Raw genomic sequence first — 57,671 nt, 5'->3', positions numbered from 1 at the left:
ATCGCCATTAGGTGAGTCGCCTGTGTTAATTGTTGTTGATGCCGTCATGGAACTACCTTGGCCCGTGAGTTCTTCCCTTTCAAAGTCTGCCATTTTGCGAGCTTGTCTTGCAAGTTGTAGGTCTAGACTTGTAAAATTTATGAGAAAAGTTGTGTCAAATTGTTAAAATTCTGATATTCATAATATGTAATAGGTTTGTGTTAAATACCTGATTTACGCAAGTGCATTAGGCAAAAACCCGAACAAATGTGATAAGTTAAGAATCATTAAGTTACCACAAGCTAGATATTTAGCCAATGGTACGTGTAATGGCATAACTCTGAGAAATACCGATTATCAAGATGGTAAACTCTCAGATTCTCAGATGCTGGTAAGCTACTGAGATTGTCAAAAAAAACGTTATTCCTCGTGGTAGTCGCATTCATTCGGTTAAATAATCGATAGCGCTGCTTCCAAGACGTTGCAATTTTAGTAAAAAGAGGATTTTAGTTCAATGACCATCGCAGTAGGACGCGCCCCCAGTACAAGAGGGTGGTTTGACGTACTAGACGACTGGTTAAAGCGCGATCGCTTCGTATTTGTAGGTTGGTCAGGAGTATTATTATTCCCCTGCGCTTACCTAGCACTAGGCGGTTGGCTAACCGGTACAACCTTTGTAACTTCGTGGTACACCCACGGATTAGCCTCATCCTACCTGGAAGGCTGTAACTTCTTGACAGTAGCAGTATCTAGCCCCGCAGACAGCATGGGACACTCCCTGTTGTTACTGTGGGGGCCAGAAGCGCAAGGAGACCTCACCCGTTGGTTCCAACTCGGTGGCTTATGGCCATTCGTGGCCCTACACGGAGCCTTTGCCTTAATCGGCTTCATGTTGCGGCAATTTGAAATTGCGCGGCTAGTAGGCATTCGTCCCTACAACGCCCTAGCATTTTCTGCCCCCATCGCGGTATTCGTCAGCGTATTTCTGATGTACCCCTTGGGACAATCTTCCTGGTTCTTTGCACCCAGCTTTGGAGTAGCAGCCATCTTCCGGTTCCTACTATTCCTGCAAGGATTCCACAACTGGACACTCAACCCCTTCCACATGATGGGTGTAGCAGGTGTACTCGGTGGAGCGCTATTGTGTGCCATTCACGGAGCCACAGTCGAAAACACCTTGTTTGAAGACGGCGAAGCATCCAACACCTTCCGCGCCTTCAACCCCACCCAAGCAGAAGAAACCTACTCAATGGTGACAGCAAACCGTTTCTGGTCACAGATTTTCGGTATTGCCTTCTCCAACAAACGTTGGTTACACTTCTTCATGCTGTTTGTGCCAGTCACAGGCTTGTGGATGGCTTCCATTGGGATTGTCGGTTTAGCGCTCAACCTCCGGGCATATGACTTCGTATCCCAGGAATTGCGCGCGGCTGAAGACCCCGAATTTGAAACCTTCTATACCAAAAACATTTTGCTGAACGAGGGTATCCGCGCTTGGATGGCTCCTCAAGATCAGCCTCACGAACAATTTATATTCCCTGAGGAGGTTCTACCTCGTGGTAACGCTCTCTAATAGACCCAATGTCTTAGGCGGCGGACGTGACCAAGAATCCACAGGTTTTGCCTGGTGGTCTGGTAACGCTCGTCTCATCAACTTATCTGGTAAACTGCTTGGCGCTCACGTTGCCCATGCTGGTTTGATCGTATTCTGGGCCGGAGCGATGACTTTGTTTGAAGTCGCTCACTTCATTCCGGAAAAGCCTATGTACGAGCAGGGCTTGATCCTGCTTCCTCACCTCGCTACTTTAGGCTGGGGCGTTGGTGCTGGTGGTGAAGTCATCGACACCTTCCCCTACTTTGTTGTTGGTGTACTCCACCTAATTTCTTCAGCTGTGCTGGGTTTTGGTGGTATTTATCATGCTGTTCGTGGCCCAGAAACCTTAGAAGAGTATTCTTCCTTCTTTGGTTATGACTGGAAAGACAAGAACAAAATGACCAACATCATCGGCTTCCACCTAATCATCCTCGGATGTGGTGCGTTGCTATTGGTGCTGAAAGCAATGTTCTTCGGCGGTGTGTATGATACCTGGGCACCTGGTGGTGGTGATGTTCGTGTGATTACGAACCCAACACTGAATCCAGCAGTCATCTTCGGTTATTTGATCAAATCCCCCTTCGGTGGCGAAGGCTGGATTGTCAGCGTCAGTAACATGGAAGATGTCATCGGTGGTCACATCTGGGTTGCCTTAATCTGTATTGCTGGTGGTATTTGGCACATCTTTACCAAGCCTTTTGCATGGGCGCGTCGTGCGTTCATCTGGTCTGGTGAAGCTTACCTATCCTACAGCTTGGGTGCATTGTCCTTAATGGGCTTTATCGCCTCCTGTATGGTTTGGTACAACAATACCGTTTACCCCAGTGAATTCTTCGGCCCCACTGGCCCTGAAGCTTCTCAAGCACAAGCTTTGACCTTTTTGATTCGTGACCAACGCTTAGGTGCTAACGTTGGTTCTGCACAAGGCCCTACAGGTCTAGGTAAATATCTCATGCGCTCTCCAACTGGTGAAATCATCTTTGGTGGTGAAACCATGCGCTTCTGGGATTTCCAAGGCCCTTGGTTAGAGCCTCTACGTGGGCCTAACGGTCTTGACCTAGATAAAGTGAAGAACGACATTCAGCCCTGGCAAGCACGTCGTGCTGCTGAATACATGACCCACGCACCTTTGGGTTCCTTGAACTCTGTGGGTGGAGTTGCTACCGAAATCAACTCCTTTAACTATGTATCTCCTCGCGCTTGGTTGGCTACCTCTCACTTCGTGTTAGGTTTCTTCTTCCTCATAGGCCACTTATGGCACGCTGGACGCGCCCGTGCTGCTTCTGGTGGTTTTGAGAAAGGTATCAACCGTGAAACTGAGCCAGTTATGTTTATGAATGACCTTGACTAGGCTGAAAGTTTTCTTTCATCACTGACAATCAAATGCTTTTTTGCCCTTGTGTAAAAACAGGGGCTTTTTTTATATGTTATTGCATATGACACAATCAAAGATATAACATAGCCCACTAAAAGCCATGATAGATGACATGATTTATGGTCATCTGTGATTACATGAAGGTATCAATCTGATGAGTGATTCAAATTTTACAGATGCTTTGCGATGGACAGTAGAAGCTCAGTCCAAGTTAAAAAAGATTCCCTTTTTTGCCCGTTCCCAAGCTAAAGCCCGAATTGAACAGATGGCACGTCAAGCAGAACAAGAGGTGGTGACAGCAGATTTAGTGGAACAAGCTAGACTTGAGTTTGGACAGTAAAACTTGTTTGAATGAGGACTTATGCAAGAACTCTCGAAAACTCTGATGATTTTGCGTAAGTCCTGTGAATAAATTTTTGCCAACATGGATCTCCTGACTTTTGATCAGGAGAACATCAACAAAATATCCTGAGTTAGCTTTCTCCCACATTCATAGCTGATAACATAGCTTGCTGACTTACCTGTTTGTAAACAGTGTCCAAATACTTCATCACCACATCGCTAACAGGTAAATTCATTAAGTTTTCTTCTGTTTTAGCTAAGGGAATTGATCCCAATACATCTAATACTGTTTCGCTACTTGATGGCGTAATCACTACCAAGGAAGACTCTAGTGGTTCATGATATTGCCAGAAATCACCAATCTTTATAGTGTCTTGATGGGGTAAAGCAGGCTGTTCAACATTTGTGACTTCAGGTGTAGTAACTTCAACTTTAGCACCGCGTAAATGACGTAAATTGCTAATAATTTGCTCTTTAGTACGCCCGCGCAATTGAAATAGTACAAAGGGGTCTTCACTGAAGCGATCGCCTAACTGATAATACACCGCTCCAATATGTTTACAGGGGTTGGCTTTATCAGGACAAGAGCATTTGCTATGAACATCTGAAAGTGTAAAGGGAAACAAAGATAGACCATTTTTTGTAAATACTTCTTCGATATTTTGCGGCATTTCTCCAGCTAATAATTTGGCTGCAAAAATAGCCTTTTGGGACATGGTTTCAATGACATAACTCCATTCTTCTTCACTAAAATGGTCAAGGGAAAGAGAAACTTTATAAGGTTCTACTTCACTACCTTGTACTTTAGCTAATACCTTGGCACCTTTAAACTCAATGCTGAGTACATTGCCCTGACGGGAATAATTTCGCGCACGTTCTAAACGCTTTTTAAAGCGATAAGCATCTAGTAATTCTAGCCATTTTTGTGACCACCATTCACGGCTTGCTTGCAGAGTTTCATTAGTCATAATTCGTAATTTTTAGTTCCCTATTCTCTAGTTCCCAGTCCCTAATCTTCTTCAATTACCGCACTACGATCAAGTAATAGCAAATTACGCAGTTGGTCTGTATCCATTTCAGTTAACCACTCTTCACCTGCACCTACTACTTGTTCGGCTAGTTGTTTTTTACTTTCAATCATGTCATGAATTTTTTCCTCTAATGTACCAGTGCAAACAAATTTATGCACCTGGACATTCCGAGTTTGTCCAATGCGAAATACTCTATCTGTGGCTTGATTTTCTACGGCAGGATTCCACCATCTGTCAAAGTGGAAGACGTGATTAGCCCTGGTTAAATTTAGTCCCACTCCACCTGCTTTTAAAGACAGAATCATAATTGGCGGACCTTGGGGATCGTGTTGGAAACGGTCAATCATTTCGTCACGTTGTTTTTTACTGGTACCGCCATATAAAAACAAGATTTCTCGCCCTAGTTTTTGTTCTAAATGTGGTTTTAGTAATTTACCCCATTCCGCAAATTGGGTAAAAATTAAAGAGCGTTCTGGGCCAGCATCACCTTCTGCTAAAACTTCGTCTAACATTTCTTCTAGCCGTTGCAGTTTGCCTGAATGATGTTCTGCTAAGGAGTTGGCTTTTAAATACTGGGCTGGGTGATTACAGATTTGTTTGAGTTTGATTAATAACCCTAAAATCATTCCTCGACGTTGCAATCCTTCGGCAGATTCAATTTCTGCTAAAGATGCTTCTACTACTTGTTGGTAAAGTGCCCCTTGTTCGGTAGCTAAACCACAAAATACTGTCATTTCTTGCTTTTCTGGCAAATCTTGAATAATTTCCCGATCTGTTTTCAGGCGACGCAAAATAAACGGTTGCACTAAACCACGCAATTGATTTAAAGAAGCTGTATCACCATATTTTTCAATGGGCATGGCAAACCGTCGCTGGAAAAATTGCCGATTGCCTAAATAACCAGGATTGAGAAAATCCAAAATAGACCACAGTTCTTGTAGTCTATTTTCTACTGGTGTTCCTGTTAAAGCAACACGAAATGTGGCTTCTAATTGTCTCACTGCTTGTGATTGTTTGGCTTCAGAATTTTTCACATTCTGGGCTTCGTCTAACACAATTATTTGCCAAGAAACACCTTGTAATGATTGAATATCTCGATGAATTAGTGAGTAACTAGTAATCACTACATCGTGTTTTGTGGCTGCGGTAACAAATGCCTTACCTTTAGCACGTTTATCACCGTGGTGCTGCAAAACTTTCAAGCTGGGGGCAAATTTTTTAAATTCCCGTTCCCAGTTGCTTAAAACAGAAGTCGGACACACTAACAATGTGGGATTTTCTAGTGCATCCTGTTCTTTGAGGTGGAGGAGGAAAGCAATAAACTCAATGGTTTTGCCCAGTCCCATATCGTCAGCCAGACATGCACCCAAACCCCATTGTTCCAAAAAAGACAGCCAAGCTGCACCTCGTTCTTGATAAGGACGTAATTGTCCTTGAAAACTGGCGGGTGTGGGTAGAGGGGCGATCGCCTGGTTATTTGATAGGGCCCCAATCAACTCTTGTAAGGCCCCAGATGCCTCAAAACTAACTACAGGTAACTTTTCAATCACCTGGGTATCTCCCGTACTCAGACGTAAAGCGTCTTCTAAAGACAATGCCATTTGGTCTTTGCGAGAGGTAAAAAATGATTGTGCTGTTTTAATATCTGGCGATCGCAACTCTACCCACTCACCGTTAATTTCCACTAGTGGGCTATTCAAAGCCACAAGTTTATTAAACTCAGTTTTAGAAATAGTCTGCCCACCAATGGCCAATTCCCATTGAAAATTCAACAGACTTTGTAAACCCAAACGTCCTGACTTTTTCTTTTGGGTTTCAGCGCTAATTTTCAAACCTAAGCGATTCGCCCATCCTTCACGGTTCGCCAAACTCGGAGGTAAAATTACCCCCAAACCACTATCTTCCATCCGCCAAGCCACAGCCTTGATGAACTCATAAGCTTGTAATGGATTGAGATGGCAAAATTGTGGATATTCTGTTTCCAAACTAGGAGCCAGAACTGGATACAATCGAGAAGCTAAACCCAATCCCCGCAATAACGTTTCTTGTGGTTGCTCAATGGTGCGATTTTGATAAACTAATTGCTCCACAGGATTTTGCCAAATTGTGGCTGCATCTACTAAAAACTGGGGATCATCTGCGGCCTGGAGAAAATACGCCAAGATCCAATCGGTTTCTTCCGACTCGGGAGGCCGCAGTTGAAAAGTGGTGCGAAATAATGTCTTCCCTGTTAGTTGGTATTGCAAAGGCATAGTCCAAGCTTTCAGCGCCCCTTCCAGCCGTTCCACTTCCATTGCATCTGCATTAACTGTGTGAGATTCACTCGCTAAACCCTGCAACCACTGTCGCACCCCAACTGGTAAAGATGCCATCATTCTAGGTTCCATTACAGGTTGAGAACCCAACATCTCGCGCACTTGGGCATCTATCAGACTGTTGAGAAATCCCAGCAATAATTCCTGCGGTGATGGAGGTACGTCCACATAAATTAAAGATTGCTCATCCCCACTCCCCCTTTCTTGCTGATAAGTACGACAAGCCAGAGGCATATTCGCAGCAAATTTTTCCAGGCGTGTTCCATCTACAGCACTATCTAACAGGACTTGCCATTTGGCAGCTATGGACTGATCTGATTGTCTGTGGATAGTTGGTAAAAACTTACACCGGGCAATTAAATCCAAACTCCAGCGGGAAACTTGTGACCAAAAGCGTAAATCTCCACCCAAAACAGAATTTTCTGCTTTAGCAGCATTTAATGGCAAAGAAGTCAGAAATTTTATGGCTTCACTGGGGTTGAGACAGAAACCCTCAATTCGCCACGGTTGTAAGTATTGTGGAGCATCTATTTCCGAACCCAAGCTGCCAGAATGTAAGGGAGAAACAGATACTATTTCTGCTGCATTTTGTTCGGCAATATAAGTTGGTAAAGCAATAATTTGGGATTGTGTGGGCAAACTTACTTCATTTGCACTGGCAATTTTACGAGTTCTTTTAGTGGCAGCTACAGCAACTTGGGGTTGTTGTAATGATTTAGCAATTTTTATATTTTGAGTACTTAACCACTCGCTCAACTCTGCGGCTGTCATCGCCAAAGGATGTAGTGGTAACTCCAGTGATTTAGTCAGATCAAAGCTTACTTGGGAAGAACGCCATGTTTCGCCCCAAATAAATAAACAATTATTTTGATTTACTAGTAACCAACTACCGTGTAAAATTGCCATTTGTCAACTATTGATATTTTGTTAAATTAAATAATGAAGTGTCTCTTACTGGGAGTAAATTAATGCCATGAAATTTTATAATGTGACCAATAAATCTAATATTATAAAGCTGATTAATAATGAAATTGCCATTTTATAAAATTCTCAAAAATGGGTTGGCAGTAGAACTAGATTATATGCATCCTCAAGAGCAGGAGGTAGTAAATTCATTACTAAATCTTGTGATTATTGAAGGTAAAACTTATCCCCAAAATCAACCTTTATCTCAGGCAGAATTTGCAACTTACTGGTTGAACCAAGATGCCTTCGTGGTTAGGGCATCGGTTGAGGAAACTACACACCAGCCAAAAGAGGTGCTAGGGGGATTTTATTTAAAACCCAACTTTCCAGGTCGGTGTAGCCATGTTTGCAACGCTGGTTTTATTGTACAACCAGGATTACGCGGTCAGGGTATAGGACGGTTTATGGGCGAGGCGATGCTGGAGATAGCAGCAAACCTAGGCTACGAAGGGGTGATGTTCAATTTGGTCTTTGAAACTAATATACCTTCAATTCAGCTTTGGCAATCGTTAGAATTTAAGATCATTGGGCAAATTCCGCGCGCCGCCAAGCTAGCTGATGGGCAAGTAGTAGACGCGCTGATATTTTATCGCTCTTTGGGTTGAACGACTTGTTCAACTTTGTATGTACTAGAAGTCAGCCTTAGGGCATAAATGTTAGGATTGCCACAGAGAGAGAATAGCGAACATAGAAGGAAAAAAAACTGAATGGCAGAAGTTGATAAGTCAATATCCTTCGATGGTAGGGATATTCGACTGAAAGTAGGCTTACTAGCTCCCCAAGCTGGTGGGTCAGTTTTGATAGAATCAGGGGATACATCCGTTTTGGTGACGGCTACGCGAGCAAAGGGCAGAGAAGGCATTGATTTTCTTCCCTTAACAGTAGATTACGAAGAAAGACTATATGCCGCAGGTAGGATTCCCGGAGGAATCATGCGGAGAGAAGGCCGTCCACCAGAAAAAACAATTCTTACTAGCCGTCTTATAGACCGCCCCATGAGGCCTTTGTTCCCTTCATGGTTGCGAGATGACTTGCAAATTATTGCTTTTACCCTGTCGATGGATGAGTTGGTACCACCTGATGTCCTAGCTGTGACTGGTGCTTCCATTGCCACCCTCATGGCCCAAATTCCTTTCAATGGGCCAATGGCAGCCGTGAGAGTAGGTTTAGTGGGAGATGATTTCATTATTAACCCCACCTATGCAGAAACCGAAAACGGTGATTTAGACCTGATAGTAGCCGGTTCACCCCACGGTGTAATCATGGTGGAAGCAGGTGCCAATCAGTTGCCAGAGCAAGATATTATTGAAGCAATTGACTTTGGTTACGAAGCAGTGCGAGATTTAATTCAAGCGCAGCTAGATTTATTAGCAGAATTGGGTCTGCAAGTAGTGCAAGAAGCACCACCAGAGGAAGACCCAACGCTACAGAATTATATCCGCGATCGCGCCAGCGATGAGATTAAGAAAATTCTGTCTCAATTTGAATACAGCAAAGCCGAACGCGATACTGCTTTGGATGCTGTTAAAGAACAAATTTCTCTGGCGATCGCCGAATTACCAGAAGAAGATCAAGTCCGTACTGCTGCAACTGCAAACAGTAAGGCACTTGGTAATACTTTTAAAGACATTACTAAGCACTTCATGCGCCGTCAAATCGTTGACGACAATGTGCGTGTTGATGGTCGCAAACTAGATGAAGTGCGCCCTGTTTCTTGTCAAGTTGGTGTTTTACCTAAACGCGTTCATGGCAGTGGTTTATTTAACCGGGGACTAACCCAAGTTTTATCCGCTTGCACCCTGGGAACTCCCGGAGATGCTCAAAACCTCAACGATGACCTGCAAACAGACCAATCTAAACGCTATCTGCATCACTACAACTTCCCTCCTTTCTCTGTTGGAGAAACCAAACCTATGCGTTTCCCAGGAAGACGCGAAATTGGTCATGGTGCTTTAGCAGAGAGGGCGCTAATCCCTGTGCTACCGCCAAAAGAACAATTCCCTTATGTGATTCGGGTCGTCTCCGAAGTGCTTTCTTCCAATGGTTCCACTTCTATGGGTTCGGTGTGCGGTTCCACCCTTTCGTTAATGGATGCCGGTGTACCCATTCTGAAACCCGTTAGTGGTGCAGCAATGGGTTTGATTAAAGAAGGCGATGAAGTGCGAGTGCTGACAGATATTCAGGGGATTGAAGACTTCTTAGGCGACATGGATTTCAAAGTTGCGGGGACAGACACTGGTATTACTGCCCTGCAAATGGATATGAAAATCTCAGGGTTGTCTTTGGATGTCATCGCCCAAGCTATTCACCAAGCTAAATCAGCCAGGTTGCACATTCTGGAGAAAATGCTTCAGACCATCGAACAACCACGCATAGAAACTTCACCCTATGCTCCACGTCTGCTCACAATCAAGATTGATTCAGACATGATTGGTCTAGTCATTGGGCCTGGAGGCAAAACCATTAAGGGAATCACTGAAGAAACTGGTGCGAAAGTTGACATCGAAGACGATGGGACTGTAACAATTTCGGCGTTGGATGAAAGCAAGGCCAAGAAAGCCCGCAACATCATTCAGGGTATGACTCGCAAACTACATGAAGGTGATGTTTATGTAGGACGTGTGACGCGAATAATCCCAATTGGTGCATTTGTGGAATTTTTGCCTGGGAAAGAAGGCATGATCCACATTTCTCAACTAGCTGACTACCGGGTTGGCAAAGTAGAGGATGAAGTAGCCGTGGGAGATGAAGTTATTGTCAAGGTGCGAGAAATTGACAATAAAGGACGAATTAATCTCACACGTTTGGGTATTCATCCCGATCAGGCGACTGCGGCGCGAGAAGCAGCGGCTGTGAATCGATAAATCGATTGGGGATTTTAGATTTTTTATCTAAAATCCGCTTCGGTCTTAATTAAAAAATGACTAAAGTCGCGGCTATTGAGGAACTGTTAAACTGAGGAACATAAGTATAATCTCGGATTATTACTAAATTTATGGAACCAGTAACCTTAACAGCCGTAGCAACTGCGATCGCTACAATAGTTTTAACTAAAGCCTTAGAAAAAACAGGCGAAAAGCTAGGGGAAGCTGCATTAACAGAAAGTCAGAAGTTAGTTAAACAGCTACGCGATAAAAATAAACTCACCTGGTTAGCAGAGAAAAACCCCCAGCCACCGCTAGATTACGGTCAAGCGGTATTGGAATTGAAAGCAGTAGCCGATACAGACACAGAAATTGCCGAATCAGTGCGGGATGTAGAAGCAGCTGCTAACGCTGACCCCCAAGTAGCACCAAAAGTCCAAAAGTTAGCAGATGACATTAACTCACAACCATCAAGTGTCATCAATTCCACCAAGTTAGCTGAATCGATTAAAAACGTCTTTCAGGGAAATACTTTTAGTGGGACTAATATCTTTTGACTACAGTCGCCCCAAGACAAAGGGGTCAAGTCAAAAGATATACCGCAAAATTTACCCCTGAGTGGTGTGGTGAAATTTGTGGGACGTGATGAAGAACTACAAAAACTCCACCAACTTTTGCAGGAAAATAACCAAGTCGCCATTGCAGCAATTGCGGGAATGGGTGGACTGGGTAAAACAGAACTCGCCTTGCAATATGCCAGGAATCAGCACGAAGTCTACAAAGGTGGAATTTGCTGGTTACAGGCGAAAGCCGAGGATGTGGGCGTTCAAGTGGTAGAGTTTGCCAGAACTCACGTTGATTTAAACCCACCAGAAGAGTTTGATTTATCTGCACAAGTACAATACTGCTGGCGGAATTGGCGTGAGGGTGATGTGCTGTTAGTGGTGGATGATGTCACAGATTATCAGCAAGTCAAACCTTATCTACAGGGCGTATCTTGCAGATTTAAAGTATTGATGACTACGCGCCAAAAGTTGGGTGCAGCCATCAAGCAATTACCTTTAGATGTATTACAACCAGATGCAGCGTTGGAGTTGTTGCGGTCTTTGCTGACAGAAACACCAGAGCGAATTGAAAGAGAATTAGATATAGCAAATCAATTGTGCGAATGGCTGGGGTATTTGCCTTTGGGTTTAGAGTTGGTGGGGCGATATTTGGCGAAAAAACAAGATTTGTCCCTATCGAAAATGATGGGGCGATTAAAGGAAAAGCGACTAGAACAACCTGCAACTGTCAACCCAGAAGCAGATATGACAGCACAACGGGGAATAAAAGCCGCCTTTGAGTTGAGTTGGCAGGAATTAGCAGAAGAGGATAAGCAATTAGGCTATTTACTCAGTTTATTTGCATCTGCACCCATACCCTGGAACTTAGTAAAACAGTGCTTATCGGAGAAAGATGAGGATGAATTAGAGGAAATTCGAGACGATAAGTTAGTGAATCTGCATTTACTCCAGCGCAAAGGTGAGGAAATTTATCAACTACATCCACTGCTGCGGGAATTTTTCCAATATAAGCTTACAGGTTTAGAACAGGCAGAGGAAATTAGGCGATCGCTTTGTCAGGTAATGGTAGCAGTTGCTAAACAAATTCCTCAGACTCCTACCCTTGAGGAAATTAACGTTGTTTCTCTTGCCATACCTCATCTAGCTGAAGTAGCAGATCATCTCATTCAATACGTCAGTGATGAAAATTTGATTTGGCCTTTCGTCGGCTTGGGCAGTTTCTATGAAGGACAAGGCTTGTATACTCTAGCCGAACCTTGGACACAAAAGTGTTTATCAACCGCAAAAGACCGCTTGGGAGAAAATCATCCCGATGTCGCCAGCAGCCTCAACAACTTGGCATTACTCTACAAATCCCAAGGAAGGTACGACCAAGCCGAACCCCTGTTAGTCCAAGCTTTAGAACTCGATAAACGCCTGCTGGGAGAAAATCATCCCGATGTCGCCAGCAGCCTCAACAACTTGGCAGAACTCTACCGCACCCAAGGAAAGTACGACCAAGCCACACCCTTGAATCTCCAAGCGTTAGAACTCGATAAACGCCTGCTGGGAAACAATCATACCGATGTCGCCACCAGCCTTAACAACTTGGCATTACTCTACCACACCCAAGGAAAGTACGACCAAGCCACACCCCTGTTTCTCCAAGCGTTAGAACTATATAAACGCCTGCTGGGAAACAATCATCCCTCAGTCGCCACCAGCCTCAACAACTTGGCAGAACTCTACCGCACCCAAGGAAAGTACGACCAAGCCACACCCCTGTATATCCAAGCGTTAGAACTATATAAACGCCTGCTAGGAGAAAATCATCCCCATGTCGCCACCAGCCTCAACAACTTGGCATTACTCTACTATTACCAAGGAAAGTACGACCAAGCCGCACCCCTGTTTCTCCAAGCTTTAGAACTCAGACAACGCCTGCTGGGAGACAATCATCCCTCAGTCGCCACCAGCCTCAACAACTTGGCAGAACTCTACCGCACCCAAGGAAAGTACGACCAAGCCACACCCCTGTTTCTCCAAGCTTTAGAACTCAGACAACGCCTGTTGGGAGACAATCATCCCCATATCGCCCAAAGCCTCAACAACTTGGCTAAACTCTACTATTCTCAAGGACGGTATGACCAAGCCGAACCCCTGTATCTCCAAGCTTTGAATATTTTCGAGCAAAGTTTAGGAGGGAATCATCCTAATACTGTGAGAGTGCGTGAGAATTTAGCCAATTTGCGTGATTCTCTCAACTCACAACAGTAAAAATTTATCAATCACAGTCATCTTTGAGGTACGGTTATCTACAACAGAAATCCCCCCTAAGCTTGCTGCGTAACCAATATAAGACACGTTAAATTAAAGATGTAGCGAAAGATGAAGATTAAAATTCACTGACTTGTTACAGACTGGCATTATTGCAGCAAACATAAAAGTATTACCAGTTTTGTCAGCAATCATAAACAATATCACTTTTTCAGTGCCTGTGTTATGCGTAAAAAACTACAACAAACCATCAAACCCCTTTTCAAAATTTTCTTTGTCTTCAGCTTAGTGTTAACTTTGGCACTGAGTCATGCTGATGGCGCGCTAGCGGCCCGTAGTGGTGGTCGCATTGGTGGCGGTGGAGGTTTTAGAGCGCCTTCTAGCCGCACCTACACACCTCGTACCTACGCACCTCGTGGTGGTGGTGGATATTATCCTGGTGGTGGTGGATATTATCCTGGTGGTGGTGGCTTTGGTTTTCCATTCTTGATTCCCTTCTGGGGTATTGGCGGAGGATTTGGTGGCTTATTTTCCATCTTAATTTTCTTTGCGATCGCCAACTTCCTAGTGCAAACCTTCCGTCGTGTTAACAATGGCGAAGGAGAAGAAATAGGCTATAGCAGCAACCCTGCTGTGTCTGTGACTCGTTTGCAAGTAGGTTTATTAGCCCAAGCTCGTGATTTGCAACCCGAACTCAACAAAATAGCTGAAACTGCTGACACTAACTCTCCAGAAGGCAGAGCCGAAGTTTTACAAGAAGTTAGTCTAGCTTTGCTTCGTCATCCAGAATATTGGGTATATGCGGGTGGTGGCACGCAACAAGCCAAATTGAATTCAGCTGAATCTCAGTTTAATCGTTTGTCTTTAGCAGAACGCAGCAAATTTAGCGAAGAAACTTTGTCTAATGTCAACAACCAGCTCAAAGCAGCCCTCAGCAAAGATGCTTTAACTGCGGCTGATGAAATAGACAATCCAACTAATCTGATTAGTCAAGGCCCCGGAGAATACATTATTGTCACTCTGTTAGCAGCGACATTGGGTAAATTTGAAATTCCCCAAATCAACAGCGCTGATGACTTACGTCAAGCCTTACGACAAATTGGTGGTATGTCCGGTGAACAACTTTTAGCAATTGAAGTGCTTTGGACTCCCCAAGCGGAAGGCGATACTTTAACCTCTGATGATGTGTTGGCAGAGTATGCTGATTTAAAGCTGGTTTAAGAAGTGTGGACAATTCAAGTCCTTTGTGTTTCCACAGTTCAAAGACAATCCCATTAACGGTTATAAGGCAGTTGCTACGGAACGCCACTTGCCTCAAGTCGGTAAAACCGCCAAAAGCAGTGGATGGGGAAACCCACGCCAGTTTAGTCAACTGGCTCCGCCACGCACTGCCTGATTAAATTGCCGAAAATTGCAGCTAAACTATGCATCATGTTTCTATACGCACTGCGAATATTCATCAGGCCATCGCCTTTTATGAACAGTTAGGGTTTACAATGTGTGAACGCTTCACCACAGGCTATACCCTGGCTTGCTGGATGGAAGGATTGAGCGGTAGAATTGAATTAATCCAAATTCCAGAACCCAAACCAGCCCCGGATGCTTTTGCAGATGAACATTATGTGGGGTATTATCATCTGTCTTTTGATTTAACTGACATCACATCAGACTTGCCTAGTTGGTTGACAAGTTTACAAGCACAGATGGCCTCAGTGGCAGACTTACCACCCTTAAAGATACTTTTAGAACCAACACAACAGCAAATAGGCGATCGCATCTGGGAAGTCGCTTTTATTGCTGATACTGATGGTTTACCCTTGGAATTTATTCGCTGTTTGGCTAAACTCGGTTAGTTGTATACTCGTAAATATTAAGTACCAGTGGTCCTAACCGAGATAGCTTTTGAGCGTAACTAGACTAGCTCTTCGATGTTTCGTTGTGCCTCTACAGGTGTTTCACTAAAGACTTTTAAATAGAGCCATCCTGCCACAATAGCACCCAAGATAGGAGCTACCCAAAATAGCCATACTTGGGAAAAAAGTTGTGTCCCAGCAAATGTTGCACACCGAGTGAATAATGGTGAATGGGTAAAGCGGTTTTTTGGCAATTTGCCACCATAATTTTTATTAAGGCTATTGATAACAATGAAGGCGTTATTTACAGGAAATCCCGAAAATTTATACCTTTTTTTAGCCACTAGGCTACAACTACTGGGGAAAATTACTGTATTGTGTTTGTTGCTATGCCTGGGTTTAACCATTGCTAATCCGGCGATCGCGGCTAATTTAGCAGAAGATGTACTGAAATAACCTGCTACAGAAATTAAAATTAGCTTAGGTAATTCTGCTAACGAACTCAAGTTTGAACCTGATCATTTGGAATTTGTCCCAGGTAAACGTTATTTACTGCGCCTGAATAATCCCAGCCAATTGAAGCATTATTTCACGGCCAAAGATTTTGCTGATGGCATCTGGACACAAAAAGTCCAAGCTGGCAAAGTAGAAGTCAAAGGTGCCATTCACGAACTAGAACTCAAGCCAGGTGCAGAAGCAGAATGGGTGTTTGTGCCGATGAAACAAGGAAATTACAACTTGCACTGTTCTATACCTGGTCATACGGAAGCCGGAATGAAGGGTGAAATTGCGATCGCAAACTAGGGAAACTTCCTAGCCCCTAGCCTCTAGTCCCCCACAGACAAAGGATGTGGCAAAAATAAGTTAACGTAAATATAAGAAAAAATACTGCGACCATAGCAGTAACGCGCCAGTAATTATTAATTCCCCATGAACATTCTCAGTAACTTGCTTGCTCAAAAAACTCAGCCGAAACCTGCAAAAAAACAGCGCCGAGGGATTGAAATTAAATCGCCGCGAGAAATTGAAATTATGCGGCAGTCAGCAAAAATTGTGGCTACTGTTCTTAAAGAAATTTCTGAGATGGTTAAGCCTGGAATGACCACGGCTGACTTGGATGCTTATGCCGAAAAACGTATCCGCGAAATGGATGCTACACCAAGTTTTAAGGGATATCACGGCTTTAAAGGTTCTATTTGCGCCAGTATTAATAATGAAGTAGTGCATGGTATCCCAAATCCTAAGAAAGTAATTCGGACTGGGGATGTCTTAAAAGTAGATACGGGCGCTTTTTATCAAGGTTTTCACGGTGATTCCTGCATTACTATTGCCGTGGGTGAAGTGACTCCAGATGCGGCTAAACTAATTCGTGTAGCGGAAGAATCTCTTTTTAAAGGGATTGAACAAGTCAAAGCAGGTGCTTACCTACTTGACCTCGCAGGGGCAATAGAAGACCATGTGAAAGCTCATGGTTTTAGTGTAGTAGAAGAATTTACCGGACATGGTGTTGGTCGGAATTTACACGAAGAACCTTCAGTTTTCAACTTTCGTACGCGCGAAATGCCAAATGTCAAACTACGTGCGGGGATGACTTTAGCTATTGAACCAATTTTAAATGCAGGTTCTAAGCACACAAAAATATTATCTGACCGATGGACAGCGGTAACTGTAGATAATTCACTATCAGCACAGTTTGAGCATACAGTTTTGGTAACGGAAACTGGTTACGAAATTTTGACAGACCGCACGAAAGTTTAATTATGAAATGGGAAACTCCCGCTATTGTCAGTTTAGTGGGAGTAGTTCATTAATCGAATGCACTAGATGAAGTTTTATGACTCAAGCCATACCCAAGCCTAAACTAGTAACCTACGCAGAGTTTTTGGAGTGGAAGCCTGAAGGTAAACAATATGAATTACATGATGGGGTAATTTTTGAGATGCCACAACCATCAGGAAAACATGAAGATATTGGAGGATTTTTAACACTAGAAGTATCTGCGGAGATTAAACGGCTAAATCTTCCCTATACTATCCCTAAACAAGCATTGGTCAAACCACCTGAAAGCGAATCAGCTTATTTACCGGATGTTTTGATATTGAACCGTGCTAACTTGGCCAATGAACCTTTATGGAAAAAACAATCAACTATTACTCAAGGTGTATCTGTACCGTTGGTGATTGAAGTAGTAAGTACTAACTGGCGAGATGATTATTACAAGAAGTTAGCCGACTACGAAGAAATGGGGATTCCGGAATATTGGGTGGTGGACTACCTAGCTTTAGGGGGACGGAAATTTATCGGTAACCCTAAACAACCCACTGTTTCTGTTTACCAACTGGTTGAAGGTGAGTATCAAGTTAGCCAGTTCAGAGGTAGCGATAAAATTGAATCGTTAGCATTTCCAGGTTTAAATTTGACGGCGGAACAAATTTTGCAGGTGGACAGTAATTAGTAATTATTAATTGTCATTATTAGTTTACTTAATAGCTGCATAATTACTTTTATAAATAGGCATAATTTCTTGAGCTTGTTGATACACAGATGTACTTTGAGGAATACTTTCTAATAATTTGATGGCTGCTTGCCATTTATTTTTTGCTTGCTGTAAAGCTAAAACAGATTGAGGCGAGTTTTTCACAAAGAAAGTAGCTTCTGTGTCTAACTTTTGAGCATTTCTTAATTTTTCTCCGGCTTTTTTTTCATTTAATGCTCTTTCATTAATAGCAATCCGGTTTAAACGATAGCGCACTAATCTATCTGCTGCAGGAGGATAAACTGATGTTCCTTCGGGAATATTTACTAACAAGTCTATTGCTTGTTGCCATTTGCTTTCTGCTTGCTGCCAAACTTCAAGGGGGAGTGGGGGATTTTGTACTAAAGCAGAGGCTTCTAATCCTAGATTGAGTGCAGAATTAAAATTGGTAGATGCAATTGCTTCTTGATTAGAATTCTTAACTGTTTTTTGCATATATGATATTTGGTTTTTCATCATCCAACTACCAAAACTTAAAATTACTAAACTTGAAGCAATGATAAAAGTCGAATGGAATTTTTTTTGTGAGGCAATCTTGGGTACTACATTATTTTGTTCATGATTAATAACTGGTTTTTGCTCAGTTTTTTGGTCAACCTTTTTCAGTGATTGTTCTGCCTGCTTTGTTAAAGCGTTAATTTTGATAATTAAAGGATCAATTTCTTGCTGTAATAATTCACAGTCATTTAAAATATCTGTTAATTCATGAAATTTACCATCACTAGAGATAATCAATTCTTGGTCATCATCTAACCATTCTAAGGTAAAGCCAGAATTACCACAAAAAGATGATATACCTATAAGTATATTTAATAAACTACGACTATTTTTAATAGTAGTGATGACATGAGTTATTCTTTGCTGTACTTGTAATATCTCTTGATGAATATTGCTGATTTGTTGAATTTGTTGCTGTAATATTTTAGGCTTTGTAAAAGCTAAGTTAATTTTGAGGCTTTCGTGAATATTTTTAATTTGTGTAGGTAAGCTGAAATGATTAATATCCGCATTTAGTTGATTTACTAACTGAGTATCACTTAAAATGTCTGCGGAAATTACCTGAATAAAATCACCCCATTCAATCCAACCATCAATTTTGGCTTGTAAGTCACTAATTGATATTTCTTTTTCTGGCTTGCCAAATTTTGCTGTAATATATCTTGTCGTGGCATTAATCTTTGTATCTCCTAAATCAATATTAGAAAAAAACAAAGTGGCTACTGTACCCAGACGTGGAAGGGTCGCAACAGAGTTATTTTTAAGTTTTATGAGTTTAAGTTCTTGAGCAATAATTTGTTGAATATTATGTAGTTCATTTTGAATATTATTAACTAAAACAACTTGTTGCATGATTTCATGAGAAGTACCAAGATTCAGCTTGAGGCTAGAAACGAGTTTTGGCAGTTCATGAAGATTTTTGTCTAAATCAGTCATAAATATCCCGTGGGGATTTGTCAAAAGTTTATGTGAAACAATTAAAATGACTATGCAGCGAGTTGATAACTTGAGTAAAAGTTTAAATCTCGCCTATTAAATCTCAACTTCCTGATTGATTGACAATTTTCAGGATCTACTAAGGTTCATAATGCCCGAAAATTTCAATAAAGTAACAACTGCCGTTTAAAAATTTCAGCAGCAGACACAATCACCATCAACTAACCTATGAATAAAATTGATTTAGCTTTTACCCCAGCATTAGAGTTGGCGCGCCTAATTCGTCATCGGGAAGTGTCGCCGCTAGAGTTGGTGGAATTATATTTAGAACGAATTCAATTGCTGAATCCCCAATTGGGAAGTTATTTTACGGTAACAGCAGACTTAGCGATCGCAGATGCTAAAGCCAAAACCGAAACACTCTCCACTACCTCAGAATTACCACCCTTTTTTGGTGTACCGATTTCCATTAAAGACCTGAATGCTGTAGCAGGTGTACCCTGTACCTACGGCAATCCAGCATTAATGCAAAATATCTCTAACTATGACGATGGGGTAGTAACTAGAATTAAACAAGCCGGATTTATTATTCTGGGTAAAACCGCCACCTCAGAAATTGGTTCCTTTCCTTACTCTGAACCTACGGGATTTCCCCCAGCTAGAAATCCTTGGAATTTGGAATACACCCCAGGCGGTTCTAGTGGTGGTGCAGCATCATCTGTAGCCGCTGGATTATGTGCGATCGCTCAAGGTTCTGATGGTGGGGGTTCAGTGCGGGGGCCTGCGGCTTGCTGTGGTTTAGTGGGGATCAAACCCTCCAGAGGTAGAGTTACTCATGCACCGGTAGGCGATCGCGTGGCGGGGATTGCGACTAATGGGCCCATCGGACGGACTGTAGCAGATGCGGCGGCTTTATTAGATGTTATGTCTGGCTACGTTACAGGTGATCCTTACTGGTTACCCGATCCAGAACCATCATTTCTCGCTGCTACTCAAGAAAAACTCGGTAATTTGCGAATTGCCTTTAGTACGAATATTCCTCCCTTAGGAGAAGCTGACGCTAATTGTCAGCAAGGCGTATTACAAACAGTCAAATTATTAGAACAATTTGGGCACACAGTTGAAGAGAAATGCCCAGATTTCAGCGGTTTAGTAGAACCATTTCAAGTCGTTTGGCAAGCTGGGGTAGCAGCATCAGGCATTCCGGCGGAAGCATTACAGCCAGTAAATCGTTTCTTGTTGGCACGTACAGGTTCCGTGGGAGAGTATTTACAAGCAATTTCCCAAATGCAAATAGTAGCTAGACAAATTGTGGCATTTTTCGATACCGTAGATGTGCTGGTATTGCCAGTTTATCTGCATTCACCCATCCGTGTGGGAGAATGGGCCAATTTAAGTCCAGAAGAGACATTCGCTAAAATTATGCGTTGGGTAGCACCTTGTCCTGGTGCTAACGCTACTGGACAACCTGCGATCGCCCTTCCTGTAGGCTTTGATAGTAATGGTTTACCCATAAGTGTGCAACTAATTGGCAAACCCGCCGCCGAAGCCACGTTAATCAGCCTCGCAGCACAAATCGAAGCAGCTAATCCTTGGATTCAACATCGGCCGGCGTTGTAAGACACAGGGAGTGGGGATTGGGGGAATTGCGGAGTGGGATTTTTGATGCAACCATCTTTAGAACAGCTCTCACAAATTATTGTCTTTGCCGGTTTAGAAACAGCAGACAAGGTAAAATTGCAACCTTACGCCCAGGTGCAAAAATACAGTAAAGGAGAGATTGTCCTGCATGAAGGCGATCGCCTACCAGCAAAGTTATATGCTGTTGTTAGTGGCTCAATTCAAGTTACCAAAATAGCCACCACAGGGAAAGAAACCATTTTACGGGGACTAACTGCTGGGGAAATTTTCGCTGCGCCTGCACTTTTAGGCAATGGTATTTCACCTGCAACCGTGACTGCTGAATTTGATTGTGAAATTCTCACCGTCCAACGTGACGCTTTACTGCAAGCAATTCAAAATCAACCAGAAATTGCTTTACGGATGTTGATAGTTTTTAACACTCGGATTCAGCAATTACATGAAACAGTACACGGATTAGTTTCGGAAAGAGCAATTGTGCGCCTGGCTAGATTAATCCAATATTTTGCTACCACATTAGGAACCGAAATTAGTGACCAAGGTAAGACTTTAAAAGTTAAATTATCTTACTATCGCATGGCTCGGAGTATTGGCATTACTTATGAAGAATGTGTGCGGTTAATTAAAACTTTAAAGTCAGTAGTCGTCTATAGTAGGGGTGGCAAAATTATGATATTAGATAGTGACAAATTAGAGGCGATCGCTTCTGGAAATCTCGATTTATCTAGGACTCACTCAGAACCTCTCCCCAACCCCTCTCCGACGCGGAAAGGGGCTTAAATATGCTTAATTACCAGGGAGTATTAATAATTATCAATTTGATGATACGGACTCTTTTGCCACTGCTTCACTTGTTTGTGAACCGGGAAAAAATACCTTGGTAATCCAGTAGGTGATAACGTGAGATAGTAAACCTAAAGGTCCAGCAAACAAACATAGGGCAATAGAATGAATTGTCCAGATACCTGTTTTTTGTCCTTCCCAATATATCCAACGACCAACGAATAAATCCATCACGAGAAAATGAATCCAACCTGTAGCAGCAGCTGTTTCATCTGCAAAAAATCTGGCAATATCTGCTAATTGAGGATTAGATAAAGCTTGGGCATTTTCTGGTGTAATACTGCTGACAAATAAATACAAATATGCGCCAGCCAAGATCACAAAAGGCAAATATGATTCCATTACCCGCCGTGTCACTTTCCAATTAGGCAGGAAAATCATTAATAACCAAAAGGGTACAACAAAAATGTTGGCAATGTTAAATAGTTGAGTAATTGTCATAGATTTGGGGAGAAAAAACAAATTATAAAGCTACTAGTTGTAATTCGATTTCTGAAGATTTCAAATCACGGCCAATGAAAACCAAGCTAGTTTTTCTGGCTTCTTGTGGTTGCCAAGGACGATCATAAAATTTATCAAATCGGGTGCCTACACCTTGCATCACTAAACGCATAGGTTTATTTGGCACAGCTACAAAGCCTTTAATGCGGTAAATTTCTTGTTGATTCGCCAGTGTTTGCAATGTTTGTTGCAGTTTTTCTGGATCAAAGGCGCGATCTAAAACTACATGAGTTGAGGTAATTTCTTCATCGTGTTCGTGGTCTTCTTCAGTATCATGATGACTGGGGCGACTATCTAAATCATCTTCAACTGCGGCTTGAAATCCTAATAAAATAGATGCATCGAGTTTACCGCGATCGCTCTCCACAATCTTCACTACTCTGGGTAACTCTTGTTTAATTAATTCCTCGACTTGCGTTTTTGTTGCCGCATCTACTAAATCAGTTTTATTCAATACCACCAAGTCTGCACAAGCAAGTTGGTCTGCAAATAGTTCTTGCAATGGTGTTTCATGTTCTAGGCTATCATCTGCCTGCCGTTGTGCGGCGATCGCCTCTGGATCGCTGGCGAATGTTCCCTGGGCTACGGCTGCACAATCAACTACGGTAATCACCGCATCTACTGTGGCGGCGGCGCGAATTTCTTGCCAGCGAAAAGCTTTCACTAGGGGTTTTGGTAAAGCCAACCCAGAAGTTTCAATTAAAATGCAGTCAATACTATCCCGACGCTTGATTAACTCTTGCATGGTGGGATAAAACTCTTCCTGTACGGTGCAACATAAGCAGCCGTTGGTTAATTCAAAAATGTTACTGGTATCATCGCCATCTTCGGGGCAAATCTGACAGGATTTCAATAACTCCCCATCTATACCGAGTTCGCCAAATTCGTTGACTAAAACAGCAATCCGCCGTCCTTGGTTGTTTTGTAGCAAGTGGCGAATTAAGCTGGTTTTACCACTGCCTAAGAAGCCTGTAATTACTGTGACAGGAATTTTTGTAGCCATTGTTTAATCAGAGTTTTGCCTAGAGATCATAATTTACATCTCTTTGCATTTTGACTGATTGCGGCAGATCTGGGAAATCAGGATACCAAAACAGCATCAGGGGCAACTTCCCCGCGATCGCCTGTTTAACTTCAGATGACCCCAAGGCAGTTGCCCCAAGTATTTACAAAAATTGATTGACCAAAATTTACTCAGCAGTAGCTAGTTCGGTGCTACCACGGGCGCGACGACGTGTGAGGCTGTTGAATAGCATCACACCGATGGCTTTGATTAAATTGCCTTCTAATTCCTGGAACATTTTCATGTTCATGCCAAAAGCCGAGTTGGCTTCATCCACAATGCGATCGCCCGTGGCTTCATCAATGGGTAGTTCATCCAAAGTCTGGCGGTATTTGGCTTTGAATGCCTTCTCGTCGGTAATATCTGCAAATTCATAAAAGGCTGTACCTTGCCCTTCAGAAAGGTTCATTGCTGTGACGGCAATGTTTTTGAGGATTTGTCCTCCAGATAAATCACCCAAATAGCGAGTATAAGAATGGGCAATCAATAATTCCGGTTCGGTTTGCGAGATTTCGCGGATGCGTTGCACATAAGCTTCACCCGCTGGCGATAGTTTGATTTGTTCGCGCCAGTTAGCACCAAAATAGTAACTTAAGTCTTGCTCTAGAGTATGCTTGCGGTTAAGCTGGGTAAAGTTAATTTTGCCAATAATTGGATGCTCACGGTGTTTTTCCATCTCCTCTTCCATTGCGGAGTAGATGAAGTAAAAGTTAGCAACTAGCTTCCGGTAAGAATTTTTCTCTACAACTCCTTTTAAAAAGCACTTGACAAAACCTACGTTTTCTGCCATCGTATGGGCTTTTTTCGTGCCTAGACGTAATTTGGTTGCTAAATTGCTGCTCATACTAAATTTCTCAACTTTAAAAGGTTAACTGCCGAAGTCTTGAGTTACGAATGGCTAAAAAATGCCATTAAAAAGTTACATTAAAACTATTTGATGAGAACTTATATTAAAATTTTTTAAGTACGCTGAATTTGTATTTTTGTTACAAGTTCTCCAGGCTCAGTATTATTGGCGGATCTACGTCAGTGATTTAATTAAATTTTGTTCATCCTGAGCTTAGTCAGAGCTTTTTCGTTCATCTTGCCTACTATTGGTGATATTTGCAGTTTTCAACCTGCAATTAAATTACTATGTTGTCACTGATAACTATCGCCGGAAAGAATTAAATTGAAATTTATATAAATCAACAAAAATTACTCGCCCCTAAAATATTTACCACCCACCAGGATTGTTTTATGTAAAATTACTGAAAACAGTTCTAGTAAACTCATAGTCAAAAGAGAAAACAAGTATATATTACAGAAAAACAGTTATCTCAGATGCAATTGCTGAATTAACGTGTACAGTAATATTTTCCAATTTGATTGTGTGGGGAGTGTAAACTTATGGTCTCATTTCTAATTCGGACTCAAAACGAAATTCGAGGCAATTCGGCATCCGAATCTTATAAATCGGGAAAAAGTCTTGATAGCAATTTTGGGCTTAACTTAGCATCACTACCGGCAAATCCCTTGTTTGGCACAGATGGCATTCGGGGACGTGTAGGAGAATTACTGAATGCGCCCTTAGCATTACAAGTGGGATTTTGGGCGGGTATAGTTTTACGAAATCATGCTAGTCACATCGGGCCAGTAATTCTGGGACAGGATTCGAGAAACTCTAGCGATATGCTGGCAATGGCTTTAAGTGCAGGGTTAACAGCCGCCGGGTTAGAGGTTTGGTATTTGGGGTTATGTCCTACTCCTACTGTGGCCTACCTGACTAGCATCACTGATGCTGTAGGTGGAGTCATGATTTCTGCTAGTCATAATCCACCAGAAGACAATGGAATTAAAATTTTTGGGGCGGATGGTGCTAAATTATCGCCAGCATTGCAGGCAGAAATTGAAGCAGGACTACGCGGCCAGACAATTTCTGGTAGTATCAATGTCTGTGGACGACATTACTCCCGTGGGGAATTAATCAGTAATTATGGTGAAGCGTTAAAACAATCTTTGCAAAATCAGGTAAGTCTTCAGGGAATGAAGATTGTTTTGGATGTAGCCTGGGGTGCAGCAGTTGGGTTAGCGCCATCTGTATTTACAGAAATGGGAGCAGAGGTCATTTGTTTACATAATCAAGCCGATGGCGATCGCATCAATGTTGACTGCGGTTCTACACATTTAGATATTTTGCAAGCTACAGTCCGGGAACATGAGGCCGACTTGGGTTTTGCCTTTGATGGCGACGCTGACCGCGTTTTAGCTGTAGATAACACTGGACGGACAGTAGATGGCGATTACATTCTTTATTTGTGGGGACTTCAGTTACAACAACAGCAACAACTACCAGATAACTTAATTGTGTCCACCGTCATGGCCAACTTAGGCTTTGAAAGAGCTTGGCAAACCCAGGGTGGTCAATTAATTCGTACAGCCGTCGGTGACCAATACGTACAAGCCGAAATGCTGCGGACTGGGGGAATGCTGGGTGGTGAACAATCTGGTCATATCCTTTGCCGTCATTACGGAATTACTGGTGATGGCTTGTTAACGGCTTTACATATTGCAGCTTTAGTCAAAGCATCTGGTGTTTCTCTAGGCGAAATGGTAGAGCAAAGCTTTGAGACTTATCCCCAATTATTGCGGAACGTGCGAGTGGTAGATCGCGATCGCCGCTTGAATTGGCAAAATTGTGAACCCTTACAACAAGCGATCGCCCAAGCCGAAACAGCAATGGGTGATGCTGGGAGAATTTTAGTCCGGGCTTCTGGTACAGAACCAGTGATTCGAGTCATGGTAGAAGCCGCTAATGCCGAACTAGCTAACCACTGGACAAATGAATTAGTCTCTCAAGTCCAGCAACATTTAGCACAATAAGGTATTTTGGATTTGGGAGAACCGGATTTGGGATTAATTACCAGTCTCAAATCCCAAATCTATCATTTCATCCTGGAATATGCCGAAAACTAAGCCAAAATCGAAAAATGCCAAAAAACAAAAGAAACAGGAAGTTCCTACTCTTAGTCTCAAAGAACGGTTAGCCCAAAAGCGTAAAGCAGCCCAAGCACGTCAAGAATTTACCACCCTACTGACGGCATCTGGCTTTGCTAGTATCTTCTTTGGCATTATCCTTTTTTTCGTAGGTGGAATTAAAACAGCTGTTCCTGGTGTGTTGGCAATTCTAATATTGTCATTTTCCTACAAATATCCCCGCCAAGCCTTATTCGCTTTCCTCATTTATATGCCCTTTGGGGGTACCATCACCTATTACATCGGTAATAGTCCCGTCCTGCAATTAGCTAAAGATGCTTTTTATATTCCGGCTTTGATTGCTTTTTGGCAATCTTGTCGCCAAAAGAATTTACCTTTAATACCTAACAAAGCGATTAGAACACCACTATTTATTTTATTAGGTCTGTGCCTGTTAACACTCATATTTATCAATGGTGGACAACAGTTTAACCCTCCTCCTCTAAGACCTTTTCAAACACCACCCAATGAAATGCCTATAGGGATGGGTATTCTGGGGCTGAAAGTATTTTTAGGTTATGTACCATTAATTGGTTGTGCTTACTATTTAATTCGTGATAAAAAAGACTTTTTATTTTTATCCCGTCTACAAATTGTCCTCATCCTCACCTGTTGTGTCCTGGGATTTATTCAATACTTGTTACTACTAACGGGAGTATGTGAAGGTACGAGAAATGCCACAGGCAATGACTTATTTCGAGCCACATTAGAAGCCAGGTGTTATTTTGGTGGTTCCCTACTCTATAGCCCTAGCCAGGGAGTAATTCGCCTACCAGGGACATTTGTCGCGCCTTGGCAATGGGCATGGTTTTTGATTTCTAGTACCTTTTTTGCCTTTGCAACAGGGTTCACTGACCCCTCCCTTCTTTGGCGACTGTTAGGTTTAGGTTCTTTAGTATCAGTCTTTATTAATTCAGTGATCTCTGGGCAGAGAATTGCTTTAGCTTTAGTCCCCGTCTGCTTCGTTATTTTGCTACTGCTTACTGGACAAGTTCGTAACCTGCAACGCTTTATTCCCATGGGCGTGGGACTGGCTCTCATGTTGGGAATTGCGATGGTCAGTAACCCAGAAGTTGTACAAGAGCGAACAGATAGTTTTATTAGTCGTTGGGAAGCTTCACCACCAGAAGAGTTTATCGTCCAGCAATTTGAGGAAAACTGGAAAAATGTCGCTAGTCCCATAGGTAGTGGTTTGGGTAGAGCAACTAACTCTGCGCGTGCTTTGGGTTCAACTAAACTGGTGGAAACATACTACCCTAAGGTGCTATGGGAAGTCGGTATTCTGGGAGTACTGGGATTTTTAGGTTTGGTGACCACCCTGACAATTACTGCCTTTAAAACGTATCGTTCCATCAAAAACCGTAATTTCCGCACTTACGGTGCAGCTATGTGGGTGTTTATACTGTTTATTAGCTACAACACTTACTATTATCCTTTAGATGTCGATCCGGTAGCTGTATACTATTGGTTCTTTGCTGGAGTACTGTTTAAATTGCCAGTACTAGAGAAGCAAGAAAATCAAAATGCCGCAACTGGAGAACCAACTAAGAAAAAAACTTTACACTTCAAAGTTTAAGGGATTTTATTTTTATAGCAGGTGAAAACAAATGACAACAGCCGATAATTTTATGATCAACCGCAAATTTATTTTTATATAAAAACACATGAATGATTTGCCTTTGATTTCCGTAATTATCCCCACCTACGGGAGAGAAGAAATACTCAAAGACAGTATTATAGATGTCCTGAATCAGGATTATGGCAACTTTGAAGTTTTGGTAGTAGATCAATCTCCCCACCATCAACCAGAAGTTCAAGCTTATTTAGAAGAAACCACAGCAGCAGGTAAAATTAAATGGTTTCGCCTCGAGTGGGCGAGTTTACCGGGCGCACGTAATTATGGTGTGCGGCGCTCAGTTGGTGAAATAATTTTATTTATTGATGATGAGATGATGATGTCAAATTAACTCCGGAATTTTTAGCAGCCCATGCCAAAAACTATCAACAACATCCTGAGGTGGGGGCGGTGGCTGGAAGGGTATTTGACAGAGGTAAGTTAAGTGATTCTGGCGGAGATTTACAGATTGAATATTTGCCTCCCCAAGCAATGGACCCAGGAATCGCTTGGTATCATATTGATTTAGTTCACACAATCAAACCCCAGCAAGTACTCACAGCCAGGGGTTGCAATATGTCGTTTCGCCGGGAAATTTTTACTAAATATGGACTAAAGTTTGATGAAAGGTTTCGCGGTAGTGCGGTGCGCGAAGAGTCAGACTTTTGTTTACGGCTACGACAGACGGGATATAAGATTTGGTATGACCCAGAGGCTTATTTAATCCATTTAGGGGAAGAAACTGGGGGTTGTCATGATATTAGTATGCGATCGCTCAAGTATCAACTCACCTTCTATCACAATCATTTTTTAATGGCGCTAAAAAACCTCAATCCTATTCAGGCTTTGCGGCTATATGCCCGTTTATTTGATTGTCACGTCCTCGGACGGCCGCCTTGTAATAAAAGTGGTTCACCTATAAAAGTTGCCACTCGTGCTATTTTCTATACTTTGGGTTTTGTCAAAGCTTTAGGTACTATTATTCAATCAATCTGGAATGATGGTCAAATTTATACTCGTTTGGATCAGTCATTAATCAAGAATAACTGACAGTGAACAACTAAATAATTACCCAATATGAAAATCTTAGTTGCTAGTCACTCCTATATTGTGGATCTCAACTGTGAAAAATTACGTGCTTTAGCTCAATTAGAACCCAATATTGAAGTCACAGTTGTAGTACCTAAAACTTGGAAACCTGGAGGGGTACAAAATAAAATTATTGCAACTCAATACCGGGATGAAGGTAACTTCAAAATCGTTCCAGTTACTAATTTTAGTCAAAATCATCAAGCATTGCTGACTTTTGGTACTGATTTAATATCTTTATTAAATCGGTTTCGTCCCCATATCATCCAAGTAGAACAAGGATCTAGAGGATTGTCTTATTCTCAGATGATTTTTCTCAATCAGTTATTAGGATTGAAGGCGAAAAATATATTTTTTACTTGGTGGAATTTGCCATATACACTAAAATTACCAGTTGCTTTATTAGAAAAATATAACCTTAAGCATAGTCACGGCATTATTACTGGTAATCAAGATGGGGCAGAGATTCTCCAACAAAGAGGTTATGACGGGCCAATTAAAGTTATGCCACAACTGGGTATAGATGAAACACTGTTTACTCCCAAATCTCAACCAGAGTTGGCGGCTAAATTGGGTCTAAAATTAGATGATTTTGTTGTGGGTTTTGTGGGGCGTTTCGTGCCAGAGAAGGGTTTATTAACTTTACTAAAATCATTAATAATTTTACAAAATAAATCCTGGAAATTATTACTTTTAGGTAGGGGAGAACTAAAAGATGAATTAATCAAAATTGCTAGGGAAAATAATGTTTACGAACAGTTGATTTTTATAGAAAGTGTGCCTCATGATGAAGTTGCTAGTTATATTAATTTAATGAGTACGTTGGTACTGCCTTCAGAAACGACTTACGAGTTCAAAACCTTAACTTCTGTGGGTTGGAAGGAACAATTTGGTCATGTAATAATTGAGGCGATGGCTTGTCAAGTTCCCGTAATTGGTTCGGATTCTGGAGAAATTCCTCATGTAATTGGTGATGCTGGTTTGGTGTTCCCTGAAGGTGATTCCCAAGCATTGGCTAATTGTTTATTGCAATTAATGGAAAAGCCAGCTTTTGCTCAGAGTATTGGGGAAATGGGTTATCAAAAAGCAATGGCTGAATATACTAATAAGGCTTTGGCAAAGCAGCAGTTGGCGTTTTATCGAGAGTTGGTTGATGGCGGTGTGAAATAAGTTTTAAGAAAGTTCACGCAAAGGCGCAAAAGCGCAAAGAAGATTGCATGAAAGTTTTACAAATTGTTCCTTCGATTTCTCTGGTTTATGGTGGCCCTAGTCAAATGGTAATGGGGTTGGCTGGGGCGTTGGCTAGGGAGGGGGAAAAAGTGACAATTTTGACTACTGATAGTAATGGTGATTCTGGACAAGCGCCTCTGGATGTTCCTTTGAATTGTCCGGTGAAACAAGATGGTTATGAAATAATTTATTTTCGTTGTGCGCCATTTCGGCGTTATAAGTTTTCTATTGATTTATTGCGCTGGTTAAAGGTTCACGCTCAGGAGTTTGATGTGGCGCATATTCATGCGTTATTTTCTCCTGTAAGTAGTGCGGCGGCGACTGTTTGTCGTCAGCAAAAGCTACCTTATATTTTGCGTCCTTTGGGTACTCTTGACCCGGCTGATTTACGCAAAAAACGCCAATTAAAACAGCTTTATGTGCAATTTATAGAACGTCGTAATTTAGCTGGTGCAGCAGCAATTCATTTTACCAGTGATCAAGAAGCCAAAATATCAGAACGTTTTGGTGTGGTTACTCAAGATTGGGTGATTCCTTTGGGTGTGGTTCCCTATGAAGGTGATGGAGGGAGTGAAATACTTAGTCAGTGGGGAATACCGGAAGGTCAGCCTTTGGTGTTGTTTATGTCGCGCATTGACCCGAAAAAAGGCTTAGACTTGTTGATTCCTGCATTAGAGAAATTGTTAGTTGCAGGATGTAATTTTCATTTTGTCTTGGCTGGGACAAATCCTCAAGACCCAGATTATGAGGAAAAAATCAAATCTCAGATTGTCAATTCACCACTGCGATCGCACACTACAATTACAGGTTTTGTCAGTGGCGATTTAAAAGCTAGTTTACTGCAAGCTGCTGATTTATTTGTTTTACCTTCTTATTATGAAAACTTTGGTATCGCTGTAGCTGAGGCGATGGTAGCAGGAATACCTGTGGTTATTTCTGACCAGGTGCATATTTGGCAGCAGGTACATGATAGTGAATCGGGGTGGGTGGGTGTAACTGATGTGTCAGCATTAGTAGAATTACTCCAAGCAGCTTTGCAAAATCCCCAAGAACGCCAACGCCGGGGATTAAATGCCCAAAAATATGCTTTGCAAAATTTTAGCTGGGGTGCGATCGCTCGTCAAATTGTCTCAGCCTATCAACAAATATTAACCAACTAATTTAAAGTCTAATATTTAGAATTATCTTCTAATTCGCTGATGTTAGTGTGAGTAAGAGATTGTTTTGTCGCAAATTTATGCTCATACCAGTTCATTAAGGGCGTAGCAGAAATGCCATGTAAAACTACAGAAACTACAATAGTGGTGTAAGTTATCCAGGATATTTGTTCACTAACTTCTCCTGTTAAGCCATGACTAAACGCATAGGCAAGATAATATAAAGAGCCTACACCACGAATACCAAACCAGCCAAATAAGAAACGGGTTTCAGGATGAAAACTACGGCGGTGGGAGTTTAAGGGACGTTGATACATTGTACTAATCCATGCTCCTACAGGCCGAATTATGAAGAATAAGCAAACTATAACTACGAAAGATTGAGAGGCATAATTAAGGATTGGTTGCCATAATAATATGCTTCCCAATAATAAAATTGTCCCTACTTCCAATAATTTTTCTAGCCGCTCAATAAATTCTAATTGTGCCATTGGTTTATCAGGATTCTTGTAACTGTCTTGGACAATTAAACCCGCTACAAATACTGCCAAAAACCCATAGCCATTGATGATTTCTGTTAAAGAATAGGTAATTAAAATGGCACTAATTGCAATAAAATCTTCCATCACTACATCAACAAAATGCTTTTGTTGAATTTTTTCATCAATCCAAACAACTAATTTAGCTATCAGAAAACCCATCATAATAGCAGATGCGATCGCCCAAATTAAATCAACGATTAACCAATCTCTAAACCAGTTGTCCCAATCATTATCTTTAATTGCATAAAGCCCAAAATAAACAAAGGGAAAAGCCAAAGCATCATTTAAACCTCCTTCAGAGGTTAAACCAAAGCGTAACTCATCTCTATCATTAATATCTGTTATTTGGACTTCAGAAGCTAATACTGGGTCAGTGGGTGCAAGAATTGCTCCTAATAAAATCGCTTCTCCCCAGTTCATTCCTAAAAATAATCTCCCGACAATTGCCAATCCCAAGATAGTAATTGGCATTAAAAACCCAATCAGTCGTGCTGTAATATTCCACACTCTCAAGCGTAAAGGATTAATGATTTTCAACCCACAGCTAAAGACAGAAATAATCACGACAAATTCTGTTAATCTTTCGAGTACTTTGGCATTAAATACATTATTTTCTCTCAGTTGGATCATTTCTAAGCCTTCAGAGCCTAAAAATATACCCATTAATAGATATATCAGTGCGAAAGAAAGTGGTAAGCGCTTAATCCAGCCTGAGCCTAGTGTAACTCCTAGTAAAAGTAGACCAATAATTAGTAGATCAAGAATGTAAATATCTACCATATAAATATATATATCAACTGAAGATAACTTTGTTAGTTTAGTGGTAATTGCTTGTTTGTATAAAATATCTATAGATAGATTTCATAAATAAATTTTGCAATTTTTCCTACTTTTACTAGCCTAAGATGAATAGTATAAACTCATCCTTTATATCAATTTCAAAATGAGCTAACGAACACTCAGTCCCTAATCAACCCTTTCCCACAACCGTTGAATTTCGGCGATCGCCTGGGAAGTTGGTGCTGGTAAAAGTGTGATATTTGGCTGAACTTCAGCACCGGGAATATTCTGATTCCAGGGACTATTGGCTACGTCTGTGACATCTACAGTATCATTCACCGGGCGAAAACCATATTGAACAAATACTGCTTGTTGTTCTGGTTGGGTGAGAAAATCTAAAAATTTTCTGGCAGCATTGGCTGTATTAATATCGACATGATGACGGATAATTGCAGCTGTGGCGGTAGTCTCCATTGACGGATCTAAATAATAAATTTGGTAAGGTTGACCTTGATTAGCAATTGATTGTTGCCAACGATACAGGGCAATGCTTTCATAGACTGTAGCGATATCAGCTTCGTTTGCACCTTTGACAATAAATTCTTGTAGAAGAATATCTGTAGAACGGGGTGGTTGATAAACTGATTTTTTAATTAAACTCAATAGCGATCGCACAGATAAATTGATGAAACTTGTACTGTTGATTCTTGCTCCTGATTTTGATTTTATCCATAAATCTAAAGTTAACTGACCACTATTGGAACGGGTGGGATCTGTCATCACAAAATCAAAGCTACCCCAACTACTAGAACCACCTATTTCTTTCCAATTAATTGCTTGCATTGCTTGTTCAATTTTTGACCATTGAAACCGTCCGTCGGGAAAGAGAATTTTTCCCCTTTCTGGCCAAGCAATACCTACTAACATGGTTTTTGCTATGGGTTGAGGAGAGCCATAAAAAGGTTCACTTTTGTAAATAGCACGTAGGCGATCGCTTAGTTCTTTTAAGATTTCTCCATTTCCGGGAATAAAAACTGCTGGTTGAAAATCATCCCTTTTATTAATATATCTGTTCACCAATTCCTGTGAACCTTGAAACTTTAGTTCTAATTTAATTTGCGGATTGCTTTGTCTAAATTTTGCTTCTAAATTTCTTAGTGGTGCTTGTAGTTCAGTCCCACTTACAATTACTAATTTTTGCTGTAGTCCAGGAATCGCAACGGGAATATATGTGATAACTAATGTTATTAAAATAATTGTGCATGAGGTAATAATTTTGAGTAATTTTGACTTGTTTTCACCATATATCATTTGTGTATTCTGGCTTATTTACGAACTAATAAATCAATAATTTCTTCTAGGCTTTTAAGTTCATCACCAAGTAGTTGTAACTCTTTAAGTTCCTCTAAATTTATTAAGTTAGCGTCACTCAATTTATCATCATAACGTTCTAAAATTACAGTATAATCTTCAATTAAATGATAAATAGTAAAAATCCTTGATAGACGAGTATCTTCACCTTTTTTAGCTAATTTAATGTTGCGTTTGATGTTTTCTGCAAGTTTACTTAAGTGTTGTTTTTCTAAATATCCAGAATTTAGCCGCATTTTTTGTTGTATTTCTGTCAATTGCCGTTGCAATGAACCAATAGAAACTAGAGAATTGCTACCATATAAATACCAAACTATAGTCCGAATTTTGCCTGGCAATTCAATGGCGCGATCGCAACTTCTTTCTATGGTGGCTAATAGTTTCTCATGTTCGGCTATAGTTAACAAATTTTTGGCTGCTAAACGTAGTTCATTCGCTCGATTGGCTAAAGTTAACGCAGCAATTTGCACTGCCGTAATTTCTTGTTCTAACTCAGGATTATCTAATTCAAAATATTTAGGTTCTCGATATTGAAAGAAGTTAGCGAAAAACAAAGATATACCAATTGCCAAAGGAATAATAATTTGATTAGGTAGTTGAACTAAACGCACTCCTATGAATAAAACAATACTGCCAATCAAGACAGATAATGGATAATACAATGGATTTGCCAATTTCATAATTTTAACACTTAGTAATTATTGATCGACAAAGTATTATCCGTAAACTCCAGTTAAATCTACGTAAATTTGCCAAAATAACGTGACTACTTTTACCAAACTTCTACTAAGAATACTATTTCTCAGTCAAAATCTAAAATAGTATCACCTTGTAATATAGCAATTATATTTAGGGGTTCTGAGTCTCTTCCTGCCAAGCTTTTAGCATAGCTTCTACAACTTCTGGGGATGGAGGACGTAATGAATCATACTTGGCTTGTGGGTCAACACCAAATTCTGGGGTAAACTTTTCACCTAAAGCCACTCCAGGGGTTCCCGGACGTAAGCCTAAATCAGTAGCAATTTGCTGTACAGCAGGCGATCGCCAATAAGTGATAAATTTGTCAGCAGCTGCATTCTCGTCTACACTTACCCAAGGTGCATTGGGCACAATTGCCCGCATATTTGATGTAAATGTGGCTGAGGGATAAACTGCTTCATAGCGTAGCTGTGCTGGTAATCGAGAATTGACCGCAATCACACTCGATTCATACACTGAAGCTATTACAGACCCAAATTGACCGTTTTGAGCAATTGCTTCGGCCAGAGAATTGGTAGACACACCGTAAGTGGGAATCTGGCTGTAGATTTTTTGCATTTGTGGCTGTAATTGTTGTACGTCAGCCAGCGTTAAATCTTCAGGAGATTTACCCGATACACTGGCATATTGGGCGACTAAAGTTTGCAATCCCGAATTGGAAAGAGTTGGTGCAGTTTGCACATAGTTAAAGCTTAAAATGTCACCACTTTTACGTAGTTTTTCAGCTACATCGCTTTGGGCCATGAATACCATTGGTGTATGCGCTATTAGTGGTGATTCGGTAACTGTCGGAATATACCTTTGTCCAGGAAATAGTTGGTTGATGTGGTAAATCATCTGACTGTGATAAATATCGCCATCAAGTGAAATAATTGTAGGAAAATCAACTGCATCAGCCTGTAATGTCCCATTTCTTAGCTGAGTCGCTAAAGAAACTAATTGGTTAACAACATCACCACTACCTCTAGCGTCACATCTCACTTGCACAGATCTACCATTGTCTAGTCGCGGTTGTGTAGCATGAAAATTTTGTGCGGCTTGTTGGCAAAAGTCTGCCAAAGCACTACCCACCAAAACTTGGACTGATAATTGATTCAAATTACTTTCTAAATTGAAGTTACCCCTACAAGCCACTAGCGCCAACAGACAAAAGGCTGTTGTTAAGCACTTGATGAATAAAGGCTTTTGAAGAATCATCACATTACTGCTCCACAAGCCTGTATAATAATTTCGGTATTGATAGTTCACTCATAAATTAAAATTTTGTTAAAAACGACGAAATGCCGATAGGAGAATCGGTGATTTATGTCATGATGGCAAAGTAGAATACATATGCCTTTCTAAATTACAGGGAATCTCGCATGACTCTCCGTCTTGGTGATACAGTACCCAACTTTACGCAAGCCTCAACACATGGCGACATAGATTTTTACGAATGGGCAGGTGACAGCTGGGTAGTGCTGTTTTCTCACCCTGCTGATTTCACGCCGGTTTGCACCACCGAATTAGGCACAGTTGCTAAACTCAAGCCAGAATTTGACAAGCGTAATGTCAAAGCGATCGCACTTAGCGTTGATGATGTTGAATCCCACAAAGGATGGGTAGGAGACATCGAAGAAACTCAAAGCACCACTCTCAACTATCCAATTTTGGCAGATGGCGATCGTAAAGTGTCTGACCTTTACGATATGATTCATCCCAACGCTGCGGCTAGCGTTACAGTCCGTTCTGTTTTCGTAATTGACCCCAGCAAAAAACTACGTTTAAGTTTCACTTATCCTCCCAGCACTGGACGCAACTTTGATGAACTATTGCGGGTAATTGATTCACTGCAATTAACCGATAATTACAGCGTAGCCACACCAGCTGACTGGAAAGATGGGGAAGATTGTGTAATTGTCCCCTCACTCAAAGATCCAGAAGTACTCAAAGAAAAATTCCCCAAAGGCTACCAGGAAATCAAACCCTATTTGCGGATGACTCCTCAGCCTAACAAATAAATCTGCAAAATGATTTTTTGTTGAAAACGCAAAGGCGCGAAGTTATATCTTGGCGTCCTTGCGTTTTTGCGTGAAAATAAACATAAAGCTTAGTTGGGACAGCATGATGTTTTCTTCTCCTTTAGTGCTGCAATTTCCACCTTCAATCCAAATGACAGACGAACAATTCTTTGAGTTCTGTCAATTTAACCGTGACTTACGCATTGAACGGAATAAATCGGGAGAAATATCAATTATGCCACCGACAGGTACAGAAACAGGCAACAGGAACTTTAACGTTGCTGGACAGTTATATGTCTGGTCAGAACAAGACGGTACGGGTATTTGTTTTGACTCCAGCACAGGATTTAAACTATCAACAGGTGCGGAACGTTCTCCCGATGCTTCCTGGATGAAACTAGAACGGTGGAATAGTCTTTCAACAGAACAAAAACAAAAATTTGCTCCCATATGTCCAGATTTTATTATTGAACTGAAATCACCAAGTGACCGCCTCCAACTTTTGCAAGAAAAAATGGAGGAATATATGCAAGAACCAGGAATCCAATTAGGCTGGTTAATTGATAGACAAAATTATCAAGTTTATATTTATCGTCCTGGACAAGCAAGAGAATGTCTAGATAATCCTGATATTCTTAGCGGTGAATCTGTTTTACCTGGGTTTACTTTGAAGATGAGTAAAGTTTGGTAGTCAAAAAATTAAGTGAGTTGGCGATAAGATTTGATATATTATCACCTTTATTTATTGTTTTTTTCTAGAAGCGCAAAGATCTCAACGGACACGAAGAAGGAGAAAAGAAAGAATTTTACATTTCGTTCTAAGATGAGGTTAATTAATCGTTACTAGCAGACAATATTGTATAAGCTTCGTTAAATAGACGCATTTTTTCATGGGCTTTTTTTTGCATCTGCGGCTGATTAACAAATAAATCTGGATGCCATTTTTTCACTAAACTTCGATAAGTTTGTTTGACTTCAGCAAAAGAAGCACTAGGTTGTAATCCTAAAATACTGTAGGCGCGAGCAATGTTATCTTTTTCTACCTGAGTTTGCGGTGGGTTTGCTGCTTTACTGTGATTGGTATTTTGTTGCTGCTTGTGATTATGAGAACCAGGCGATCGCATTTCTGCTTTCATGCGCGCTATTTCTTCATCAAGTTCCCAATTACGAAATTTTGCTTCTACTTCTTGGGTACGGGGAGGAGTTTTAAGAGGTGGGGGAGGTGAAGAAACTTGCTGACGTGGAGATTCTACCCGTGTACTGGTAGTTTCCTGTGCTGGCTTTTTAGCAGCATAATTTACAACTTTCTCTCTTGGGGGTGCATAAACTCGGTGAGTATTTTTATTTTTTGATATTTCTTGATAAGCTTGATATTTTAAAGATATTTTGGCTTTATCTAACTCTGTTAGCAACTGATTAAAGGCATTTTGTAATGTCTGCAACTCTGCATATTTATTAGTCATTTCTGACGTTACATTACTAACTTCAAAGCGAATAATTTTTTCTGATTTCTGCTCATATTCAGCCAAAATTGCTAAACCCCGATTACTAAATTCAGAAAAATAATCCTCAATAGCTCCTATACAAACTTTGGCTACTTGTTGATGATAAGATTCGTTGGCTAATTTGTCATCTTCTTGCTGAATATTCTTGTTTAATAAATAAGAAATACTGCCAACCACAGCAGCACCTACAGGGCCACCCAATAACCAACCAATCCCACCACCAACTGCTACTGCACCAGGTTCACTTAAATTATCGATATTACCGGGTTTTGGTGGCAAAATGATTTGTGGTTCCCTAGGTAAGGGAATGGATAAATCTTCTGGACGTTCTTCTTTAAAGAATTCATAAGCTTGATAAAGCCATCTCATTACCTCAATTTGCAACTCTGTTAAATCTTTTTTGAGAGTAGTTGTTTGCCAATTTTTAAAATTATTTTCTGCTAAAGCCACAGCCGCATCAGCTTGATATTTAGCAAGCAATTTAGGTAAATCTAGCCAATTATGTAAAGATTGCAAACTCTTAGTAAAACCTTGGTTAATTAAATTAGCGGCTTTTTGTTTAATGGCAAATTTAGCAGCTTGCTGCTCATCAAAGGCTTTTATTTCATGAACAAGAGGATCAATTTTAGCTTTTAAAGATATTTGAATTTGAGAAGCGATCGCCTGCACTCTGGGCAACCGCACATCACCGCAATTTTGTTGTAAAATACCGACAGTATTTTGCAAAGCTGCTTCAAAAGCCACTAACCCGCTACTACTAGCCGCAGCCACATCACCTTTTAATCTCGCCCTCAAAGCAGGTAAAGCATCCACCCGATATAAATTACTAAAACCTGGGGGTAAATCTGCTCGAAAACTCTCTGCTACAAACAGTAAGCGATTTTGTACTTGTTTTTGTTCTTCTGGTTCCAATAAATTTAAAAAATTAGCAACAAATATAACTGTTTTAATACCACGATCCAATAACCAATCCCGCAAGTTTTCCCGTTCCCCCAAAGTCATTAACTTGCGTGCATCTAATAACTGAACTACTAAATCTACACTTAATAGTTGTTCTTTAACTAAAGTATCTTGTTCTTCTCTGTCATTTGTCCCAGGTAAATCTAGAAACTCTACACCTGTTGCTAAAAAAGGATGAGGACAAAAAACTTCCACAGATGCCACATCTTTTCGCATCTGTCTATTATCATCGAGAATAGCAAATTGCTGTAATACTTCTGTCCCACTGCGGTAAATTTCTGTTCCATCTGCTAACATAATCCGAGTCCGCACATCAGAACCATACTTCACAGTAATAGCCGCACCTGTAGTCGGGATTAAATCAATTGGTAATGTACGAGTCCCCAACATGGCATTTAATAAAGTAGACTTACCATGATTAAAGGGGCCAAAAACAGCAATTCGTAAATTAGGATGAGCCAGATAATTGCACACAGCCACAATATCTTGATGCAGTTGTGATTGACTATTTAAATTTAATAATGCAGATGTAGATTTGAGAGAATTGGCTAAATTACTGTAAGTTTCATTCTGTGGTGGCATATTCTTTTACAGTTTCCCGGCTCAGTTGAAAATGCAGATAATAACATGTTCGTAGTCAGCGATTTATCGCTCTCTGATAAATTTTTAAAGGGCTAGAGCCGCTGACTCGAATGACTATAAAATTAACTATAGTAAGCCAACAAACTACTATAAGCCGCCTCTATTTTTTGAATTTGAGCTATCACATCTTCCTGCAATTTTTTCAAACGATGTAACTCACCTTCACGATTAATTTCGCGCGTTTCTTTTTGCTTCACCAAATTATCTAACTCAGACTTGCGAGAGGCGATATCATCATTAATTCGCTGACTCACTTCTTTTTCATAAGCATCAAAACACTCTTTAACCGCATCATACACAGTCTGCGATTGCTCATGGGCGATTTGTGGTAAGTATTTTACCAACTCCTTCTTTGCCGTTTTCACTAACTCCTTGCGCGCTTGATCTGCTTGTAAAAAACCTACTCCCAAACCTAGCAAAGCAAATCCAATGGGGCCTAGAAAAATACCAGTCACCGCTGTCAGTATCCCACCAATACCAATTACAGTAAAGTAGTTCAATAAAATATTTTTCCAATCAAAACCAGCCCCAGCTAAAGCCACACCCGCCAAATTTCCCCTAGACAGAGATAATAATCCCATAGCCCATTTAGCCCACCCTGGAGACTGGTCTTCCTCTGGGGTAGATGTGGGATTAACTTTAACTTGCTGTCCAGTGAGTTTAGCTGTGATTTGGTCTGTTACCTGACTATAAGAAGCGCCATATTGAGAAGCACTCCGAGACAGTACTTGAAAAGCATCATTGATATCTTTTTCTGCTGTTAAAGTCCACGCAGCAGCTTTATCAGCAATATATTGCTCAAAGGCCTTTTGCAACGCCTGATTAAATGCTTCTCGTTTACCACTACTCAGGAAATCTAAAACATTTAACTCAGGTTGATAACGTAAAAAATCAGTTTCAAAAGTATTACCTAAATTTAATACATAGCCCCGAAAAGATTCAGAAATTTTTCGCGCTTGACTATCTCTGGTATTGATAATTTCCTTTTGAAATTGCTCCCCAATACCTGTGAGTTTATTAAATTCTGGTTCCACTGAATCAATGCGTTTTTTCAATTCATCAACATCTTGGTCAAGTAAAGGTAAGCGTCTAGCGATCGCCTCTTGGGTATGCTTACAGGCCTGTCTAGCCAGAGTTCTCACTTGTCGGAGTTCTGCGATCGCCCGTTCTCTGGTAAGAAAAGTATTGAGAGAACCCATAAACTCTGGAAAGCCAGTTCCCGTCAAATCAGCTTGGGGATTTTTCAACCTACGTCGCAATGCTTGAATGGAAGAAAGTTCAAAAACGCGTTCTTCGTAAATATCCTGACCATCCAAAGAGCAATATTCTGCTAAATTCGCCTTAAATACTTGCCGTAATCTATTTTCTGATGCTTGTAACTCTTCTACATCATCAGGATCAATTAAAGATTCTCGCACCTGATCCCAAGCATTGACTAAGAAGAAAACCGATAAACCTCTACCTTTGATGTAATTTTCTAGATATCGCCGTTCACCCAAAGTGCAAGGTTGGGAAGCCCGCATCACAAATAAAATTGCATGACAATTATTGACATAACCCAAAGATAATTCATTGCGTGATTCTGTATCATTTAATCCTGGACTATCAACAATTTCAATTCCCTTTTCTAATAGGGGTAAAGGATACTCAACAACTGCATAATCAACATCAGGAAAAGCTGATTTTTTCTCCTGTTCTAATTTTTTGGCTTCTGCTGGGTCAATCGTATATTTATATTTAAAACTTTGAAAATCTAGTTTCTGGGGACTTTTACCATCATTGAAGTGAATAGTAACCGTTTTTTCTGGCCCATAACGTAAAATTGTTAATACTGCCGTACAAGGATTTACATCACTGGGGAGCAAATTTTCCCCAATTAAGGCATTCAAAAACGTACTTTTACCCCGTTTCATATCACCTAAAACTAACAGACGAAATACACCTTTTTGGAGATTTTTACTAGCTATTGTAATATCTTCTATATCTCGTTCTAAACTGAGCTTTCCTGACGAAGATTCACCCGCCAATTCAGCCTCACCGATAGTATCAGCAATTCGGCTAAGACATACCGAAATTTCCGAGCGTACTTGAGCAACCCGTTCTAAGTCGTTGATAAATTTGTCAGTTCCGACTTGATAAGTCATGAAAATTGCCCCATGATTAACGATGATTTTGTTTTGATTCAAAAAAGAGCTTGTAAGATATCCACGCCAACGCAGCAATAATCATAATTCCTGCTACTGCTGAGGCTATTTTCACAGCTACCAATGCAACGACACCGAAAGCAAATAATTTTCCACCCAGAATCAGTTTTTTGACCCACGGTTTCTGGAAATTATGCGGTTGATGTTTCACAGTTTTCTGAAAAGGCGCATTGGGTGTATGGATGTCAGATTCCATCTCTCGAAGTCGTAATTCCACTTCTCGTTCTCGCAGTATGCGTTCCCGTTGCGCTAGTTCTTGATGGTGATCATCTTGAGATGTCATTGGTCTGCACTCCACCTAAGACAATGAAATAATACAGCTTTCACAAAATAAATTATTTGTATATTAACTTACTTGAATTTTTATCAGCCTCAGTAAAAATCCTCCCTAAGCCGTTTTTTCTGGTCAATTTTTCGGTATATAAAAAAGCTGTAAGTTAGATCCCAGAATTTACAGTTGTTTTCCAGAAATCTGATCATAAATATTGATATTTATTTTTCTGGAGTTACCCTCTAGCCCCTAGCCTAAGCACCTCTATTGTCCAAACAACGTAGTAGGATTATTCAAGTAGAAGGGTTTACCTTGCGAGGTGAGTAGCCATCACTAGCTAGTAAACGCCCTAAAATTAGAGCAAAAGAAGATTCCTCAAACAAGCAAGCACACTCCATGCGTATTTCTCTTAACTGGCTGCGGGAACTAGTAGAAATCAAACTTAGCCCGGAAGAATTAGCCGAAACCCTGACAATGGCTGGGTTTGAAGTAGAAGATATAGAAGATCGCCGCACTTGGGCCAATGGCGTTGTTGTGGGGAAAGTGCTGGAGCGTCAACCCCACCCCAATGCTGATAAATTAAGTGTGTGCCAAGTGGATGTTGGTGCATCTGAGACTTTAAATATTGTCTGTGGTGCTGCCAATGTCCGGGCAGATATATATGTGCCAGTGGCAACTACAGGCACTTATTTACCGAATATCGATTTAAAAATTAAACCTGCAAAGCTCCGAGGTGTGCCATCCCAAGGCATGATTTGTTCGTTAAAAGAACTCGGTTTACCCACTGATATAGATGGAATCCATATTTTTTCCCAGGAAAATTTACCCTTGGGTGGTGATGTGCGTCCGTTGTTGGGTTTGGATGATGTGATTTTAGATGTGGCTACTACCGCTAACCGGGCTGATGCCTTGAGTATGGTAGGGATAGCCCGGGAAGTCGCGGCTTTGACTGGTGGTAAGTTAAGTATTCCTGAATCAAGTGAAATATCGGTTCCCCAAGGTACAGGTAATTTAGCTTTAAAAATTACAGAAAAAGTAGCTTGCCCTGCCTACATTGGTACAGTTGTTGAACAAATCAAAATTGCCTCATCTCCTGAATGGTTACAACAACGCTTACGGGCTGCTGGTGTGCGACCAATTAATAATGTAGTCGATATTACCAACTATGTTTTGTTGGAATGGGGGCAACCACTACATGCCTTTGATAAAAACCGTTTACAATCTGTTGCGGGGAGTGAAAATTTAACAATAGGCGTGCGTTTTGCTACGTCTGGGGAATCTTTCAAAACCTTGGATGGGCAAACTCGCAACCTGTCAACCCAAAATTTGTTAATCACCGCTAACGACAAACCCGTGGCTTTGGCGGGAGTCATGGGTGGAGAAGAAACAGAAGTCCATGACGGTACTCAAAGCTTAGTTTTAGAAGGCGCATTATTTGATTCTGTTGCCATTCGTCGTTCCTCCCGTGGTGTGGGGTTAAGAAGCGAGTCTTCTGGAAGATACGAACGGGGGGTAAATCGGGCTGAATTGGAAGTAGCCTGTAACCGTGCTTTATCATTGATTAGCGAACTAGCTGATGGAGTCATTGTCCAACAGCAAATTGCCGATACCCGCCCAGATCCATCTACTTGGAGTCGTTCTATTGCTCTGCGTTTAGACCGAGTAAATCAGGTGTTGGGGCCAGTGGATTTGGGAGAAGATACAGGCGAAATCACCGAAGCTGATGTAGAACGCATCTTAACAGCACTAGGATGTCGAGTGACTTCCGCCGGAGAAAAAACTTGGACGGTGACAGCACCACCTTATCGTTACCGCGACTTAGAACGGGAAATTGACTTGATTGAAGAAATCGCCCGTCTTTATGGCTATGACCGTTTTTGCGATACTTTACCAGACAAGTCGGAAGCGGGCTATTTATCCATAGATCAAGAATTGATCCGCAAATTGCGCGCTTGTCTGCGGGCTGAAGGGTTAACAGAAGTCATCCACTATTCTTTAGTCAAGCCAGGGGATGACAGACAGATAGTGTTGAGTAACCCGTTATTTGTAGAATATTCGGCACTGCGAACTGACTTGATATCTGGGTTGATTGATGCCTTTCAATATAACTTAGAGCAAGGTAACGGATCACTGAATGGTTTTGACCTGGGGCAAATTTTCTGGCAAGAGGAAGACGGCTTGCAAGAAACAGCCGCCATCGCCGGGATCATGGGAGGCGATTGCACCGTTGGTAAATGGTCAAAAGGCAATAAAGAACAGCCCATGACTTGGTTTGACGCTAAGGGAATTTTAGAAAGCGTATTCCAGCAATTTAATTTGCCAGTGGAATATCAACCCGATCGCCGTGACGAACGTTTACATCCAGGACGCACAGCTTCTCTGTGGGTGGGAGGAAACAGACTCGGTATCTTTGGACAAGTTCACCCCCAACTACGTCAAGACAAGGGTTTACCAGATGCAGTTTACGTATTCCAGCTAGATTTAGACGTGCTTTTAGATGCACTTGATCAAGATGATATGCTTGTGCCTAAATTTCATCCTTATTCCACCTACCCAGCAAGCGATCGAGATATTGCCTTTTTTGCACCAGTGAATATCTCTGTTGCTGACATTGAAAAATCCATTAATAAAGCTGGCAAAGGTTTGCTGGAATCTGTGGAATTATTTGATGAATATCGCGGCGAAAACGTCCCTCAAGGTCAACGCAGTTTAGCATTTCGCTTAATTTATCGGTCAAGCGATCGCACTCTTACTGAAGCAGAAGTGGAGCCTGTACACAATAAAGTCCGCGAAGCCTTAGTAGAAAAATTCGGCGTTAACCTGAGAAGTTAATTCACAAAAATTTGGGGTTTGGGATTGAATCTAAAATCCCAAATCTCAAACTCTGAGTGCAAAGTTTTGTGGTTAATTTAAACTAAACTACTGCTACGGGATAAATAGCCGCCCCACCCCTAAATAAATCTCAATTATCAAGCTCATTTATTTTAAAAGCACTCTATGAGCTAAGTTTTTTCCTAAAGGAACTATTTTTTTTAATAAGAATATTTTTATTTAAAGTTATTTCTACTCCATCAGAAACAAAAATCAATAAAGGCAGAATTGAAATAATAAACAATACGCTTGATATTTTTAAAGAAATGCTATTTTTTGTTTTATTTTTTTCACTTATAAACCCTTCTTCCAATAGTTCATCTATTGGTAAAACGTCTGAATAGTCTATTTCTTCATCAGACATCTCAAGTAATTTTTTATGTCTTTCTTGTATTGACATTTTAATTGAAAACTTATTGTTTTTCATAAAGAAAACGCTCAGTTTTGTTAGCTTTTCTTGCAGAAATTATTCTGATAAAACCATCCCTTGCTGTATGAACAACTACTACAATAATAATTGAGTTAATTGAACTCAGATTAATTTTACCAATAGAAATTTCTCTTATTTCTCCATAATCCTTTCTATTATCTAGGAAATTCCGCCTACTTTCATCATCGAAGACCTGTGATGCTTCATTAAAATCAATTCCATGTTTCTCTATATTAATTTTATTCTTATTTTCATCCCACTGAAAACGAGCCATTACGATAAATTAATTTATATTTTTTCATATAAAGTAAAATGTATCACATTTAATATACACAATTTTCCTGAGATTATTTCAAGAAATTATCTATTTTCCCTTTTCCCTTTGGAGGGCATCCCTGAATATTGGATTATGATTATAGACTATGCAGCATTGGATGGACGTAATTTTATTGGCAATCCTCAACAACCAACAATCTGTGTAAGTAGGACACCGTAAATAATTAAACGTGAGCGAGTTCGGTGAGGACTTTAGTCCTCAAATAAGCGCTAGAGCCGCTGACTAGGAAATGAATTTTAATTATTTTACATTGCTTAACATAGATTGATTTTTTCTCGCCGACTTACTTATGTCATTTGGTGGATGGAGAATATCAGATAAGTAAGTTTCGAGACAGCGATGGCATTGTGTCCCCAACTTTTCCCGAATTAGATTTTACAGCAAACCAGATTTTCCCAGCTGGTATGGTATAGTTTTCAATTAAAAATCAGAGTTGAATTTACTAGGAGTAATTAATAATTGTGCCTAAATACATCATGTGGGGAACTTACTGTGAAAACGTTCTCGAAAAACGTGACCCTTACCGTCAAGCACACTTAGACGGATTAGCAAAACAGAAAGAATCCGGTGTACTGATTACTATTGGCCCTACCAAGGATGTCACCAAAGTGTTTGGCATTTACGAAACCGAAGACGAAGCCACAGTGCGCCAGTTGATTGAAAATGACCCCTATTGGAAAAATGGCATCTGGACTGAATATTTTGTGAAAGAGTGGATTCAAGCTTTTTAAATACCTCACAATTTATGAACCATCTTTAACGCTTTCTGTCAATGTGTCAGTTTAATTACTGTCCACTAAATTAGCAAAGAACATCTCGAAAATCACATGATAATTTCCCGCTTTTAGTAGATGCGGTTAAAATTTCGCTAATGTAAATATCAGAAGGTTATCAGTTGTTGTATAACCTAAAAAATCAGTTGTTTAACAACTGCAAAACATTAAATTTTTCAACAAGGCACTACCATGAATCAAATCTTAAAACGTACACTTTTACCCAGCCTCATGGCTGCAAGTTTAACTGGTATTACTTTAGTTCCTGCTCAACAGGCTGCGGCTAACACAATGCTCAGAGATATCGGTACTGGAGCCGCTACTAGTGCAGCATCGGGAGCTATTAGAGGATGTGGCTCTTTACTCAATAATGCAGTGAAAGGTGCTGCTGCTGGCGCTGCTGTCAATGCGGCTAATGGCAACAGACAAAACCGCAGAAACCCCAACATAGCTAGAAATGCGGGAGTTGGCGCAGTTGCTAGTACTGTAACTGGTGCAGTTATTGGCAATTGTAAAGATCCTCTAGGCAATGCTGTGGATGGTGCGGCTGCGGGTGCAGTTATCCATATCTTGAACAACAACACCAGATAAGTTTGAATTTGTCATTAAATGACCCAACTTTGGATTTTGGATTTGAAAATAATTCAAAATCCAAACCTGTAAATCAATTTTCCAGACTGATTCGCTTGTAGTAAGAGCTACCCTACGGGTTCTGCGAAGCAGTACAGTCCTGGTTTTATGCAACTTCAATGCTCATTAGCTTATTTCCTCACGCACCAAAGTTGCTAACTTCTGCGCTGCGCCACTTTCGCCACGGGCGCTGCGTAGCTTATTTCGCATATCATCCAACTTTTCTGGATGAGTCAAAAAGTCTAAAAACATTTCTGCTACATCTTGGGGTTGGAGTTTACCTACCAGTTCTGGTACTATCTCCGCTTTGGCCCAAATATTAGGCCAAGCTAATAAACCTTTGCGACTTAACACTAGCCAGTTAATTGCTTTTGCAAAAGTAGAACCCACAACAGGCAAATTAGCTAATAACCCTGGTAAACCATCCCAAGAACGCATAGCATCAAGTTGCTGAGTTGGGATGACAACAATCATCGGCACAGCTAAAGCACCGAGTTCAGCTGTGTTCGCACCTACTGTAGTTAAACAGATACTACAGTGAGATAATAATTCATGGGCGGGATTTTCTCTGCACAACTCTACACACAAACCTGTTTCTGTTTTCAGAATAGGATTGTCTGACTCTACTAAGACAGCAGAGGAACTACCAAAAACTTTGACAAAAGGGTTTTTTCCAGGGTCAGCAAAACTAGCTAACGTTGGTAAATCCAAAGTGGGTGCTACCGGAATCACAAACTTAGTTTGGGGTCTTTTTGCATGGATACATTCGGCAACAGCCAAGCATAATGGCACTCCTTGAGATAATTTTGCTGCTTTTGACCCTGGTAGTAAACCAATTATTTCAGTATTTAAGGTTGTGTTTTGAGTAATGTTTGTTTGTGCTTCTACCATCAAATCTCCCACAACCGTAAACTTGTGGGCATACTTTGGGGAAACTCGTTCAGACACTTTTGCCTGCATCACGCCAAAACGGTCAATCCAGTTATGCCAACGGGCATCCCATTCGGCGTAAACTACTGTGCGATATCCCAGTTTTTTGCCAATGACTACCGGGAAAATTTGATCACCACCCAGGAAAACAACTACACCGCGATCGCGCCAATCCCAATTTTCCCATGTTTTACCCCACAGCAAAAACTGCCAAAAATGCTCTGCTGCTTGTACTCGATCCACTTCTGGATAACTCAGAGCGATCGCACCTTCTTTTCCACTAGCATTAGGACAAGGTGACAACACCACAGAAATCCTCATCTGAGAACGATCATCACCGAGTTCTTGCCGCAAAGCCTTGACAACTGGACGCACCCATGTGGTTATCTCCCCAGGGCCATTGGAGAGAATCAAAATATCAACTGCTTCAGTCATTGGTCAATAATTCATTAGTTATTTTATTTTCTCCCCCACTCCCTACTCCCCATTCCCCACTCCCTAATTATTAAGAAAATGTTACACAAATGTGAGTAAACACTTTTTTATTTTGTCAAGTTTTATAAATAAATATTTATTTTTTTATATCGATTTGTGTCATATAGACCACAAAATGCTCAATTGGTAAGGTTTTTCTGATAAAAAATTCATATTGCCGAAAAAACAAGAAGTAAATCTGACGGCGGATGTCGCTCAGAACTTCAGTTAGAGAACACGCATCAAAGGAGCCTATCTGCATGTTCACACACGTCAAGTCCACCATTAGACATATTGCGCCTGATAACTTACGCGGACGTAATTTAATCAAGGTGGTCTATGTCGTGCTTGAGTCCCAGTACCAAAGTGCATTGTCGCAAGCTGTTAGCACGATTAACTCGAACAATCCCAACCTGGCCATTGAAATCAGTGGGTATTTGATTGAGGAACTCCGAGATCCTGAGAACTATCAAGAGTTCAAAAGGGAGATGGAGACGGCTAATATCTTTATCGCCTCACTTATTTTTATAGAAGACTTAGCACAAAAAGTAGTTACTGCTGTAGAACCACACCGCGATCGCCTGGATGTTTCTGTGGTGTTCCCATCAATGCCAGAAGTCATGCGCCTGAATAAAATGGGTAGCTTTTCTTTGGCACAATTGGGTCAATCGAAGGGTGCGATCGCTCAATTCATGCGGAAACGCAAGGAGAAATCAGGCGCAGGATTCCAAGATGGAATGCTAAAGCTGCTACGAACCCTACCCCAAGTATTAAAGTTCTTGCCAATGGAAAAGGCACAGGACGCTCGACATTTCATGCTCAGTTTCCAGTATTGGCTGGGAGGTTCACCAGAAAATCTGGAAAACTTCTTGTTGATGCTGGCTGATAAATATGTATTAAAAGATGTAGACAAACAAAGATTTGCATCTCCTACATATCAAGCGCCAGTTGTCTATCCCGATATGGGGATTTGGCATCCTTTGGCGACGACTATGTTTGAGGATGTGAAAGAGTACCTGAACTGGTATACAGCCCGCAAGGATATTTCGAGCGATCTTAAAGATCCCTTGGCGCCTTGTGTAGGGTTAGTATTACAACGCACCCACCTAGTTACAGGTGATGATGCTCATTATGTAGCCATCGTCCAGGAATTGGAATCACTCGGTGCCAAGGTAATTCCTGTATTTGCTGGTGGGTTGGATTTCTCCAAACCCGTGGATGCTTACTTCTATGAACCGGCGACTAACACAACGCTCATAGATGCAGTGGTTTCTTTGACTGGTTTTGCTTTGGTGGGAGGCCCAGCAAGACAAGACCATCCCAAGGCTATTGAATCACTCAAACGCCTAAATCGTCCTTATATGGTGGCGTTACCCTTAGTTTTCCAAACCACCGAAGAATGGTTAGATAGTGACTTGGGGTTACATCCAATTCAAGTGGCTTTACAAATTGCCATTCCCGAATTGGATGGAGCCATTGAGCCGATAATTTTATCAGGTAGAGATGGGACAACAGGTAAGGCGATCGCTCTCCAAGATCGCGTAGAAGCAGTAGCCCAAAGAGCATTAAAATGGGCTAACCTGCGCCGTAAACCCAAACTAGACAAAAAAGTTGCCATTACCGTTTTCAGCTTCCCCCCAGATAAAGGTAATGTAGGCACAGCCGCTTACTTAGATGTATTCGGTTCCATCTATGAAGTATTAAAAGGGCTGCGAAATAACGGCTACGACGTCCAAGACGTTCCCGAAAGCGCCCAAGCTTTGATGGAAGAAGTCATTCATGATGCCCAAGCCCAGTATGCTAGCCCAGAACTCAACATTGCTTATCGGATGTCCGTACCAGAATATGAGGCACTCACCCCATATTCTCAACGCCTAGAGGAAAACTGGGGGCCACCGCCAGGACATCTCAACAGCGATGGACAAAATCTGCTGATTTACGGTAAACAATTCGGTAATGTCTTCATTGGAGTGCAACCCACATTCGGTTACGAAGGTGACCCCATGCGGCTATTGTTCTCCCGTTCTGCTAGTCCTCACCACGGTTTTGCTGCTTACTACACCTACTTAGAGCAAATTTGGGGCGCAGATGCAGTGTTGCACTTTGGCACACATGGTTCCTTGGAATTCATGCCAGGTAAGCAGATGGGGATGTCGGGAGACTGTTACCCAGACAACTTAATTGGCTCAATTCCCAACCTGTATTATTACGCAGCCAATAACCCCAGTGAAGCGACCATTGCCAAACGCCGCAGTTACGCCGAGACAATTTCTTACCTAACACCGCCCGCAGAAAATGCAGGTTTATACAAAGGTTTGAAAGAACTCAGCGAGTTAATTGCTTCTTACCAAACATTAAAAGATAGTGGGCGCGGTATTCCCATTGTCAATACCATTATGGATAAATGCCGCATTGTCAACCTGGATAAAGACATTAATTTACCGGAAACCGATGCCAAAGATATGACCGCCGATGAGCGCGATCGCATTGTTGGTAGCGTCTACCGTAAGTTAATGGAAATTGAATCTAGGTTGTTACCTTGTGGATTGCACATCATTGGTAAACCACCAACAGCCGAAGAAGCAGTAGCTACCCTAGTAAACATTGGTAGTTTAGACCGCCAAGAAGAAGAAATTCTCAGCTTACCCCGCATCATTGCCAACAGCATCGGGCGTGACATAGACGACATTTACAAAAACAGCGACCTCGGTGTTTTAGAAGATGTCCAACTACTGCAAGATATCACCCTAGCCACCCGTGAAGCAGTGGGCGCACTAGTCAAAGCCCAAACCGACGCTGAAGGACGTGTTTCTTTAGTTTCTCGGTTGAACTTCTTCAACATGGGCAAAAAAGAACCTTGGGTAGAAGCATTGCATCAAGCAGGTTATCCCAAAGTTGACCTAGAACCCCTCAAACCACTGTTTGAGTATTTGGAATTTTGCCTGAAACAAGTTTGTGCAGATAACGAACTCGGCGCATTACTCCAAGGCTTAGAAGGTGAATATGTTCTCCCTGGCCCTGGTGGTGACCCCATCCGCAACCCGGATGTATTACCCACAGGTAAGAATATCCATGCCCTTGACCCCCAATCAATCCCGACATCAGCCGCAGTTCAATCAGCCAAAATCGTTGTAGATCGGCTATTGGCACGTAACAAGGCTGAAAATGAGGATAAATGGCCAGAAACCATCGCCTGTGTCCTCTGGGGAACCGATAACATCAAAACTTACGGTGAATCCCTAGCGCAAATCATGTGGATGATTGGTGTGCGTCCAGTTCCCGATGCCTTGGGACGGGTGAACAAGTTAGAGTTGATACCTCTAGAAGAATTGGGAAGACCCAGAATTGATGTAGTCATCAACTGTTCCGGTGTATTCCGCGACTTGTTCATCAACCAAATGAATCTGCTAGACCAAGGCGTGAAAATGGCTGCTGAAGCCGACGAACCTTTAGAAATGAACTTTGTTCGTAAACACGCTTTGCAACAAGCCGAGGAAATGGGAATTAATCTGCGTCAAGCAGCGACTCGCGTCTTCTCCAATGCTTCTGGTTCCTACTCGTCAAACATCAACTTGGCGGTTGAAAACAGCACTTGGGATAGCGAAGCCGAGTTACAGGAAATGTACCTCAAACGCAAATCATTCTCCTTCAATTCCGATAACCCTGGTGTCATGGATGAGTCACGGCAGATTTTTGAAACTTCTTTGAAAACTGCTGATGCAACTTTCCAAAATCTTGATTCTTCGGAAATTAGCTTGACAGATGTTTCTCACTACTTCGACTCAGATCCTACCAAGTTAGTGGCAAGTCTGCGTGGCGATGGCAAAAAGCCAGCATCTTACATTGCAGACACCACCACAGCCAATGCACAGGTACGGTCATTATCCGAAACCGTGCGTTTAGATGCGCGTACCAAATTATTAAACCCCAAATGGTACGAGGGAATGTTATCTCACGGTTACGAAGGCGTGCGTGAACTTTCCAAGCGATTGGTAAACACCACTGGTTGGAGTGCGACAGCCGGCGCTGTAGATAACTGGATTTATGAGGACACCAACGAAACCTTCATCAAAGATGAAGAAATGCAAAAACGGTTGATGAATCTCAACCCCCATTCGTTCCGCAAGATTGTTTCCACTTTATTGGAAATGAATGGTCGCGGTTATTGGGAGACTAGCGATGATAATTTAGATCGTCTGCGCGAGTTGTACCAAGAAGTCGAAGACCGGATTGAAGGGATAGAATAACCTTCGATGTAGAGGCGTTCTAAAGAACGCCTCTATTTTTTTACCCGTTTTTACAGATTATCAAGAATGCAGTAAATCTAAATAAGCAATATAATTATGGATATGTATGCCTGCTAAAGATGTTTTTCATCAAGTTGTTAAAACAGCTTTACATAAAGATGGTTGGCAAATTACAAATGACCCACTGACAATTAGTGTGGGAGGAGTTAGTCTTTCTATTGACTTAGGTGCAGAAAAGCTGATTGCCGCAGAACGAGAAGGACAAAAAATTGCAGTAGAAGTGAAAAGTTTTTTACAACAATCGTCTGCTATTTCAGAATTTCATACAGCATTAGGACAGTTTATTAATTATCGAGGTGCATTGAGAAGGTTACAACCGGATCGTGTTTTATATTTAGCAGTACCTTTAACAACTTACAAAACATTTTTTCAACTAGATTTTCCTAAAGATATGGTATCAGAAAATCATGTCAAAATGCTTATTTATGATGTAGAAAGAGAGGTGATTTTCCAATGGATAAATTAACTCGATATCGTCAGCTTGTACAACAAATATTACAGGAATATAGTGAGCAAAGACCAGCTTACGGAAATATAGAAGTAGAGAGAATTTTTGATACCGAACGTGACCATTATCAAATAGTTCATGTCGGCTGGGAAGGAGAAAATTGGGTACATAGTTGTATCATTCATATTGATATTAAAGGCGGCAAAATTTGGCTTCAATGGAATGGTACAGAGGATGACATTGGTGCTAATTTGGTAGCGGTTGGGGTTCCCAAGGAAGATATTGTCTTAGGTTTTCAGTCTCCTTTTATGAGGCAATTTACAGAATATGCTGTCAGTTAGGAGATGTTTTGAATATCTTCAAGCTGACTTAATATTTTCTAGGACAGGCATCTTGCTTGCCTTCATTTTTTAATCTGGAATATCACCATGAATGCTTTAACCATCAATCTCAAACCAGCAGTGGAATTGACAGATGAGCAATTTTTTCAGATATGTCAGGCAAACCGCGACTTGAAATTTGAACGCACTGCTACGGGAGAATTAATTATCATGCCACCAACGGGAGGAGAAACGGGAAATCGGAATGCGGGTATAACTGCTCAACTTTGGATTTGGAATGAGCAAAATAAACAGGGTATAGTTTTTGATTCTTCCACTTGTTTTAAATTGCCTAATGGTGCAGATCGTTCTCCTGATGCTTCTTGGATAAAGTTGGAAAGATGGAATGCTTTAACTGAGGAGCAAAAAGAAAAGTTTCCCCCGATTTGTCCTGATTTTGTCGTTGAATTACTTTCCCCAAGTGATAGTTTGAAGGTTGCACAGGAAAAGATGAGGGAATATATGGATAATGGTGTACGTTTAGGTTTATTAATTAATCGTAAATCTCGGCAAGTTGAGATTTATAGACAAGGAAAAGATGTTAAGGTTTTGGAGTCTCCTGCTACGGTATCAGGAGAAGATGTGTTAAATAATTTTGTTTTGAATTTGGGGATGATTTGGTAATCTTGTAAAAATATTCAATACACTAAAATAACTGTATTGTTAGTTTCAAATTAAACATTTGATAAATCATTGTTTATGTGGTGGGCTTAACTTTACTCAACCCAACCTACTAGCGCGTCTAGTCTAATTTGTTGGGTTAAATAATCAATGATCATGATTTAATTTTGTTTTTTCAATCTGATGAATGCAACATTTTTACTTTGTCACGCCACTACAATTATCTGCGGTAATTACTTGTACTCATCGGCCAATTTTTTTAATGATGTTAGTAGCCGATTTGTACGATCCATAGCATCTATTATTTTTTGTTTTAAATCATGTGCATTATTTATAATTGAAAAATTACCTTGTGCAATAGCAATCTTTTCTGCCATATTTACGTCATCAAGGGCTGCTTGGTAATTTGCCAAGACATGGTAATTAATCGCTCTACTTATATAAGTATCAGCATGATCCGGTATAATAGCAAGTGCTTTAGTAAAGCACTCTATTGATTTTTCATGTTCATGCAAATCCGTATAAGCATAACCCAAATTAAAATAAACATCCCTATAATTAGGATTAATATTTATTGCACAAAGATAATCTTGAATTGCTGTCCTATAATTTCTTGTACCCAAATATACATTACCACGTTCAAAGTAATATAAAGGGTTTTCTGGTTCTAATTCTATTGCTGTATCGAAGTTACTGATTGCTGTGTTCAAGTTTCCACGAGTAGATGCTGCTATGGCCGCTTCATAGTAAAACTTACTGTTCATTTGACTCGACTCTATTGAATATTTAGTTAATTGTTAACCTGAATACTTACGATACCAAATTAAGCTCTCCTTAAAGTAAGCTTAATACAGTAATTGTTGTTTTTAAATGTGATGAGTGCGATTAATTTATAATTCTGTTACTGGTTTTTGAACATATGGTTTCCAAAACTCTATTAGCTTTTTAGCTAAGGTTAATGCATCTATTGTTTCCCTTTCCAACTCTTCTGCTTCTTTATCACTTAAATAGATTATAAGAGGCTCATAAAATACCCCCGGCTCAAAGACATCTTCCTCAAAAACTCGGTATCTTTCAGTTTCTATAATGGAATTATGGCGGTGATCCTTAAGATGGAAGTGCTTTGCACCATTTGCAAGATGAGATGTAATTCGCAAAATGGCGTGTTTGCTAACTAAATCTCGCTTACCAAGCCAATCTGGTAGGTGTTCTGCTGTAACAAATAGGTTATACGCAACTCTTGCGTCTTGATAAGAACGCTCAAGGTCTTGTAAATCTTGTTCCAGTTTTTTAAATAAATCGTAAGCAGTATGTAGTTCAAAAAAGTTCATAAACGAATTTTAAAATATCTAAACATAGCAATGTTAAAAATAATCTCAGTATTTAACAACGGTATAATTACGCAAAATTATAACAAGCAAGTTTTTTAATTAAGCTAGATAGAATACGATGGCTGTTTGGGGAATGTGAGGAAATACGATCGCTTTTAGAGGGTGTTTGGGATGAGCGATCACTATTTGAATATTTATGAGAAATCTGGGTAACGCCAAGCTTACCGAAGTTGATCGCTCTTTGAAAATATGCGGAGTGCGATCGCAACATTAAAAATACTCAACCTATAAATTGATTTAAAACCAACACTTTTAACCCTGGTAAAGAAGGTAAACGTGCATCATTTGTTAAGAAGAAAGATGCCCCTCCATAAATAGCAGTAGCCATCTGAATAGCGTCAGGTGTTCTCAAATTATAATCTGCTCTTAGTTTGGCAGCATTTTCAGCAATAATTGGAGAAACTTCGATGGTTGTCAAACCTTGAGAATTAAAAAGAATATCACGATATTGTTGAGATAATATTATATTTCCTTGTCGTAACGGATAAACTAATACTTCAGATATCGTTATCACCGATGTCACTACACTAAACTCACCCCTCAAAATCTCTTCAAAGGAAGCATTTATAAGTTCCAAATAATGAGGATTTTCCTCAATAAAATAAATCACTGGTGCAGTATCTAAACCTATTACTTTTCCCTGTAAACCAATTAACCATTCCATGAATCACGTTCTTGATTAACATATCCTTGAGCGTCAATTTCATTCCAGATGTCTTTACCTAAACCACGTAATTCTAGAATGCTGCGTTTTGGCTTAGGTATCATCGTTACCAGTTGACGGATTGAACTTGATAAATCTTCAACTAGCTTGAGTTGTTCTTCAGGAGTCAGGCTTTTAGCTTGCTCAAGCACATCTTGATAATTAGACATATATTTTTGTTTATCTTGTTGTTATCCTAATTTAATAAGTTATCACCGCTATCTCCATTAAATTCAGCAATTTTAAAATTTGCTTCCGTTGACTGTTGATTTCCAGAAAACATACCAAACTGCATTATTTGCTTTTGTTGATGTGTTTTAAAGTCTAAAAAAGTCACACTAACACGACTTTCTGAAATTTCACCTGGTAATTCTCTAAGTTCTACTTTGCCGTTTTTGTAAATCCCTTCAATTGATTGAAACATAATTGTATTATTCTCAAATTTTGCTGATTATTTCAACTCAAATTATAACAATACCCCAGGGGTTAATCTCCCTGACCACAGGTGTAGCCTGTGGTAGACATGGCTCTGTTAGGCATCGAAGCATAAAATTAAAACATTACCATTGAGTTTCTACTACCCAGCACTCCAACATGGATTTATTGCGATCGCTACCGCTCGGATTATACTTAGAACAGCCACAAACTTGGCTACACAAGCTCGACCCACGGGTGAAAATTGCTTGGTTAATGAGCTTTCTCACTAGTTACAGTTTTGCCAATAACCAATGGCGCATACTGTTGGTAGCACTATTAATTCTTTTTACTTTAATTGCTCGCATTCCCCGCCGAGTCTGGCAAAAGCAAATGGGCTGGCTATTAATGCTCTGTTTTTTTGTGTTAGTGATTGCATCTATCAGTCCTGATGGTTTGGGTATAAATTATCAACCACGATTACCAGTAAACGAGCAAGTCTTAACTCAGCCAATAAATGCTAATGATGCCAACACTGTTCCAGCCACAACTAGTAATCAAGGCTATAGCTATGTCCTGTTTCACCAAGGGCCAGTTAAAGTTACACGCCGTTCGTTTGATTTGGCAGTGCGCCTGAGTACAATTATCTTTACCGTAATTTAC

General features: G+C 40.8%; 51 protein-coding genes and 3 pseudogenes (2 of these 54 only partly in view). 31 read left to right on the top strand and 23 right to left on the bottom strand.

Translation table 11 applies throughout. The annotated features are described in order from the left end of the window. On the bottom strand, nt 1-48 hold the 5' end (the start) of the coding sequence (locus ACM0OT_RS05540; protein ID WP_414563425.1) for a photosystem I assembly protein Ycf4. The gene continues 549 nt to the left of window position 1, outside the view; 48 of the gene's 597 nt are visible here — the first part of the coding sequence; it begins with the start codon at nt 46-48; its stop codon lies off the left edge, out of view. Nucleotides 49-493: 445 nt separating this feature from the next. Between ACM0OT_RS05540 and psbD the strand changes: the two genes are divergently transcribed. From psbD to ACM0OT_RS05525, 3 genes are all read left to right on the top strand, one after another. Continuing rightward, a complete protein-coding gene (psbD, locus tag ACM0OT_RS05535) occupies nt 494-1,552 on the top strand; it encodes a photosystem II D2 protein (photosystem q(a) protein) (RefSeq protein ID WP_414563400.1) in 1,059 nt (352 codons plus the stop codon). Next, complete coding sequence (gene psbC, locus ACM0OT_RS05530) at nt 1,536-2,924, top strand: photosystem II reaction center protein CP43 (protein WP_414563399.1); 1,389 nt, start codon at nt 1,536-1,538, stop codon at nt 2,922-2,924. Before psbD ends, psbC begins: the two co-directional genes overlap by 17 nt. A gap of 178 nt (nt 2,925-3,102) precedes the next feature. Beyond that, complete coding sequence (locus ACM0OT_RS05525) at nt 3,103-3,288, top strand: PCP reductase family protein (RefSeq protein WP_414563398.1); 186 nt, start codon at nt 3,103-3,105, stop codon at nt 3,286-3,288. Between the two features lie 133 nt (nt 3,289-3,421). Here ACM0OT_RS05525 and ACM0OT_RS05520 read toward each other — a convergent pair whose 3' ends face one another. Further along, entirely contained in the window at nt 3,422-4,258 is an 837-nt protein-coding gene (locus tag ACM0OT_RS05520; protein ID WP_414563397.1) for an SWIM zinc finger family protein, read from the bottom strand. Nucleotides 4,259-4,299: 41 nt separating this feature from the next. Next, nucleotides 4,300-7,542, bottom strand: coding sequence for a DEAD/DEAH box helicase (locus ACM0OT_RS05515; protein WP_414563396.1), 3,243 nt, complete (start codon nt 7,540-7,542; stop codon nt 4,300-4,302). A 119-nt stretch (nt 7,543-7,661) separates the two neighbouring features. Here ACM0OT_RS05515 and ACM0OT_RS05510 point away from each other — a divergent pair, with 119 nt between their 5' ends. From ACM0OT_RS05510 to ACM0OT_RS05480, 7 genes are all read left to right on the top strand, one after another. Then, nucleotides 7,662-8,207, top strand: coding sequence for an N-acetyltransferase family protein (locus ACM0OT_RS05510; protein ID WP_414563395.1), 546 nt, complete (start codon nt 7,662-7,664; stop codon nt 8,205-8,207). 102 nt (nt 8,208-8,309) lie between these two features. After that, on the top strand, nt 8,310-10,466 hold the full coding sequence (locus tag ACM0OT_RS05505; protein ID WP_414563394.1) for a polyribonucleotide nucleotidyltransferase: 2,157 nt from the start codon (nt 8,310-8,312) through the stop codon (nt 10,464-10,466). Between the two features lie 131 nt (nt 10,467-10,597). Beyond that, nucleotides 10,598-11,023: a hypothetical protein gene (locus tag ACM0OT_RS05500; RefSeq protein ID WP_414563393.1), complete on the top strand. Its 426-nt coding sequence runs from the start codon at nt 10,598-10,600 to the stop codon at nt 11,021-11,023. 69 nt (nt 11,024-11,092) lie between these two features. Then, entirely contained in the window at nt 11,093-13,288 is a 2,196-nt protein-coding gene (locus ACM0OT_RS05495) for a tetratricopeptide repeat protein (protein ID WP_414563424.1), read from the top strand. A 225-nt stretch (nt 13,289-13,513) separates the two neighbouring features. Continuing rightward, a complete protein-coding gene (locus ACM0OT_RS05490) occupies nt 13,514-14,509 on the top strand; it encodes a DUF1517 domain-containing protein (RefSeq protein ID WP_414563392.1) in 996 nt (331 codons plus the stop codon). Nucleotides 14,510-14,534: 25 nt separating this feature from the next. Continuing rightward, complete coding sequence (locus tag ACM0OT_RS05485) at nt 14,535-14,684, top strand: hypothetical protein (protein ID WP_414563391.1); 150 nt, start codon at nt 14,535-14,537, stop codon at nt 14,682-14,684. A gap of 28 nt (nt 14,685-14,712) precedes the next feature. Continuing rightward, nucleotides 14,713-15,141 carry a VOC family protein gene (locus ACM0OT_RS05480; protein WP_414563390.1) on the top strand — a complete coding sequence of 143 codons (429 nt, stop codon included), beginning with the start codon at nt 14,713-14,715 and terminating at the stop codon, nt 15,139-15,141. Nucleotides 15,142-15,200: 59 nt separating this feature from the next. Here ACM0OT_RS05480 and ACM0OT_RS05475 read toward each other — a convergent pair whose 3' ends face one another. Continuing rightward, nucleotides 15,201-15,395 carry a hypothetical protein gene (locus tag ACM0OT_RS05475; protein ID WP_414563389.1) on the bottom strand — a complete coding sequence of 65 codons (195 nt, stop codon included), beginning with the start codon at nt 15,393-15,395 and terminating at the stop codon, nt 15,201-15,203. Between the two features lie 37 nt (nt 15,396-15,432). Here ACM0OT_RS05475 and ACM0OT_RS05470 point away from each other — a divergent pair. The 3 genes and pseudogenes from ACM0OT_RS05470 (at nt 15,433) to ACM0OT_RS05460 (ending at nt 17,596) form a co-directional block, all read left to right on the top strand. Then, a pseudogene (locus ACM0OT_RS05470) lies at nt 15,433-15,945 on the top strand (plastocyanin/azurin family copper-binding protein). Nucleotides 15,946-16,071: 126 nt separating this feature from the next. Next, nucleotides 16,072-16,899 carry a type I methionyl aminopeptidase gene (map, locus tag ACM0OT_RS05465; protein WP_414563388.1) on the top strand — a complete coding sequence of 276 codons (828 nt, stop codon included), beginning with the start codon at nt 16,072-16,074 and terminating at the stop codon, nt 16,897-16,899. A gap of 76 nt (nt 16,900-16,975) precedes the next feature. Then, on the top strand, nt 16,976-17,596 hold the full coding sequence (locus tag ACM0OT_RS05460; RefSeq protein WP_414563387.1) for a Uma2 family endonuclease: 621 nt from the start codon (nt 16,976-16,978) through the stop codon (nt 17,594-17,596). 24 nt (nt 17,597-17,620) lie between these two features. Here the strand turns inward: ACM0OT_RS05460 and ACM0OT_RS05455 are convergent, their stop codons facing one another. Beyond that, a complete protein-coding gene (locus tag ACM0OT_RS05455; protein ID WP_414563386.1) occupies nt 17,621-19,111 on the bottom strand; it encodes a hypothetical protein in 1,491 nt (496 codons plus the stop codon). A gap of 228 nt (nt 19,112-19,339) precedes the next feature. Here ACM0OT_RS05455 and ACM0OT_RS05450 point away from each other — a divergent pair, with 228 nt between their 5' ends. Both ACM0OT_RS05450 and ACM0OT_RS05445 read left to right on the top strand, forming a co-directional pair. Continuing rightward, nucleotides 19,340-20,731: an amidase gene (locus tag ACM0OT_RS05450; protein WP_414563384.1), complete on the top strand. Its 1,392-nt coding sequence runs from the start codon at nt 19,340-19,342 to the stop codon at nt 20,729-20,731. A 45-nt stretch (nt 20,732-20,776) separates the two neighbouring features. After that, nucleotides 20,777-21,532: a Crp/Fnr family transcriptional regulator gene (locus ACM0OT_RS05445; RefSeq protein ID WP_414563382.1), complete on the top strand. Its 756-nt coding sequence runs from the start codon at nt 20,777-20,779 to the stop codon at nt 21,530-21,532. 33 nt (nt 21,533-21,565) lie between these two features. Here ACM0OT_RS05445 and ACM0OT_RS05440 read toward each other — a convergent pair whose 3' ends face one another. From ACM0OT_RS05440 to ACM0OT_RS05430, 3 genes are all read right to left on the bottom strand, one after another. Beyond that, nucleotides 21,566-22,036, bottom strand: a complete 471-nt coding sequence (locus ACM0OT_RS05440; protein WP_414563380.1) for an ABA4-like family protein — start codon at nt 22,034-22,036, stop codon at nt 21,566-21,568. A 22-nt stretch (nt 22,037-22,058) separates the two neighbouring features. Further along, entirely contained in the window at nt 22,059-23,099 is a 1,041-nt protein-coding gene (gene cobW, locus ACM0OT_RS05435) for a cobalamin biosynthesis protein CobW (RefSeq protein ID WP_414563378.1), read from the bottom strand. A 187-nt stretch (nt 23,100-23,286) separates the two neighbouring features. Further along, nucleotides 23,287-24,003 (bottom strand): heme oxygenase (biliverdin-producing), encoded by a 717-nt coding sequence (locus tag ACM0OT_RS05430; protein WP_414563376.1) that lies wholly within the window; start codon nt 24,001-24,003, stop codon nt 23,287-23,289. Between the two features lie 545 nt (nt 24,004-24,548). Here ACM0OT_RS05430 and glmM point away from each other — a divergent pair. From glmM to hpsP, 5 genes and pseudogenes are all read left to right on the top strand, one after another. Beyond that, nucleotides 24,549-26,021, top strand: coding sequence for a phosphoglucosamine mutase (glmM, locus tag ACM0OT_RS05425; protein WP_414563374.1), 1,473 nt, complete (start codon nt 24,549-24,551; stop codon nt 26,019-26,021). 79 nt (nt 26,022-26,100) lie between these two features. Continuing rightward, entirely contained in the window at nt 26,101-27,750 is a 1,650-nt protein-coding gene (hpsL, locus tag ACM0OT_RS05420) for a hormogonium polysaccharide biosynthesis protein HpsL (protein ID WP_414563372.1), read from the top strand. Nucleotides 27,751-27,838: 88 nt separating this feature from the next. Further along, nucleotides 27,839-28,839, top strand: a pseudogene (gene hpsN / locus ACM0OT_RS05415) (hormogonium polysaccharide biosynthesis glycosyltransferase HpsN). A gap of 27 nt (nt 28,840-28,866) precedes the next feature. Next, nucleotides 28,867-30,048 (top strand): hormogonium polysaccharide biosynthesis glycosyltransferase HpsO, encoded by a 1,182-nt coding sequence (gene hpsO, locus ACM0OT_RS05410; RefSeq protein ID WP_414563370.1) that lies wholly within the window; start codon nt 28,867-28,869, stop codon nt 30,046-30,048. 47 nt (nt 30,049-30,095) lie between these two features. Continuing rightward, nucleotides 30,096-31,268, top strand: coding sequence for a hormogonium polysaccharide biosynthesis glycosyltransferase HpsP (hpsP, locus tag ACM0OT_RS05405; protein WP_414563369.1), 1,173 nt, complete (start codon nt 30,096-30,098; stop codon nt 31,266-31,268). Nucleotides 31,269-31,276: 8 nt separating this feature from the next. Here hpsP and ACM0OT_RS05400 read toward each other — a convergent pair whose 3' ends face one another. The 4 genes from ACM0OT_RS05400 to ACM0OT_RS05385 form a co-directional block, all read right to left on the bottom strand. Further along, a complete protein-coding gene (locus tag ACM0OT_RS05400; protein WP_414563367.1) occupies nt 31,277-32,587 on the bottom strand; it encodes a cation:proton antiporter in 1,311 nt (436 codons plus the stop codon). 186 nt (nt 32,588-32,773) lie between these two features. Beyond that, on the bottom strand, nt 32,774-33,898 hold the full coding sequence (locus ACM0OT_RS05395; RefSeq protein WP_414563365.1) for a substrate-binding domain-containing protein: 1,125 nt from the start codon (nt 33,896-33,898) through the stop codon (nt 32,774-32,776). Nucleotides 33,899-33,912: 14 nt separating this feature from the next. Beyond that, complete coding sequence (locus ACM0OT_RS05390) at nt 33,913-34,638, bottom strand: hypothetical protein (protein WP_414563363.1); 726 nt, start codon at nt 34,636-34,638, stop codon at nt 33,913-33,915. Between the two features lie 169 nt (nt 34,639-34,807). Next, a complete protein-coding gene (locus ACM0OT_RS05385) occupies nt 34,808-35,914 on the bottom strand; it encodes an extracellular solute-binding protein (protein WP_414563361.1) in 1,107 nt (368 codons plus the stop codon). Between the two features lie 164 nt (nt 35,915-36,078). Between ACM0OT_RS05385 and ACM0OT_RS05380 the strand changes: the two genes are divergently transcribed. Next, the gene (locus tag ACM0OT_RS05380) at nt 36,079-36,717 is read left to right on the top strand and encodes a peroxiredoxin (RefSeq protein WP_414543262.1); all 639 of its coding nucleotides are present in this window, start codon (nt 36,079-36,081) and stop codon (nt 36,715-36,717) included. Nucleotides 36,718-36,823: 106 nt separating this feature from the next. Next, nucleotides 36,824-37,408, top strand: coding sequence for a Uma2 family endonuclease (locus tag ACM0OT_RS05375; protein WP_414563423.1), 585 nt, complete (start codon nt 36,824-36,826; stop codon nt 37,406-37,408). 142 nt (nt 37,409-37,550) lie between these two features. Here the strand turns inward: ACM0OT_RS05375 and ACM0OT_RS05370 are convergent, their stop codons facing one another. From ACM0OT_RS05370 to ACM0OT_RS05360, 3 genes are all read right to left on the bottom strand, one after another. Then, nucleotides 37,551-39,764, bottom strand: a complete 2,214-nt coding sequence (locus ACM0OT_RS05370) for a dynamin family protein (protein ID WP_414563359.1) — start codon at nt 39,762-39,764, stop codon at nt 37,551-37,553. A gap of 122 nt (nt 39,765-39,886) precedes the next feature. After that, nucleotides 39,887-41,968: a dynamin family protein gene (locus tag ACM0OT_RS05365; RefSeq protein ID WP_414563358.1), complete on the bottom strand. Its 2,082-nt coding sequence runs from the start codon at nt 41,966-41,968 to the stop codon at nt 39,887-39,889. A 16-nt stretch (nt 41,969-41,984) separates the two neighbouring features. Beyond that, nucleotides 41,985-42,311, bottom strand: a complete 327-nt coding sequence (locus ACM0OT_RS05360) for a hypothetical protein (RefSeq protein ID WP_414563356.1) — start codon at nt 42,309-42,311, stop codon at nt 41,985-41,987. A gap of 384 nt (nt 42,312-42,695) precedes the next feature. Here ACM0OT_RS05360 and pheT point away from each other — a divergent pair, with 384 nt between their 5' ends. Beyond that, a complete protein-coding gene (gene pheT / locus ACM0OT_RS05355; protein ID WP_414563354.1) occupies nt 42,696-45,131 on the top strand; it encodes a phenylalanine--tRNA ligase subunit beta in 2,436 nt (811 codons plus the stop codon). Between the two features lie 163 nt (nt 45,132-45,294). Here the strand turns inward: pheT and ACM0OT_RS05350 are convergent, their stop codons facing one another. Together ACM0OT_RS05350 and ACM0OT_RS05345 are read right to left on the bottom strand one after the other, a co-directional pair. Beyond that, nucleotides 45,295-45,570 carry a hypothetical protein gene (locus ACM0OT_RS05350; protein WP_414563353.1) on the bottom strand — a complete coding sequence of 92 codons (276 nt, stop codon included), beginning with the start codon at nt 45,568-45,570 and terminating at the stop codon, nt 45,295-45,297. Between the two features lie 13 nt (nt 45,571-45,583). Beyond that, nucleotides 45,584-45,874 carry a BrnT family toxin gene (locus ACM0OT_RS05345; protein ID WP_414563351.1) on the bottom strand — a complete coding sequence of 97 codons (291 nt, stop codon included), beginning with the start codon at nt 45,872-45,874 and terminating at the stop codon, nt 45,584-45,586. Between the two features lie 111 nt (nt 45,875-45,985). Here ACM0OT_RS05345 and ACM0OT_RS05340 point away from each other — a divergent pair. From ACM0OT_RS05340 to ACM0OT_RS05330, 3 genes and pseudogenes are all read left to right on the top strand, one after another. Next, nucleotides 45,986-46,081, top strand: a pseudogene (locus ACM0OT_RS05340) (Uma2 family endonuclease); the annotation flags it as partial. 317 nt (nt 46,082-46,398) lie between these two features. Continuing rightward, nucleotides 46,399-46,668: a YciI family protein gene (locus ACM0OT_RS05335; protein WP_414563349.1), complete on the top strand. Its 270-nt coding sequence runs from the start codon at nt 46,399-46,401 to the stop codon at nt 46,666-46,668. Between the two features lie 234 nt (nt 46,669-46,902). Beyond that, complete coding sequence (locus ACM0OT_RS05330; protein ID WP_414563347.1) at nt 46,903-47,301, top strand: hypothetical protein; 399 nt, start codon at nt 46,903-46,905, stop codon at nt 47,299-47,301. A 165-nt stretch (nt 47,302-47,466) separates the two neighbouring features. On the opposite strand, the gene ACM0OT_RS05325 is transcribed toward ACM0OT_RS05330, so the two are convergent. Next, complete coding sequence (locus ACM0OT_RS05325; protein ID WP_414563345.1) at nt 47,467-48,705, bottom strand: lipid-A-disaccharide synthase; 1,239 nt, start codon at nt 48,703-48,705, stop codon at nt 47,467-47,469. A gap of 299 nt (nt 48,706-49,004) precedes the next feature. On the opposite strand from ACM0OT_RS05325, the gene ACM0OT_RS05320 reads away from it, so the two are divergent. The 4 genes from ACM0OT_RS05320 to ACM0OT_RS05305 all read left to right on the top strand — a co-directional run bounded on the left by ACM0OT_RS05320 (nt 49,005) and on the right by ACM0OT_RS05305 (nt 54,503). Then, complete coding sequence (locus tag ACM0OT_RS05320; RefSeq protein ID WP_414563344.1) at nt 49,005-52,991, top strand: magnesium chelatase subunit H; 3,987 nt, start codon at nt 49,005-49,007, stop codon at nt 52,989-52,991. A 106-nt stretch (nt 52,992-53,097) separates the two neighbouring features. Further along, entirely contained in the window at nt 53,098-53,517 is a 420-nt protein-coding gene (locus tag ACM0OT_RS05315; protein WP_414563342.1) for a XisH family protein, read from the top strand. After that, nucleotides 53,505-53,840, top strand: a complete 336-nt coding sequence (locus ACM0OT_RS05310) for a XisI protein (RefSeq protein WP_414563340.1) — start codon at nt 53,505-53,507, stop codon at nt 53,838-53,840. Before ACM0OT_RS05315 ends, ACM0OT_RS05310 begins: the two co-directional genes overlap by 13 nt. An 87-nt stretch (nt 53,841-53,927) precedes the next feature. Next, nucleotides 53,928-54,503, top strand: a complete 576-nt coding sequence (locus tag ACM0OT_RS05305; RefSeq protein ID WP_414563339.1) for a Uma2 family endonuclease — start codon at nt 53,928-53,930, stop codon at nt 54,501-54,503. A 230-nt stretch (nt 54,504-54,733) separates the two neighbouring features. Here the strand turns inward: ACM0OT_RS05305 and ACM0OT_RS05300 are convergent, their stop codons facing one another. The 5 genes from ACM0OT_RS05300 to ACM0OT_RS05280 all read right to left on the bottom strand — a co-directional run bounded on the left by ACM0OT_RS05300 (nt 54,734) and on the right by ACM0OT_RS05280 (nt 57,018). After that, the gene (locus tag ACM0OT_RS05300) at nt 54,734-55,264 is read right to left on the bottom strand and encodes a tetratricopeptide repeat protein (protein WP_414563337.1); all 531 of its coding nucleotides are present in this window, start codon (nt 55,262-55,264) and stop codon (nt 54,734-54,736) included. 126 nt (nt 55,265-55,390) lie between these two features. Continuing rightward, entirely contained in the window at nt 55,391-55,831 is a 441-nt protein-coding gene (locus tag ACM0OT_RS05295) for a hypothetical protein (RefSeq protein ID WP_414563336.1), read from the bottom strand. A gap of 280 nt (nt 55,832-56,111) precedes the next feature. Next, entirely contained in the window at nt 56,112-56,555 is a 444-nt protein-coding gene (locus ACM0OT_RS05290; protein WP_414563334.1) for a type II toxin-antitoxin system VapC family toxin, read from the bottom strand. Next, complete coding sequence (locus ACM0OT_RS05285; protein WP_414563332.1) at nt 56,543-56,764, bottom strand: hypothetical protein; 222 nt, start codon at nt 56,762-56,764, stop codon at nt 56,543-56,545. The genes ACM0OT_RS05290 and ACM0OT_RS05285 overlap by 13 nt, the downstream gene beginning before the upstream one ends. Nucleotides 56,765-56,790: 26 nt before the next feature. Continuing rightward, nucleotides 56,791-57,018 (bottom strand): hypothetical protein, encoded by a 228-nt coding sequence (locus ACM0OT_RS05280; RefSeq protein WP_414563330.1) that lies wholly within the window; start codon nt 57,016-57,018, stop codon nt 56,791-56,793. A gap of 170 nt (nt 57,019-57,188) precedes the next feature. On the opposite strand from ACM0OT_RS05280, the gene ACM0OT_RS05275 reads away from it, so the two are divergent. Continuing rightward, nucleotides 57,189-57,671: the 5' portion of an energy-coupling factor transporter transmembrane component T family protein gene (locus tag ACM0OT_RS05275; protein ID WP_414563328.1), read on the top strand. Its footprint extends 444 nt past the window's final position; 483 of the gene's 927 nt are visible here — the first part of the coding sequence; its start codon is at nt 57,189-57,191; its stop codon lies off the right edge, out of view.

The sequence above is a fragment of the Anabaena sp. CCY 9613 genome (assembly GCF_963920895.1).
Classification (GTDB): Bacteria; Cyanobacteriota; Cyanobacteriia; order Cyanobacteriales; family Nostocaceae; genus Cyanocohniella.
Note: the sequence above shows the minus strand (reverse complement) of the source record. Positions and strands in the feature narration are given on the sequence as shown.

Bases quoted from the DNA above. Each gene is read 5' to 3' on its own strand.
- hpsO (WP_414563370.1), top strand. From the start codon at position 28,867: ATGAAAATCTTAGTTGCTAGTCACTCCTATATTGTGGATCTCAACTGT.
- ACM0OT_RS05285 (WP_414563332.1), bottom strand. From the start codon at position 56,764: ATGTCTAATTATCAAGATGTGCTTGAGCAAGCTAAAAGCCTGACTCCT.
- ACM0OT_RS05395 (WP_414563365.1), bottom strand. From the start codon at position 33,898: ATGATATATGGTGAAAACAAGTCAAAATTACTCAAAATTATTACCTCA.
- ACM0OT_RS05330 (WP_414563347.1), top strand. From the start codon at position 46,903: ATGAATCAAATCTTAAAACGTACACTTTTACCCAGCCTCATGGCTGCA.
- ACM0OT_RS05440 (WP_414563380.1), bottom strand. From the start codon at position 22,036: ATGACAATTACTCAACTATTTAACATTGCCAACATTTTTGTTGTACCC.
- ACM0OT_RS05500 (WP_414563393.1), top strand. From the start codon at position 10,598: ATGGAACCAGTAACCTTAACAGCCGTAGCAACTGCGATCGCTACAATA.
- ACM0OT_RS05295 (WP_414563336.1), bottom strand. From the start codon at position 55,831: ATGAACTTTTTTGAACTACATACTGCTTACGATTTATTTAAAAAACTG.
- ACM0OT_RS05350 (WP_414563353.1), bottom strand. From the start codon at position 45,570: ATGTCAATACAAGAAAGACATAAAAAATTACTTGAGATGTCTGATGAA.
- ACM0OT_RS05280 (WP_414563330.1), bottom strand. From the start codon at position 57,018: ATGTTTCAATCAATTGAAGGGATTTACAAAAACGGCAAAGTAGAACTT.
- ACM0OT_RS05520 (WP_414563397.1), bottom strand. From the start codon at position 4,258: ATGACTAATGAAACTCTGCAAGCAAGCCGTGAATGGTGGTCACAAAAA.
- ACM0OT_RS05525 (WP_414563398.1), top strand. From the start codon at position 3,103: ATGAGTGATTCAAATTTTACAGATGCTTTGCGATGGACAGTAGAAGCT.
- hpsL (WP_414563372.1), top strand. From the start codon at position 26,101: ATGCCGAAAACTAAGCCAAAATCGAAAAATGCCAAAAAACAAAAGAAA.
- ACM0OT_RS05325 (WP_414563345.1), bottom strand. From the start codon at position 48,705: ATGACTGAAGCAGTTGATATTTTGATTCTCTCCAATGGCCCTGGGGAG.
- ACM0OT_RS05315 (WP_414563342.1), top strand. From the start codon at position 53,098: ATGCCTGCTAAAGATGTTTTTCATCAAGTTGTTAAAACAGCTTTACAT.
- pheT (WP_414563354.1), top strand. From the start codon at position 42,696: ATGCGTATTTCTCTTAACTGGCTGCGGGAACTAGTAGAAATCAAACTT.
- ACM0OT_RS05305 (WP_414563339.1), top strand. From the start codon at position 53,928: ATGAATGCTTTAACCATCAATCTCAAACCAGCAGTGGAATTGACAGAT.
- ACM0OT_RS05360 (WP_414563356.1), bottom strand. From the start codon at position 42,311: ATGACATCTCAAGATGATCACCATCAAGAACTAGCGCAACGGGAACGC.
- ACM0OT_RS05505 (WP_414563394.1), top strand. From the start codon at position 8,310: ATGGCAGAAGTTGATAAGTCAATATCCTTCGATGGTAGGGATATTCGA.
- hpsP (WP_414563369.1), top strand. From the start codon at position 30,096: ATGAAAGTTTTACAAATTGTTCCTTCGATTTCTCTGGTTTATGGTGGC.
- cobW (WP_414563378.1), bottom strand. From the start codon at position 23,099: ATGGCTACAAAAATTCCTGTCACAGTAATTACAGGCTTCTTAGGCAGT.
- ACM0OT_RS05490 (WP_414563392.1), top strand. From the start codon at position 13,514: ATGCGTAAAAAACTACAACAAACCATCAAACCCCTTTTCAAAATTTTC.
- ACM0OT_RS05310 (WP_414563340.1), top strand. From the start codon at position 53,505: ATGGATAAATTAACTCGATATCGTCAGCTTGTACAACAAATATTACAG.
- ACM0OT_RS05455 (WP_414563386.1), bottom strand. From the start codon at position 19,111: ATGACTGATTTAGACAAAAATCTTCATGAACTGCCAAAACTCGTTTCT.
- ACM0OT_RS05450 (WP_414563384.1), top strand. From the start codon at position 19,340: ATGAATAAAATTGATTTAGCTTTTACCCCAGCATTAGAGTTGGCGCGC.
- ACM0OT_RS05370 (WP_414563359.1), bottom strand. From the start codon at position 39,764: ATGCCACCACAGAATGAAACTTACAGTAATTTAGCCAATTCTCTCAAA.
- ACM0OT_RS05515 (WP_414563396.1), bottom strand. From the start codon at position 7,542: ATGGCAATTTTACACGGTAGTTGGTTACTAGTAAATCAAAATAATTGT.
- ACM0OT_RS05380 (WP_414543262.1), top strand. From the start codon at position 36,079: ATGACTCTCCGTCTTGGTGATACAGTACCCAACTTTACGCAAGCCTCA.
- ACM0OT_RS05460 (WP_414563387.1), top strand. From the start codon at position 16,976: ATGACTCAAGCCATACCCAAGCCTAAACTAGTAACCTACGCAGAGTTT.
- glmM (WP_414563374.1), top strand. From the start codon at position 24,549: ATGGTCTCATTTCTAATTCGGACTCAAAACGAAATTCGAGGCAATTCG.
- ACM0OT_RS05385 (WP_414563361.1), bottom strand. From the start codon at position 35,914: ATGATTCTTCAAAAGCCTTTATTCATCAAGTGCTTAACAACAGCCTTT.
- ACM0OT_RS05320 (WP_414563344.1), top strand. From the start codon at position 49,005: ATGTTCACACACGTCAAGTCCACCATTAGACATATTGCGCCTGATAAC.
- ACM0OT_RS05290 (WP_414563334.1), bottom strand. From the start codon at position 56,555: ATGGAATGGTTAATTGGTTTACAGGGAAAAGTAATAGGTTTAGATACT.
- ACM0OT_RS05510 (WP_414563395.1), top strand. From the start codon at position 7,662: ATGAAATTGCCATTTTATAAAATTCTCAAAAATGGGTTGGCAGTAGAA.
- ACM0OT_RS05390 (WP_414563363.1), bottom strand. From the start codon at position 34,638: ATGAAATTGGCAAATCCATTGTATTATCCATTATCTGTCTTGATTGGC.
- ACM0OT_RS05300 (WP_414563337.1), bottom strand. From the start codon at position 55,264: ATGAACAGTAAGTTTTACTATGAAGCGGCCATAGCAGCATCTACTCGT.
- ACM0OT_RS05345 (WP_414563351.1), bottom strand. From the start codon at position 45,874: ATGGCTCGTTTTCAGTGGGATGAAAATAAGAATAAAATTAATATAGAG.
- ACM0OT_RS05430 (WP_414563376.1), bottom strand. From the start codon at position 24,003: ATGAGCAGCAATTTAGCAACCAAATTACGTCTAGGCACGAAAAAAGCC.
- map (WP_414563388.1), top strand. From the start codon at position 16,072: ATGAACATTCTCAGTAACTTGCTTGCTCAAAAAACTCAGCCGAAACCT.
- ACM0OT_RS05400 (WP_414563367.1), bottom strand. From the start codon at position 32,587: ATGGTAGATATTTACATTCTTGATCTACTAATTATTGGTCTACTTTTA.
- psbD (WP_414563400.1), top strand. From the start codon at position 494: ATGACCATCGCAGTAGGACGCGCCCCCAGTACAAGAGGGTGGTTTGAC.
- ACM0OT_RS05375 (WP_414563423.1), top strand. From the start codon at position 36,824: ATGTTTTCTTCTCCTTTAGTGCTGCAATTTCCACCTTCAATCCAAATG.
- ACM0OT_RS05445 (WP_414563382.1), top strand. From the start codon at position 20,777: ATGCAACCATCTTTAGAACAGCTCTCACAAATTATTGTCTTTGCCGGT.
- ACM0OT_RS05365 (WP_414563358.1), bottom strand. From the start codon at position 41,968: ATGACTTATCAAGTCGGAACTGACAAATTTATCAACGACTTAGAACGG.
- ACM0OT_RS05480 (WP_414563390.1), top strand. From the start codon at position 14,713: ATGCATCATGTTTCTATACGCACTGCGAATATTCATCAGGCCATCGCC.